At 51.4% G+C, this 55,258-nt stretch carries 55 protein-coding genes and 2 pseudogenes; 24 read left to right on the top strand and 33 right to left on the bottom strand.

Going from position 1 to position 55,258, the window contains the following annotated elements; genetic code table 11:
* Positions 1 to 662 precede the first annotated feature (662 nt).
* Positions 663 to 2,843 (top strand): filamentous hemagglutinin N-terminal domain-containing protein, encoded by a 2,181-nt coding sequence (locus H6F86_RS16400; RefSeq protein WP_190449763.1) that lies wholly within the window; start codon positions 663 to 665, stop codon positions 2,841 to 2,843.
* Positions 2,827 to 3,015, top strand: a complete 189-nt coding sequence (locus tag H6F86_RS16395; RefSeq protein ID WP_190449761.1) for a hypothetical protein — start codon at positions 2,827 to 2,829, stop codon at positions 3,013 to 3,015. Before H6F86_RS16400 ends, H6F86_RS16395 begins: the two co-directional genes overlap by 17 nt.
* Before the next feature lie 772 nt (positions 3,016 to 3,787).
* Here H6F86_RS16395 and H6F86_RS16390 read toward each other — a convergent pair.
* Positions 3,788 to 4,156: an antibiotic biosynthesis monooxygenase gene (locus H6F86_RS16390; RefSeq protein ID WP_190449760.1), complete on the bottom strand. Its 369-nt coding sequence runs from the start codon at positions 4,154 to 4,156 to the stop codon at positions 3,788 to 3,790.
* A gap of 4 nt (positions 4,157 to 4,160) precedes the next feature.
* Positions 4,161 to 5,057 (bottom strand): gluconolactonase, encoded by an 897-nt coding sequence (locus H6F86_RS16385; RefSeq protein WP_190449758.1) that lies wholly within the window; start codon positions 5,055 to 5,057, stop codon positions 4,161 to 4,163.
* A 159-nt stretch (positions 5,058 to 5,216) separates the two neighbouring features.
* Between H6F86_RS16385 and H6F86_RS16380 the strand changes: the two genes are divergently transcribed.
* The 3 genes from H6F86_RS16380 to H6F86_RS16370 all read left to right on the top strand — a co-directional run bounded on the left by H6F86_RS16380 (position 5,217) and on the right by H6F86_RS16370 (position 9,677).
* Positions 5,217 to 6,158, top strand: coding sequence for a LysR family transcriptional regulator (locus tag H6F86_RS16380; RefSeq protein WP_190449756.1), 942 nt, complete (start codon positions 5,217 to 5,219; stop codon positions 6,156 to 6,158).
* A gap of 471 nt (positions 6,159 to 6,629) precedes the next feature.
* A complete protein-coding gene (locus tag H6F86_RS16375; RefSeq protein WP_190449755.1) occupies positions 6,630 to 8,321 on the top strand; it encodes a phospholipase D-like domain-containing protein in 1,692 nt (563 codons plus the stop codon).
* 72 nt (positions 8,322 to 8,393) lie between these two features.
* The gene (locus tag H6F86_RS16370; RefSeq protein WP_190449753.1) at positions 8,394 to 9,677 is read left to right on the top strand and encodes a lamin tail domain-containing protein; all 1,284 of its coding nucleotides are present in this window, start codon (positions 8,394 to 8,396) and stop codon (positions 9,675 to 9,677) included.
* 781 nt (positions 9,678 to 10,458) lie between these two features.
* Here the strand turns inward: H6F86_RS16370 and H6F86_RS16365 are convergent.
* The 3 genes from H6F86_RS16365 to H6F86_RS16355 all read right to left on the bottom strand — a co-directional run bounded on the left by H6F86_RS16365 (position 10,459) and on the right by H6F86_RS16355 (position 17,333).
* Positions 10,459 to 10,668 (bottom strand): hypothetical protein, encoded by a 210-nt coding sequence (locus H6F86_RS16365; protein ID WP_190449751.1) that lies wholly within the window; start codon positions 10,666 to 10,668, stop codon positions 10,459 to 10,461.
* Positions 10,669 to 11,700: 1,032 nt separating this feature from the next.
* The gene (locus H6F86_RS16360) at positions 11,701 to 16,770 is read right to left on the bottom strand and encodes a hypothetical protein (protein WP_190449750.1); all 5,070 of its coding nucleotides are present in this window, start codon (positions 16,768 to 16,770) and stop codon (positions 11,701 to 11,703) included.
* Positions 16,771 to 16,889: 119 nt separating this feature from the next.
* Positions 16,890 to 17,333 carry a hypothetical protein gene (locus H6F86_RS16355; RefSeq protein ID WP_190449748.1) on the bottom strand — a complete coding sequence of 148 codons (444 nt, stop codon included), beginning with the start codon at positions 17,331 to 17,333 and terminating at the stop codon, positions 16,890 to 16,892.
* 50 nt (positions 17,334 to 17,383) lie between these two features.
* Between H6F86_RS16355 and H6F86_RS32850 the strand changes: the two genes are divergently transcribed.
* A complete protein-coding gene (locus H6F86_RS32850; protein WP_277881178.1) occupies positions 17,384 to 17,512 on the top strand; it encodes a hypothetical protein in 129 nt (42 codons plus the stop codon).
* Position 17,513: 1 nt separating this feature from the next.
* Here H6F86_RS32850 and H6F86_RS16350 read toward each other — a convergent pair whose 3' ends face one another.
* The 9 genes from H6F86_RS16350 to H6F86_RS16310 form a co-directional block, all read right to left on the bottom strand.
* Positions 17,514 to 18,206, bottom strand: a complete 693-nt coding sequence (locus H6F86_RS16350) for a hypothetical protein (RefSeq protein ID WP_190449745.1) — start codon at positions 18,204 to 18,206, stop codon at positions 17,514 to 17,516.
* Between the two features lie 365 nt (positions 18,207 to 18,571).
* Positions 18,572 to 18,952 carry a hypothetical protein gene (locus H6F86_RS16345; RefSeq protein WP_190449744.1) on the bottom strand — a complete coding sequence of 127 codons (381 nt, stop codon included), beginning with the start codon at positions 18,950 to 18,952 and terminating at the stop codon, positions 18,572 to 18,574.
* A 223-nt stretch (positions 18,953 to 19,175) separates the two neighbouring features.
* Positions 19,176 to 19,511 (bottom strand): hypothetical protein, encoded by a 336-nt coding sequence (locus H6F86_RS16340; protein WP_190449742.1) that lies wholly within the window; start codon positions 19,509 to 19,511, stop codon positions 19,176 to 19,178.
* 162 nt (positions 19,512 to 19,673) lie between these two features.
* Positions 19,674 to 20,078: a hypothetical protein gene (locus tag H6F86_RS16335; protein ID WP_190449740.1), complete on the bottom strand. Its 405-nt coding sequence runs from the start codon at positions 20,076 to 20,078 to the stop codon at positions 19,674 to 19,676.
* A 152-nt stretch (positions 20,079 to 20,230) separates the two neighbouring features.
* A complete protein-coding gene (locus H6F86_RS16330; protein ID WP_190449737.1) occupies positions 20,231 to 20,647 on the bottom strand; it encodes a hypothetical protein in 417 nt (138 codons plus the stop codon).
* 138 nt (positions 20,648 to 20,785) lie between these two features.
* Complete coding sequence (locus H6F86_RS16325) at positions 20,786 to 21,268, bottom strand: hypothetical protein (protein WP_190449735.1); 483 nt, start codon at positions 21,266 to 21,268, stop codon at positions 20,786 to 20,788.
* Positions 21,180 to 21,527 carry a hypothetical protein gene (locus tag H6F86_RS16320; protein WP_190449734.1) on the bottom strand — a complete coding sequence of 116 codons (348 nt, stop codon included), beginning with the start codon at positions 21,525 to 21,527 and terminating at the stop codon, positions 21,180 to 21,182. Before H6F86_RS16320 ends, H6F86_RS16325 begins: the two co-directional genes overlap by 89 nt.
* 210 nt (positions 21,528 to 21,737) lie before the next feature.
* Positions 21,738 to 21,881 (bottom strand): hypothetical protein, encoded by a 144-nt coding sequence (locus tag H6F86_RS16315; RefSeq protein ID WP_190449733.1) that lies wholly within the window; start codon positions 21,879 to 21,881, stop codon positions 21,738 to 21,740.
* 174 nt (positions 21,882 to 22,055) lie between these two features.
* Positions 22,056 to 22,328 carry a hypothetical protein gene (locus H6F86_RS16310; RefSeq protein WP_190449731.1) on the bottom strand — a complete coding sequence of 91 codons (273 nt, stop codon included), beginning with the start codon at positions 22,326 to 22,328 and terminating at the stop codon, positions 22,056 to 22,058.
* Between the two features lie 547 nt (positions 22,329 to 22,875).
* Here H6F86_RS16310 and H6F86_RS16305 point away from each other — a divergent pair.
* Positions 22,876 to 23,667: an SAM-dependent chlorinase/fluorinase gene (locus H6F86_RS16305; protein WP_190449729.1), complete on the top strand. Its 792-nt coding sequence runs from the start codon at positions 22,876 to 22,878 to the stop codon at positions 23,665 to 23,667.
* Between the two features lie 200 nt (positions 23,668 to 23,867).
* Here H6F86_RS16305 and H6F86_RS16300 read toward each other — a convergent pair whose 3' ends face one another.
* Positions 23,868 to 24,032, bottom strand: coding sequence for a hypothetical protein (locus tag H6F86_RS16300; RefSeq protein ID WP_190449727.1), 165 nt, complete (start codon positions 24,030 to 24,032; stop codon positions 23,868 to 23,870).
* Complete coding sequence (gene holA / locus H6F86_RS16295) at positions 24,029 to 24,979, bottom strand: DNA polymerase III subunit delta (RefSeq protein WP_190449726.1); 951 nt, start codon at positions 24,977 to 24,979, stop codon at positions 24,029 to 24,031. The genes H6F86_RS16300 and holA overlap by 4 nt, the downstream gene beginning before the upstream one ends.
* A gap of 12 nt (positions 24,980 to 24,991) precedes the next feature.
* Here holA and H6F86_RS16290 point away from each other — a divergent pair, with 12 nt between their 5' ends.
* Entirely contained in the window at positions 24,992 to 25,243 is a 252-nt protein-coding gene (locus H6F86_RS16290; protein WP_190449724.1) for a hypothetical protein, read from the top strand.
* Between the two features lie 439 nt (positions 25,244 to 25,682).
* Positions 25,683 to 26,105, top strand: a complete 423-nt coding sequence (locus H6F86_RS16285; RefSeq protein ID WP_190449723.1) for an IS6 family transposase — start codon at positions 25,683 to 25,685, stop codon at positions 26,103 to 26,105.
* Between the two features lie 16 nt (positions 26,106 to 26,121).
* On the opposite strand, the gene H6F86_RS16280 is transcribed toward H6F86_RS16285, so the two are convergent.
* Positions 26,122 to 27,018, bottom strand: a complete 897-nt coding sequence (locus tag H6F86_RS16280) for a LysR family transcriptional regulator (protein ID WP_190449721.1) — start codon at positions 27,016 to 27,018, stop codon at positions 26,122 to 26,124.
* A gap of 127 nt (positions 27,019 to 27,145) precedes the next feature.
* On the opposite strand from H6F86_RS16280, the gene H6F86_RS16275 reads away from it, so the two are divergent.
* The 10 genes from H6F86_RS16275 (at position 27,146) to H6F86_RS16235 (ending at position 33,684) form a co-directional block, all read left to right on the top strand.
* Positions 27,146 to 27,850: a pirin family protein gene (locus H6F86_RS16275; RefSeq protein ID WP_190449719.1), complete on the top strand. Its 705-nt coding sequence runs from the start codon at positions 27,146 to 27,148 to the stop codon at positions 27,848 to 27,850.
* Between the two features lie 265 nt (positions 27,851 to 28,115).
* Positions 28,116 to 28,229 (top strand): hypothetical protein, encoded by a 114-nt coding sequence (locus H6F86_RS16270; protein WP_242033553.1) that lies wholly within the window; start codon positions 28,116 to 28,118, stop codon positions 28,227 to 28,229.
* Positions 28,230 to 28,239: 10 nt separating this feature from the next.
* A complete protein-coding gene (locus tag H6F86_RS16265; protein ID WP_199305324.1) occupies positions 28,240 to 28,431 on the top strand; it encodes a hypothetical protein in 192 nt (63 codons plus the stop codon).
* Positions 28,432 to 28,525: 94 nt separating this feature from the next.
* The gene (locus H6F86_RS16260; protein ID WP_190449717.1) at positions 28,526 to 29,122 is read left to right on the top strand and encodes an isochorismatase family protein; all 597 of its coding nucleotides are present in this window, start codon (positions 28,526 to 28,528) and stop codon (positions 29,120 to 29,122) included.
* A 2-nt stretch (positions 29,123 to 29,124) separates the two neighbouring features.
* Entirely contained in the window at positions 29,125 to 29,754 is a 630-nt protein-coding gene (locus H6F86_RS16255) for a flavodoxin domain-containing protein (protein ID WP_190449716.1), read from the top strand.
* A gap of 46 nt (positions 29,755 to 29,800) precedes the next feature.
* Complete coding sequence (locus H6F86_RS32845; RefSeq protein ID WP_199305323.1) at positions 29,801 to 30,064, top strand: NAD(P)H-dependent oxidoreductase; 264 nt, start codon at positions 29,801 to 29,803, stop codon at positions 30,062 to 30,064.
* Positions 30,045 to 30,437: an NAD(P)H-dependent oxidoreductase gene (locus H6F86_RS32840; RefSeq protein ID WP_199305322.1), complete on the top strand. Its 393-nt coding sequence runs from the start codon at positions 30,045 to 30,047 to the stop codon at positions 30,435 to 30,437. Before H6F86_RS32845 ends, H6F86_RS32840 begins: the two co-directional genes overlap by 20 nt.
* Positions 30,438 to 30,623: 186 nt before the next feature.
* The gene (locus H6F86_RS16245; RefSeq protein WP_199305321.1) at positions 30,624 to 32,114 is read left to right on the top strand and encodes an iron uptake porin; all 1,491 of its coding nucleotides are present in this window, start codon (positions 30,624 to 30,626) and stop codon (positions 32,112 to 32,114) included.
* A 27-nt stretch (positions 32,115 to 32,141) separates the two neighbouring features.
* Positions 32,142 to 32,720 (top strand): antibiotic biosynthesis monooxygenase, encoded by a 579-nt coding sequence (locus H6F86_RS16240; protein ID WP_190449712.1) that lies wholly within the window; start codon positions 32,142 to 32,144, stop codon positions 32,718 to 32,720.
* Positions 32,721 to 32,928: 208 nt separating this feature from the next.
* A complete protein-coding gene (locus tag H6F86_RS16235; RefSeq protein WP_190449710.1) occupies positions 32,929 to 33,684 on the top strand; it encodes a hypothetical protein in 756 nt (251 codons plus the stop codon).
* Positions 33,685 to 33,728: 44 nt separating this feature from the next.
* Here the strand turns inward: H6F86_RS16235 and H6F86_RS16230 are convergent, their stop codons facing one another.
* The 11 genes and pseudogenes from H6F86_RS16230 to H6F86_RS16180 all read right to left on the bottom strand — a co-directional run bounded on the left by H6F86_RS16230 (position 33,729) and on the right by H6F86_RS16180 (position 46,564).
* Positions 33,729 to 36,626, bottom strand: coding sequence for a DEAD/DEAH box helicase (locus H6F86_RS16230; RefSeq protein ID WP_190449708.1), 2,898 nt, complete (start codon positions 36,624 to 36,626; stop codon positions 33,729 to 33,731).
* A 132-nt stretch (positions 36,627 to 36,758) separates the two neighbouring features.
* Positions 36,759 to 37,628 carry a ThiF family adenylyltransferase gene (locus H6F86_RS16225; RefSeq protein WP_190449706.1) on the bottom strand — a complete coding sequence of 290 codons (870 nt, stop codon included), beginning with the start codon at positions 37,626 to 37,628 and terminating at the stop codon, positions 36,759 to 36,761.
* Positions 37,629 to 38,351 (bottom strand): hypothetical protein, encoded by a 723-nt coding sequence (locus tag H6F86_RS16220; protein ID WP_190449705.1) that lies wholly within the window; start codon positions 38,349 to 38,351, stop codon positions 37,629 to 37,631.
* 147 nt (positions 38,352 to 38,498) lie between these two features.
* Entirely contained in the window at positions 38,499 to 39,431 is a 933-nt protein-coding gene (locus H6F86_RS16215; RefSeq protein WP_190449704.1) for a hypothetical protein, read from the bottom strand.
* Positions 39,418 to 39,678 (bottom strand): hypothetical protein, encoded by a 261-nt coding sequence (locus H6F86_RS16210; protein WP_190449703.1) that lies wholly within the window; start codon positions 39,676 to 39,678, stop codon positions 39,418 to 39,420. The genes H6F86_RS16215 and H6F86_RS16210 overlap by 14 nt, the downstream gene beginning before the upstream one ends.
* Positions 39,679 to 39,712: 34 nt before the next feature.
* The gene (locus tag H6F86_RS16205; RefSeq protein ID WP_190449701.1) at positions 39,713 to 39,985 is read right to left on the bottom strand and encodes a hypothetical protein; all 273 of its coding nucleotides are present in this window, start codon (positions 39,983 to 39,985) and stop codon (positions 39,713 to 39,715) included.
* On the bottom strand, positions 39,982 to 40,659 hold the full coding sequence (locus tag H6F86_RS16200) for a hypothetical protein (RefSeq protein WP_190449699.1): 678 nt from the start codon (positions 40,657 to 40,659) through the stop codon (positions 39,982 to 39,984). Before H6F86_RS16200 ends, H6F86_RS16205 begins: the two co-directional genes overlap by 4 nt.
* A gap of 81 nt (positions 40,660 to 40,740) precedes the next feature.
* Positions 40,741 to 41,712 (bottom strand): hypothetical protein, encoded by a 972-nt coding sequence (locus H6F86_RS16195; protein ID WP_190449697.1) that lies wholly within the window; start codon positions 41,710 to 41,712, stop codon positions 40,741 to 40,743.
* Positions 41,713 to 41,928: 216 nt separating this feature from the next.
* A complete protein-coding gene (locus H6F86_RS16190) occupies positions 41,929 to 44,031 on the bottom strand; it encodes a DEAD/DEAH box helicase (RefSeq protein ID WP_190449695.1) in 2,103 nt (700 codons plus the stop codon).
* A gap of 97 nt (positions 44,032 to 44,128) precedes the next feature.
* Entirely contained in the window at positions 44,129 to 45,508 is a 1,380-nt protein-coding gene (locus H6F86_RS16185) for a hypothetical protein (protein WP_190449694.1), read from the bottom strand.
* Positions 45,509 to 45,853: 345 nt separating this feature from the next.
* A pseudogene (locus H6F86_RS16180) lies at positions 45,854 to 46,564 on the bottom strand (IS1 family transposase).
* Here H6F86_RS16180 and H6F86_RS16175 point away from each other — a divergent pair.
* From H6F86_RS16175 to H6F86_RS16155, 5 genes are all read left to right on the top strand, one after another.
* A complete protein-coding gene (locus H6F86_RS16175; protein ID WP_190449767.1) occupies positions 46,481 to 46,987 on the top strand; it encodes a hypothetical protein in 507 nt (168 codons plus the stop codon). The pseudogene H6F86_RS16180 and the gene H6F86_RS16175 sit on opposite strands and share 84 nt — an antisense overlap.
* Positions 46,988 to 47,078: 91 nt before the next feature.
* Complete coding sequence (locus H6F86_RS16170) at positions 47,079 to 48,419, top strand: sigma-70 family RNA polymerase sigma factor (RefSeq protein ID WP_242033552.1); 1,341 nt, start codon at positions 47,079 to 47,081, stop codon at positions 48,417 to 48,419.
* Between the two features lie 2 nt (positions 48,420 to 48,421).
* Positions 48,422 to 49,564, top strand: coding sequence for a DUF1822 family protein (locus H6F86_RS16165; protein WP_190449692.1), 1,143 nt, complete (start codon positions 48,422 to 48,424; stop codon positions 49,562 to 49,564).
* Positions 49,565 to 51,967 (top strand): CHASE2 domain-containing protein, encoded by a 2,403-nt coding sequence (locus tag H6F86_RS16160; RefSeq protein ID WP_190449690.1) that lies wholly within the window; start codon positions 49,565 to 49,567, stop codon positions 51,965 to 51,967.
* 18 nt (positions 51,968 to 51,985) lie between these two features.
* Positions 51,986 to 52,771: a DUF928 domain-containing protein gene (locus H6F86_RS16155; protein WP_190449689.1), complete on the top strand. Its 786-nt coding sequence runs from the start codon at positions 51,986 to 51,988 to the stop codon at positions 52,769 to 52,771.
* A 296-nt stretch (positions 52,772 to 53,067) separates the two neighbouring features.
* Here H6F86_RS16155 and H6F86_RS16150 read toward each other — a convergent pair whose 3' ends face one another.
* The 5 genes and pseudogenes from H6F86_RS16150 to H6F86_RS16130 all read right to left on the bottom strand — a co-directional run.
* Positions 53,068 to 53,487: an Ig-like domain-containing protein gene (locus H6F86_RS16150; RefSeq protein ID WP_277881677.1), complete on the bottom strand. Its 420-nt coding sequence runs from the start codon at positions 53,485 to 53,487 to the stop codon at positions 53,068 to 53,070.
* A 36-nt stretch (positions 53,488 to 53,523) separates the two neighbouring features.
* Positions 53,524 to 54,215, bottom strand: a protein-coding gene (locus H6F86_RS16145; RefSeq protein WP_190449764.1) for an IS1 family transposase whose coding sequence is annotated in 2 segments (ribosomal slippage) — positions 53,524 to 53,885 and positions 53,885 to 54,215 — 693 coding nt in all. Because the reading frame shifts where the segments join, the coding sequence is not laid out codon by codon here.
* An 11-nt stretch (positions 54,216 to 54,226) separates the two neighbouring features.
* Positions 54,227 to 54,556: a hypothetical protein gene (locus H6F86_RS16140; RefSeq protein ID WP_190449686.1), complete on the bottom strand. Its 330-nt coding sequence runs from the start codon at positions 54,554 to 54,556 to the stop codon at positions 54,227 to 54,229.
* A gap of 156 nt (positions 54,557 to 54,712) precedes the next feature.
* Complete coding sequence (locus tag H6F86_RS16135) at positions 54,713 to 54,883, bottom strand: hypothetical protein (protein WP_190449684.1); 171 nt, start codon at positions 54,881 to 54,883, stop codon at positions 54,713 to 54,715.
* A gap of 139 nt (positions 54,884 to 55,022) precedes the next feature.
* A pseudogene (locus tag H6F86_RS16130) lies at positions 55,023 to 55,258 on the bottom strand (transposase); the annotation flags it as partial.

Raw genomic sequence — 55,258 nt, 5'->3', positions numbered from 1 at the left:
TTTCACGTTGAGATTACTGGAGAGCGACGTGATACGGAAACGGTCATGCGTCGTTTGGAGGGGGGCGATTGGAAAAGTGCCAGCAATGGTAACTCGTTGGTCGCCTACCCTACTTCACGTCCGGTTTTGCAGACCAGCGGGGTTAGGCGACTGCCCCGCTGAGTTTAACCAAGCACCGTTCAGTTATAGTCTGCAACCCCGATTCTCTCGTTCCTGTTAGCTCCGCTGCACAAGCGAGAATGCCGATGCTGTCGTTGGTTAGTTGCGGGATAAGCAACGGTGCAAGCCTCAGACTGCGATGGAGCCAAGTGAGCCGTGGCGCTGTTGCTGACTATGATGGCACCGAGCGACCCAGAGCGTGAATCAAGCTCGAAGGTGCTTGCAGGCTGCACATTGATTTTGGTTTCAGGGTTACGGGCCCGCCAGGGATGGCAGTACACTACTGCCAGTCAAGTTCAGGACGCTGGTCTCCAGCAGTCGCTTCGGTCCCAGCTACCCAGGGACGGTGTGCAGCAATTTGGCACGGGAAGTGGGACCGTGCTGTGAGCACAGTGCTTAACTGCCGGATCTTCCCCGGTCTGCAGCGACTCCTTATTTTAGTTTGACTGCAATGCCCACGTCATCCTCTTAGGTGGAGCGCCACGAGCGCCGCCGGTAACATCATGAACCGATTGCAGCTTTACGTCTGGATTTTGACCGGTGGTTTTTTGAGTATCTGGCTTGGGATCGCACCACTTGCCGCTCAAGTGATTCCTGATACTACGCTGCCTGTGGGAGAGCGTTCGCAAATTACAGGCAATCCCAATGTGCAAATTGATGGGGGCGCAAGGCGGGGCGGCAACCTATTCCACAGCTTCAGCCAGTTCTCAGTGCCGACGGATGGGTCTGCTTACTTCAACAATACGGCTGATGTGCAGACGATTTTCACTCGCATTACGGGTGGATCAATCTCCAACATTGATGGGGTGATTCACGCCAATGGCACGGCCAATCTGTTTTTGCTGAACCCGAATGGCCTTCTGTTTGGTCCCAATGCCCGACTGAATATCGGTGGTTCCTTTGTTGCCACGACGGCTGACAGCATCAACTTTGCGGATAGTTTTCAGTACAGCGCGACGAAGCCTCAAACGACACCACTATTAACGGTGAGTGTGCCGGTTGGGTTGCAGATGGGAGCCAATCCGGGACGCATTGCGGTGCAGGGGAATGGCTACGATTTATCTGTTCCAGTGCCTATTTTTTCGCCTCTTGTCAAAGGTAATAGTACCGCAGGGTTACGGGTGCCAGTCGGTCAAACCCTTGCCTTAATTGGCGGCGATATAGACCTTCATGGCGGTACGCTAAGGGCAGAGCAAGGACGTATTGAATTGGGAAGCGTGCGTGATGGACAAGTAAACCTCAGCTCTACAGGTTCTGGTTTCGCGTTTGATTATGCAGGCAACCAGCGCTTTGGTAATATTCGCCTCTCACAGCAGGCATTAGCAGATGCCAGTGGTGGTGGACTCATTCAGGTACAGGGGAATCAGGTATCACTGACGGATGACTCACTGGTGCTGATTCAAAATCAGGGAACTCAGGCGGGAGGAAGCATCAGAGTAAATGCTATCCAGTCTTTAGAACTGAGCGGAACTAGCCCAAATGGTAGATTTTCCGCTGGCTTACGCAGCGAAACTGTGGGAGTTGGGAGTGGCGCAGATGTCGCAGTTTTAACTCGACAACTGGCGGCCCGGGGTGGATCAGCAATAATTGCTCGCTCCTACAGCTCAGCGAGATCGGGTAATGTAACTGCCCAAGCCTCTCATTCAGTACAAATTGATGGGGCTTCGCCCATTAATCCTCAAGTAATCAGTAACATCAGTACTAGTACTATTAGCTCTGGAGAGGCGGGAGAAGTCACTGTATCAACTCAGAACTTAACGGTACTCAATGGAGGGGGTATAGCATCGATAACTTTTGGAAGGGGTCGTGGCGGCAACATCATAGTCAATGCTTTTGACTTGATACAAGCAATTGGAACGAGCCGTAATTTCGGTGCAAGTGGTTTAACTGCTAGTGCTCTCGGTCCTGGAGATGCTGGTCAGATCACAGTCAACACATCAAGATTAGTGCTTCAAGATGGAGCGGCTATCTCGACTGCTATTCCAGCAACTGGTAATGCGGGCAGTATTGTTATCAATGCCAGAGAGTCTGTAGAAATTAGTGGTCGCCCCCCAGTGCCTGCTCTTCCAAGTTATGTGGGTTCGTCTGCCCCAATTACACCTAAACCTATACGGGATTATTATGGACTACCTGACAGACCCAGTGGAAATTCGGGCAGCGTGACCCTTAACACTCCCCGTTTAAGCATCACGGATGGGGCAACTGTCACTGTCAGCAATGATGGCACCGGAAGCGCTGGCACATTGCAGGTGAATGCTAACTCAATTTCTCTCGCTCGGGGTGGCTCAATGACTGCCGCTACCGCCTCTGGTGAAGGTGGCAACATTGCCCTCAACGTGCGAGATATTATCCTGCTCCGCAACGATAGCCCCATTACCGCTTCGGCACGTGGTACGGGCAATGGTGGCAACATGCGGATTGATGCCGGGTCGATCGTCGCCGTTCCTACCGAAAATAGCGACATCAGCGCTAACTCAGTCAACGCTCGTGGTGGCAATATCTCGATTACGGCGGCTGGACTCTTTGGCATCCAGCCTCGCCGTGAAGAGACACGTTTAAGCGATATTACCGCTACTGGAGCCAATTCGGCCTTGAATGGCACCGTGCAACTGAATATCGAGCGGTTTGATCCCACTTCTGGTTTGGTCCAGTTGCCCTCAGGCGTGGTTGACTCATCTCAGTGAATCGCTCAGGGTTGTCCTGTCGATCGCGGCGATTCTTTTGTCATCACGGGTCGCGGAGGCTTACCGCCCACACCTGCACAAGCACTCGACGATGATGCCGAGTGGAGCGATCGCACTATTCTCACGGTGGCTCAGCAGCGGCACGAGAGCGGAGCCAGGAAGCTACCCCTAGACAACAGGGCGGAAGCCCCACGCCTCAGAGTTGTCCCCCAAGCAACCACTCCCCCTTCCATCATTGAAGCGACAGACTGGCAGAGGACAGCCACTGGAGACGTGCTTTTGGTTGCGAATACACCTGACCCAACGGTACAGAACTCGTTGTATCAGTCGGTTGCCTGTCACGGCAGATGGTGAATCAGTGCCAGTAGAACCATTGCTTCTTGGGGTGTCATCAGGATACGTGTAATTTAGCGCCACGAGCGCTTGAAACGCTTGTTTCTACGTGCTCTCTTAGGAAGGATTCTTGATGGAAGAGTGGATTCTGGCTTAGTTATAGCAGCGGAAAAATTCTGGTCGTTAGTGAGCAGTTAACATGAACTGTCCCATTTACGAGGTTTGACCGAGCACTGCTAAGAAGCCTGTAATGGCGCAAAATCGTTCTCTGTGGTTGAGACCGCCCCATTTATGGCTCAAGATCGGGCAGTTCAACCCAACTGCCACCAAAACGGAGCAACCGCTGAAAGCTTTATCTCATGAGCCTTCTAGCCTTGACGACCACCTTTTGTCCGTTGCTATAACTAAGCCATCCCAAGCTGTTAGAAGCTAGAACGCTTATTTAGAGTCGCGTTGACCGCTTGCGCCATATTTTTTGCTCATTCACACCAGTGGGTTTGCCCTTTCTTGCTTTCTGACTGTGGCAACCAATCAAGCAAGGGGACTGGGCGCAGCAACGACTAATTCCCACGCTGGCTTATTCCCGATCGCGGTAACAACGTGAGGTGTCCCTAAGCTGGGCGGCTGTAGGAGGAACGAGTTTGGGTCGAACGGCTGGCAGGCAGAGTGAACCAGGTTTCTAACCCAGTCATGATTGAGAAGGTGCCAGCATCCACTGTGAGGTGGCGAGCTTGACTCAGGAACCGCTGACGAACAGATGAATGTTCCCACCGCTTCAAATGTTCTAAATGGTCAAATTTGAAGACGATTCGGTCTTCGTGCTCGTCTTGACCACTTGGGCGAAACACAGAGGCACCTAAATAACCTTCAAAGGTGCTGGCTGTGCTGATCATCTGCGTCAATAGCGCTTCAAAGGCTTGCTCCTTACCCCTTGTGACCTGCTGTACGACATCTACTGTCACCGCAGGATCGGTGTGCATGACTTTAGCCCTGACTTAATAAGGGTGCACCACTCACACCAACGGCTAGACGGACCACTTGTGCCGGTTCCACGCCAGTGGCAGGGGGTAAGAACATCCCGCCGTTGTTGACAACATACAAGTCAGTGCCGTGAAACGCGACCGCCGTGCAACCGGTTACCCCCTGTTCCGCCTGGGCAATGATCGTTGTGCGGCGGTCACGGTCAATGCGAATCACACTGTTGTACACATGGGTGGCTCCATAGAGATTGCCGTGCACATCAAAAGCAAAGTCATCAAGGTTCGTCCCCTCGATGAGAATCTCCGGCTCCTGTGGTTTGAGGCGCTCATCCAACGGCATCTGTAAGAGCAACAGCCGTTGTGTGTTAGACGCATAGAGACGATTGCCAAAGCGCTTTAGGCCGTTGACGGCTGGAAACGTGCTGGTCTCGTCACTACGAGCGAGGAGGGGATGCTCCAACCAAAGCTCGACGGCTTTGGTCGTGACATCAAACGACCAAATGGCACCCCGATAGGCATCGGCCATGAGGTAAGAGCGAGAAGACAAGGGTGTGATGCCATTGAGGAACTGTGCTTCTGGCAAAGTTTGGAGGTATGGCACCGCCCCGTCCGCTAGTACAGCAACAAAGGGGACACCTTCGGCATTCCAGCCATTGACGAGGAACTGATTGGGCTCAATCCAGGCAATGCCGCTGACCTTGCCGCTCAGCTGAGCGTACGTTGTCAGGTTACCGTCTGGATCGAGCTGGACGACCGCTCCCACTTCATGGTTGGTGAGATAGATGTCACCGGAGGGGAGAATCGCCAAATTTTCCAGAAAAGTATTGACCGGAAACGTCGCCATGGACTGGGCAGGCAGCAAAGCAACAGGCATGTCAGCATAGATTGCAGGTAATGGCATTGTTTCGACCTTAAAAGCCTTAGGTGGACGCTTAATCAGGTTGTTTTCTACAGGTAGTGATGAAAAGTCTCACTCCTGCCTCTAGAACAACTGGTTTAGAACTCAAGATAGTGGCAGAATCAGGATAAATCAAATTGATTCTAGAGATGCTTCCTATCAATGAAAGCAATTGACTTGGGTGCCGTTGATCTCAATCTCCTCGTTGCCTTCGAGTCCCTGTATCGCTACCAAAGCGTGACGCTTGCGGCGCAGCGGATCCACATTGGACAACCGGCAATGAGTGCAGCACTGAGGCGCTTGCGCTCGCTCTTTGATGATGCCTTGTTTGTGCGGGTAGGGCGAGAAATGAAGCCGACCGCCAGAGCAGTGGCGATCGCTCCCCAGGTGCTGTCGGCTTTAGACACGATCCGAGCGACGTTAGCTGACTTGCAAACCTTTAATCCAGCCTCTTCACAGCAAACATTCACTGTCGCCACATCAGATTATTTTGCCAGCATGGTTCTGCCAGCCTTGTTAGGCCTTCTAAGCCAGCAGGCGCCACAGGTTAAGCTGCGGTTGCTGCCGGTGGAAAAGGAATCGCTGGTAGAGGCCATCGAAAAGGACACATTAGATGTCGCCGTGGGTACGTTCGCTAATTTACCGCCCTACATTCTTCAACAAACATTGCTGTCAGAGCAATTTGTTGGCCTTGCCCGTCGTGGCCATCCGGCGCTGGAGGATGGGGTCATGAGCCTAGAGAATTTTGTCGGGTTTCCCCATGCGTTATTTACTTCACGGCGAGACGATACCGGGATCATCGACCAAGCCCTGGCAAAGCAGAAGTTAAACCGACGCATCGCCCTCACGGTTCCCTACTGGTTTGCTTTACCTTCGGCCATTGCGTCTTCTGATCTGTTAGTAGCCATTCCCTCCTGCCTGGCAGCACAGGTGACTCAACACTACGCCCTCCAGGCTTTTGATCTTCCGCTTAACTTAGCGTCTTGGTCCATAACAATGGTGTGGAGTACACTCAACGACCAGAACCCGGAAAACCTTTGGCTGAGACAGACAATGCAACACGCTTGTCAAAGCCTTGTCGAAGCGCGAAAGACTAAAGCTTGAGCTCATAAGCCCCTTGCCGCAGTGGTATACAACATTGGTGCTATGTCATCAATGTTGTATACCGCTACGGAAGGGGAAGGTTAGCTCACAAACTTTAAGGCGTTATGTAGAGGTACCCTCACGGGTACTGCCAAAAGCCAGGAGCATTTGCGAAACTTTTAATAAGCTCAGTGGTTAAGCTTACTGTGATGCTGAACGTTCTCGATGTTGTTCACTAGAACCTTCAACTTACTAAACGCCTTCTTTATTTTTAACAGGGTAGCGACACTTAGGCGCTGTCAAAATAGCGGTTAGGATACCGCAGATGTAGCCCCTGTTTTAGTAATCATCTGCCCCTATCCCATTACATCTTTAGAGGATGTTTCAATGCGGTTTAAGTCGATTCAGGTTAGTGGTTATCAAATCTTTGCTGTTACAGGCACGAATTCGGTTTCGTTTGCGATCGACTTTACCAAAGCTAAGACCCAGGGGTTGCTAGGCTTTGCAGTTGAACGTCATGACCCCCAAGAAGATGAACAATATTTCCTCTATGGGTTTAAAGTTTTCAGATCTGTTGTTGCTGTACCGACTCCCGATCTTTCTATTTCAACCAGAGATCATCCAGTACAAAGCTTTGTTTATGATGACTTCACAGCAAAGCCTGAACGAACCTATACCTATTACTTCCATCCAATTAAGGGAAAGCCCAAAAAGCTGGATCGTTCTGCTGAGCCTATTCCAATCACCATTGAGACAGAATCTACATTCTCTAAGCTCGAACACGATATCTTCTTCAATCGAGGTGTAGCCAGCAGTCAAGCCTATCAGCGCCGCTTTGGTAATCAAAGTCCAGAACAACTCAAAAAAGCAGGTGAGGCACAGAAAGCAAAAGAGGCTCTAGATTGGCTCAGTCGCGATCTTGATGATGCCATGCTACGTTTTATTGACCAGGCAGAAACAGGCGATACCTTACTAGGCTGTTTTTACGAGTTTCGATATGAACCTGTTATTGAGGCTTTGAGGCGTGCCGCTGTAGAGCGAAAGGTTACCTTAAAACTCATTGTTGATGCTAAGGAAAATCAAACCTCTACTAAGAAGGCGTTTCCTAGAGAGGAGAATCTTCAGCAAATTAAACAGGCTGGTCTGAAGCTTGGCACCCAAGTGCTGTTACGGGAAGCTCGCAAGAACGAAATTCAGCACAATAAATTCATGGTTCTATTGAAAGGGTCAAGTCAAGACCCTAGTGCTGTTTGGACGGGTTCCACCAATCTGTCTATCGGTGGCATTCACGGTCAAACAAATGTTGGACACTGGATTCGTAAGGCTGATGTTGCTGCCAAATTCAAAGCCTACTGGGAGCTACTGGCTAATGATCCAGGTGCTCAAAGAGGCGATACTCCAGCCGAAACTCGCCGCAAGAATAACCAGTTACGGCAAGCTGTAGCAGCAATTGATGCTTCTCCTTCTGAGTGGCGAGATTTCCCAACAGGAGTCACACCAATTTTCAGTCCACGATCCGGTTTGAAGATTTTAGAAATGTATGCGAACTTACTGGATAAAGCTGAGGGCTTGGCTTGCATTACTTTAGCGTTTGGTATCAATAAGTTATTTAAGGAGCGATTGCTTGATAATACGCACCGTAATGCCCTGACGTTTTTCTTACTTGAACGAGAAGACAAACCTGATAAAGATAACCCAGACGCATTTATTCGCTTATCTGCTCAAAATAATACATACATGGCTTTTGGCTCATACTTAAAAGAGCCAATCCACCAATGGGCTAAAGAAACTAGCGCCAAGATACTGGGTCTCAATCAGCATGTCAGCTTCATCCATTCAAAATTCCTGTTAAAAGATCCACTGAGTGATGATCCAATTGTGGTTACGGGTTCAGCAAATTTTTCGGCAGCTTCTACCAATGACAACGACGAAAATATGGTAGTGATCCGAGGCAATCAGCGGGTTGCGGATATTTATTTGACTGAATTCAATCGGCTATTTTCTCATTACTATTTCCGCTCTGTCCAATCTCGACTTAATCAAAGCGATCGCCCCAAAAACGCTCCTAGCCTTTTTCTTGAAGAGACTGATCAGTGGCTAGATAAGTATTCTACAGGAAGCCTTAAGCGTAAACGAGTAGAGGTGTTTGTAGAAATGGCAGATGCACAAATGTTGAGTGTGTAGTGAAAGCAACAAGTCAATCAGCGTCTAGTGCAACGTTTCGTAATTTTGAAATTCTTACAAAGGAAGTCAAACATGGACATTTATCAGCAAATTTGGGATGCCGACCAAACTGGTAGTGGTGTTAAACCCATCCTTGATAGTCAAGATGGTGATTCAGGACAAGGCTACGTCAAGGTGGCAGCGGTAGCGACGGGTGAACGAGACTTTAAGGTACTGCCAGAGGTCCAAATTCCCGCGTCAAAAATGCGGACTTATGACCTTGTGCGGGCATTATTTGACAACTATGCCCTTGACGAAGCGGACCCTGAAGTTGAGACACCTCAAGAGCGTGAGGAGGTGCACAACCTTTTGTCTGCAATTGTTGACTCGGCACCGATGCAAGTCGCTCGACGATATGTGGAAGAATCCACAAACACCGTCGTTACAAGCGAACGTTGGTATTCGACGTTGCTAGAACTTTGGTTCCGGCGTTTCTCCCAAGGTGGCGATCCTGAATTGTCAGGGTTTGAACATGTCTTTGTCGGTGAGCAAGAGGGCGCAAAGGTACAAGGCTATCACTTTTGGTATAAATACTATCTAGATGATGGTCTTGCCTCCACTATAGACCGTCACCGTTTACCAGGCTTCAAAGATGACGGGATTATTTACCTGCGGGGTAAATATGGCAATGGTCAGGAGAAATTCCCTGAATCGGTCACTATTTCCTTTCAATGGGAGGCCCCAGATTATGAGCGTGGAGCCACTCGTCCTCTAACTAAACCAATAGGCGGTTTTTTTGTTGGCTGCAGCGTTGAAGGACTCATGGCGATCGGGGCAGTCCGGGCTCATATGGGCGCACGGGCACCAAAAGAAGCTGTCATCAATGGTGCTAGATACGACCTAAAAATGTTCCGAAGTGCCAACAATCAAAACATTCGGACATTTTTCCCCGTCTATTTGGGACCAGTAGGAGACAGTACAAATGCTTCCTCAGGAGGGACAACACGCCCAGATGTGGAACAGTTGCCCGTTGCAATTACTGTAGATAGCCCGGTAAGGATTATTGCAGCGCTGGTCAATCCTTTAGGAGACGATGAAGGGAAAGAGACGGTGACTTTGATTAACACTGGGTCAGCTAACGTTTCACTTGAGGGCTGGTTTCTGTTAGATGCGATGAACAACCGATATGTCTTATCAGACCAATCCAACGTCATGGCTCCTGCTGCTACAACCTCTATCACCTTGCCTAAAAACTCAATTCAATTATCAAATAAAGGCGGTGAGATTCGTTTGCTAAACCGTGATGGACAAGTAGTGCATAGAGTGAGTTACACCAAAGGACAAGCTCAAGAGCAAGGGCGTACCCTTATTTTCTAGAGGAAGTTAAGGAAGCTAGCCTCATGTTGATAGGGCGCAATGTCCAACTAAGGTTTCATACGGAAGCTGTCGAAGCGATAGAGGGTAGACAATGCCTAGCGCGCGAGCGCGCTAACCCTTGCGGGCACCAGACGGACTTACAGTTCTGCTTTACTTCAACGCAATCTACCGCCGGTGACGCTTACCGTTAGCTTGCTAAGTTGTCAGTCGGAACGTTAACCGATCGATTCTCTGGGGGACGCCACTTTAAATCGCTTTTCTGGCAACCAAAGCAGCACGAATTTCAGTCCATGCATGGGAAGCAGATGGCATCCTACTAGAGCGCTATGCTTACACAACAGGTGCCGTAGAACCGCTGTCCAGACATTCCCACGCAGAGTATCAGTTTGGATTGAGTTTCAACTGTCAAGTTTCAATGTCGTGTGCTCAAGCCCACTTGTGAAGCTCGTGTTTATGCTGACACCACTCTTCATAATCTGCGAGTGCAGACCCGCCGTCTACAACAGCCTCTGCAAGCGCATGTTAACGTTCCCGTCGCTTTGGGAGCAAAACCAACGTGAAGCCCAGAAGCAGTTCTAGGCTTCATTCACCCCCTTTGACCGCTTGGTGCAAGCATAGCCAGCCACCGCGCAACGGCTCACTTGACTCAAGCTCCTGCTGCGAAAGCGCCACCTGGACAGCATCCGGATGCTGCCAGTTGTGCCTACAGGCGAAGAACGTCCAGCAGGCACAACGTTGAAACTGACGCTGGTGGTTGTAGACCAATGCTACCCAGACTGACCTAGCGTGTCGTGCTGGTGCCATGTGCTTGAGCATGATCAACCAGGGGCAGCTGCTTGGCTTGGGCTAAGGCCACGGCAAACTCATAAGCACACTGATAGCCTTTCTGGGTTGAGATCAAACGCCCTCCTTGATTAACAGCCAGCGCCTCTCGCTCTACGGCATAAAGTTCCATGCGCCCCTCAAGGCAGTAAAGCGAGTAGAACGACATACTTTGACCCTAACCATAGACTCCACTAAATAATGAAAGCTTTAACCCAGTAAGGCTGTCTAGAAGCTTCCTGGCACTAACGCTTCCAATCTTAGAAAGCTTATATCATCTCTCTAGGTGAGGCTATAGATGATATAAGGCAGCTATGGAATTCAAGCAAGCAGCCATGGCAGGCGTTACAAAATAGTTAGCATCGAAACGGAAGCCGACCTGAAGCAACGGCTTAGAAGCCAAAAGATTACTTCTGTCAAAGAACGTATCCAACTGCTTTATCTACTTAAAACTGGCAAGCGACTACGATTCAGTTCAGCGTCACCCTCCTTTCGCCCTGACGCAGGCTGCCCCAATTTGGATCGGTGCTGGCAGAAGTTCGACAGTCTGACCCGAGCGCGAGCGCTTCCTGCAAGCTTCCAGCGCAGCAGCATGAGCAAGGCGGTTAGGACACTGCTCAACATCTAGACGTTATAACAGCACATTCACTCGTGCGTACTGTGTGCTGCCGTAGCCTGTTAGTGCCAGTGGTTGGTGTTCATGTTCTTCTGTCCCTTTAAACGCTACTCAGCCGAGGCATCATAGACGGCTGAGTCTTCGTACACTAACTGCTCACCGTCTAACCCGAACTGCACCTCGATAATATGCGGCGTTTCCCCGTCCAAAAGTACAGCTTGTTGGCTCTATAGTTCACTACAACGGTTCGTAGTAAACCGTTTGACCCAATTTGCAGAGTTTTGCAGGTTTTTTGTTGTGAATGGCGGTATGCTAGCCGCTTTCTAGTACCACATTAGCTAAGGCAAGGCTATATACTCTGTAGGCGACGCTTTTAGCAGCTTTGCTGACTTTACACTGACAGGAGCCAAAATCGCCCCAGAGAGGCTGTTTTCGCTTGCTATGGCGGCTTTGCTTACTTTTGTTTGCTCGCGCATGTTTTGGCACAAAAAATTAGGGCGAAGAACTGGAGTGTTCCTCGCCCTTGGGGTGGCGTTAGGGGTTTGCAGAGGGAGGAAGAGTTGGCCTCCGTCCTCCAAGTTTTCTTCAGTATCGTCCGTTACCGTTGCGTTCTACGGCTTTAGTTTTGGTCGCTTGCACTCGCTGGTAGGCGTTGACCGTCACCTCCGTGACATAAGCAGTGGCAGCCTCAAACCCTTGTTCCTGGAACAGTCGTTGGGTGACAGGCGACTTGGTGAGGACTTGTAAGCGCTTTGTCGCTTCGGCTAAATCAGGTGTTTCCCGATAAATGGACGTAGCGATCGCCTGGTCAACTTGCTCCGGTGTGGGTGTACAACCAGCCGCGTCAAACACTTCTCCAATGCGTACCTGAGCTTCCTTGTACTGTGCCTCCAGTGGATTGAGAACCCGTTGAACGGTCGGTGCTGCTGGGGCGGCGGCGACGACCGTTGTGGTTGGCTCTGATCCTCGAAGTCTACTAGGAGTCGGTAGCACTTTGGCGGGCTTTGCTGTCTGAGTCTCTGTGGTAGCGGCAGCCTTTGTGGGACTGAAGGAAACCTGATCAACGTGCGGTTGGCTTTGCGTGGTTTCTACGGCTGCGGCAACCTTTGTCAATACGTCTTTGTTGACATCGGGTTCGCTGGTGACTTGCCCGACTTCGGCGCCTGTTTGCCTCAGGGTGCGGAGCCAACTGTCGACGTTATGCTTTGACCAGACTTCAGGCACTTGCACGGTCTCAGGTTTAAGTACCAGAGTGGCTGTTTTTGTCACACCAGGGACGACGCTGACTGAGCTGCGGCGCTTTTGATTGAAAATTTTGCCATACTGTTTTTCTTGTTCGGTTACAAGGGTGTACGATTCTTTATCGAGCTTTCCTAGCTTTTCACCTTCCCAACTGGCAATGTAGCCTATAGCCTTACTGCCGTACCCCTCACTGATTAACCTGATGTCGTGCCGCTCTGCTCCTTCAGTGGGCTTCAAGGATGATCCGTCCACAGGCTTGACCGTGAGGCTAAGACCGCTCTCTGTCGTAGCAATCAGGGTATCTGTTTGCGTCTCCAGGGTACCTTTTGCCAACAGTCCTACAGGGTACTGAAAGTCTTTCTGATTGCCTTTGCCCATAGAGGAGCTCAGGGTGCCGACCAGCTTCCACTCGTCGTCTGTTTCGGCTTGCAGGATCATTTTGCCGTAATGGGGGTCTTGTGCTTTCCCTGACACGTCCGGGTTAACAGACTCGGCGCCAATGGCAATGCGTAGCGTCGGTTCCTGTGTCCAGTCAACGCCTTCCCAGTCTTCGTATTGCAACCCAATCACGGTTGCTTGCGTGAACTGGAACGTTTCAGCTTGTCGGCTCACAACGTCTGGGAAGGCAGCTAGAGCAAAGCCTTGCCCCTGGTTCGACCATGCTAGACGTGCCCAATACTCCCGGTCTTCTGGTGGTACGGTCGCTGCCCACTCCTGACGAGCAGCGTTTGCTGCCTGTCTCAGTGCCTTGGCTTCAGTTTTGTCCCCGGCATGAGTGAATTGACCCTGTACTGTTTCCGGTTGTCGCTCAGTCAAGCTGCCTGTTTCGTGCTTCAACCGAGCAAAAACAGCCTTTGGCAGCTCTTCTGGTGCTTTCGCATGGTCTTTCTGGAGCTGGTAAAGCACACTAGGGTTAGCACGTTTCAGTGCTGCTTCTGCTAGTTTTTCAGCACTGATGTTGCAGAGTGTGCCAACAGCACCCAGGCTTTTTCCATTCACAGACACCATGACCGCATAGTCATGGCTACCGCGGTTGCCTTGCTTAGTGTCCTGAGTTTGCCAGGCTTTGCCCTGAGTAATTTTCGTCCTGTCGTTATCGACAACGTTGATTTCTAGCGGTTCGCCTGTTCGTACTGCATCCCAAAGCGGCGACGTGCCTTCGGGGTCAAAGCGTGTCAGGTTAGTGACATCAATGGCACCGTCTCTAGTCTGAAGTTGGAGTGTTGGTCCTTCTTCAGTCTGCGCCTTTTGCTCCAGTACCGTCGCTCTGGCATTAGCACTTTTATATGTTTGAATTTGTGTCTGTATCGCTTCCAGGTCTTTTGAAGCTTGAGGCGATGTGACGAGAAACGCATCATAGGCTTTCGCTTCCTGGTAGTCTAACGGGTCAGCACTAAAGGCCTTGTTAGTCAGGGCAACCAGACGCCCGATGGCATCCTGAGTGTTGTTGGCTAAGGGCTTTGGTGTAGCGATCGTGTTTTCACCAAACTTCTGTCTTTGCGTCAAGTAAACGTCTTTGTCTTTGCGATGGTTTACCCACGCCACGTCTTTGTAAACAGCAGCACGGGAGAACTCTAGCCAGTCCTGGCTCACCGTACGGGCTGACTTGGGTGTGTCAACACCACGTTGCAGGTTAATTGCATTCAGCCCTTCTACTTGAAACAAGAAGCGTTCGACCTTTGCTAGCTGAGCGTTGACTTGTTCCAGCCGCTCTACTGGGTTAGCAGCAGTAGGAGCGGTGGCACCCTGAGCAAGGTCTTGCAGTTCTGCCACAAAATCGTACCCATCTTTAGTGGGCTGTGGGGCAACAAGCGGGTTTTGGCTTTGAGGATCACTTACGCGTTTGTACAACTTGCTGATCCCTGTTTTGGCTTCACTCAAGTACGCCGCTTTTTGGTCGTCAGGCAGTGTTTTTAGCTCTGTCCGTAGCGCTTCCAGTCGCATACCGACATTGGCTATGAGTCCAGTAGGGTTGTCAGCGGCGTCCAACGCTGCACTTTCTTTGGTCGTAAACCGTGCAGCCATGGCTTGGTCTTCCGGTGCCAACTTCGCCACACTGGGATCATAAGCATTACGCGGAATTTTCTTTTCCTTCTCCGTCTGGACAGGTCGATGCTCTGGCAGGTTGAGTTGTGTAATTTCAGTGTGGAGTGCCTTAAAACCGTGGAGACCGTCGTAGTAACCTAACTGTAGGGGTTGCTCTGGGTCAATACCAGCGTCCGGGTGGACGTAGACCTGGTTAAGTCTGTCTCGTTCGGTATTTGGCTCTGGCAGTTCAGCAAGTGTGGTGTTGTTGACGAACTCAGACACCTGGTTCCCACGGTGGTAAAGGGTAACAGCCTGACCATGAGCCAGCCCAGGGACATACACCTCATTGGGTTTAAGGCGCTCGAACGGCTGCGCTTTGACCTTCTGTAGCTCCAACTCTGGTATAAGAGCAACGGTGTCCCCGTCAAAGTCAATGAGTTGGGCTTTGGCTGTAGCAGGGTTCAGGTACGTGACCCCGTTTTGGCAAAACGCTTCCCAGTCTTGTTCGCGAATGGCGTCCAGGTTGTTAGTCAACACAGTGAACGCGCTGACATTAGACACTGGAGAGCGGTAGATCGCTACTTTCGCTCCATGCGGCATACCGGTAAAGCAAACTTCGTCTTCCTGTAGCAGACTGTGGGGCTGTGCTAGGGCAGACGGTACGTTAATGCCGCCCAACGCTAGTTCTCGCCACTCGTTTTGGAGAAAACGGTTGAGTGCGTCAGCGACTTTTTCATGCTCTAGCAGCTGCCCATAACCGCCCCTCTGCACCGTACCGAAGGTAGTGGGATAAGTCGTGTCACCCTCTACTGGACTCACAATTTCGTCTACGGTAAAGCGCTTGACTGACTCTGCTGCTGGCTCTGCTTCTAGTACGCCGTTAGCTTGTTCGACAAACTCGGTGACTGTCAGCCCTTGAGCAGCGATTGCTTGGAGCTGTGCCCAGGTGGCTTCCGGTAGAACCGTTTGCAACTCTACTGATTGAAGACTTTCAACCACTGTTGTGGGTCGTGCGTCGGCTTTCAGGACGCGGTAGACCCAGTCCTCCCGTTCGGGCGCTTCAGTCTCTTCAAAGGATTGAGCTTCTAAGAGCTCCTTTCGTCGTTCGTATTTGGCACAATACAGGTCGGCAATTAACCGTGGATCACTGACTGCGGCTTCTAGAGCAACGCAGGCTGCTTCGACTTTAGGCTCAATGTCAAGCCGCGTACCCTCTGGTAAGTTGACCAGCACCTGGGCACCGAGCTTCTGTTGCCGTACCTGAGCTTCCGCCTTCCGACTCCAGAAGAGGTGCTCAACGGTATGGAGTCCCACTGGTGTAGTTTTGCCGTCCCCTTTAATGGCTGACTTGGGTATGATCGCGTCTACTTCTAACTCTTGGCACAGGTTACTGGCGCGACACGTCCCCTTGATCACACCCTGCCACTCTGGGACACCTGCCCGGAACTGGAAGGGCGTGTTTTGGGACTGTACCAGGCTGTTGAACTCCTGATTAGCAACAGCTTGCTGAGCTGTTGTGCCACCTAAGAGCGTTACCTGGTAAGTGCCGTCAGTGGCTGCTCCTACTAACGCCTTGCCCTTCAGAAGTGCGTCAGGGTTCTCCCGCGTGGTGTAGCGCCACTGGACGATCGCGCTGCCGTCAGGTCGTACTTTTGTTTCCAGTGTGAGTTGGTCTTCGTACTCAGTATTTGGTAGTAGTTGCTGCTGGAATGCTGCAACATCCCACAGTTGCTCATGCAGGAGCGGTATGAGTTGCGCCTTAATGCCCTCTGCATCCAGGCTTGTGCCGCTAAAACTGAGTGTTTGTGCTACTGCCAATCGACCTTGTAGCGGTTCTAGCGTCTCCTGTGCCGTCAGTTCCCGCTGCAAAGCCGGTGCAATAAGCCCAAAGGAGTCTCCCAGTGCAGACGCAGCACGGAGTAAGGTTAGCGGATCAACTTGTGTCCCGTCCTGTTTGAGCAACGGTACGTCACCCCAAACCGCTGTGGTGTCTTTGGGGTCAGCTTCGTCGTCAATGATGAGTACCCGTCGGTTGGCTCTGAGTGTACTGGCGTTTGCGTCAGACACGGGCAGAGACCCGTAAGCGACGGCGTCAGAAAAGTTCTGTAGGATTTCTTCGTCTACCAGCTGGCACGTCTCTGCGTCGCCAAAGTAGGCTGTGCGGGCATTGCTGAACAGCAAGTGTAGCCCTTGTTCTTCTCTAAGTCGAATAAGGTCGGCTTCTGTCACCCCATCGTACAGCTTGGCAGTGTAGAGTTTCAGGTTTGGGTCTTCCAATCGCTCTGCCAGTCCTAGTTTGACCTCTAAGTAGGTATGCTTAACCACTTTAGGCGGTAGATTGAGGGTCTCGTCAGTCTTTGGATCTAACTCAAGAAATGACAGCATGGAGAGGCCTTGTAAGAAGTTGAGTGAAGGAGCGAGAGCAGGGCTTAACCTGCTGTGGTGCAGCTGTAGAGGGAGCGAGGGTGGGGTGCGGGTGCGGGAGTAAAGTCTTCAGGCAACGGCTACTCTTCGTCGTCAAAAGGAAAAGGGTAAATTTGACCAGACGCAACCTCTTGTAGGAAAACCCTTTGGGCTTCCGAACACCGTTTGTCCAGGTAGACATACTTGGCTGCTGGGTGTGGTATCGCACTTTTCCAAGCACTAAGCGGTAGACCCTGGTCATACATGGTTTTGACGAAGGCAAAGTTGCTTTTCCACATGGCAGCGTCCCTCACTTCAAAAGGGGTGCGGGGTTCCTGGCGCATCAGTGGCGGTTTGAAGTTGGCGTTGAGTTCTAGCCACTCGTGGTATTTATAGACTAAGAGCCATGCCCACTCGTCTTCATGCAGTTGGTCTAGCGGCGGCTCGACAATTTGTCTGGGTTCAATGTCTCTTTCTATGGGTTCGCCCACCCAAACCCAATCGCCCTGGTGAAGCTCTTCTGTGCCAGTTTCTGCGGGTTTCATGTGTCAATATTTACGAGAAGACTGCTATACCAGTCTCTCAAGAACGATTTATGCCGTTCTCCGTAAATGTTTCTAAGTCTCCAAGCCAAACTGTCGCGCGTGTCCGTAATCCGCGCAAAACGGCTGAAAAACCCATTCCCAAAGCGGCTGCTTCAGGAATGCGGTCAGTCAAAATTTGAGTTAGTAGCGGTTGGTACGTCCGGCTGCTTCGTTCTTCTGACGCAGCGCTTCGTTCGCGGCTGTGATCGCCCCAGGGACAATCGATCCGTTCTCTCCATAGCCTTCGTTGAGGTAGGCGACAGCGTCAGTCAATTGCTGAGGGGTATACCGCAAGCCGAGGTGACGTGGGAACCCGTTGATGTCGGACTCTCCAATGACCACACCAGTGGCACGGCTGATCTCGCGCTTGGCAGCGGAAACGCCCATGCCACCGTTTTTGCCCAGGTAAATCGCCAAAGTCAGCGATGTCCGAGAATAGCGTTCGAAGAGTTCTCCAGCGAAGAACGTGAACGCTTCAGACAGGAATGCTGAGTTCACTCGCACTTCCCCAGTTTCGTCACTAAGGAACCCATAGAGCGCATTCATTTCTGCCTCGGGTACTTCACTTGGCGGTTGGCGCTTGATGCGGCGCATGACCGGCATGAGTGCGTTGACATACGGTTGCCGTCGATTGCCCGTCCCCGAAATCGTTTCTGGTGCGTCGAGTTCAGGGATCGCAGGCGGATCGACGTGTACTTGTCTGCTGGGCATCGCGGACACGTTTGCTGTTACGTCAGAAAGGTCTGAGTATGCCTCGATCTCCGGGACGAGGCTGGTTTCGTCACTTTCAGGTGGCTTTGGTCTGCTGGTGCGTCGACTGGAACTACTTGTCATAAGGTCTCCTGTGAAATTAGTAGGAAATTCGGTCTTATGACTCGACAGAGTGAGTATAAAGGGCTTTATGCGTGTGACCTAGTGTAGTCAATAGGTCGGGATGGTTCGGTACTTGTTGGCGACGGCTCATCTTACTTAACCACAGCCAAGCCAGGGTGCCGATTGTGAAGCGACAGCACCCTGATGCTTTGGCTTCGGTCTCATATCGATGCCCTTTAGATCTTAAAGCTTGTCTAAACGTCCCGACACCAGTTCGCTTAAGCGCTTTACTGCTTACCTTATCTGACCAACGCGCTCAAGTCCTGTTCCTCATCTACCAGCAGGTGTTTAACGCTACGGTTGAGCGACTTTAGAATGTATGTCCTTTAGCTAGTTTTGCTCTGAGCAATCGCCCTCGATTGACCAGCCTGCTTGCTACGAGTATTTCTGGTTGTTGTTGCTGAAGTCGCTGTTTGCTTGCTGCTGACTCCAGTCGGTTGATTGAAAGCGATCGTCAGTGAGTCACGGTCACGGTCTGGTGCTAGTTCTGCGGTCTGCTGCTCTGACTTGACTGAGTTGTGGTTTGTCGCACGTGTAGCGGTGGCGCGGTCTGCGGTCAGAGGTTCAACTGCTTTGACGACCGCTGCTGTAGGGACGGTGCTAACTTGGGTGACATCGGTTGTGTCGTTAAGGTTGGGAGCAAACATTTTGCTGTACAGACAGTAGAAGCCTACGAACAAAATAAAGCTGAAAAGAGTGTCTTCCATGGTTCTTCAATGCTGATTGTGGAAAGTTTACTCCAACGCAGCGTCAGCTGTTTGGAGTGTGGTGTGCAAGTTGTTTACGTTCGCTCTGCGAGTTGTCTACTAGACGATTGTAAAAGCAGAAGAAAGCTATAAACAACCCGATTTCGATGACGATTTCCATACTCACTCTCAGTGTTAAACAGGATTAGCCTGCACTTCCCCATCCTCGCGTAGCAGATGGGGATTAAGGCGCAGCAATGGAGCGAACGCGTTGCAGTAGCTGAGCTATGAGCAACGGCACCAGCCGATGTATGAGCGTTTCGTCGTAGGTTAGTGTGGGGAAGTGTCGCTGTGGCAGGCAAAAAGACCTGACTTGCTCTGTGGCTTTGCAGAGCGCTTCTGTCGTCAAGTGTGGGTAAAGCGCGTCCCGCTCAAACCCGTTCAGGCTGAAACGTTCGTACTCTTCCCAGGTAACATTACCTCGCTGAATTAATGCTTGGACTGCCTCAGAGACTTTTTTAAGCTCTGCTGGCGGTGTTTCAAGTTCCACTGGTGTTGTTTCGATCGGTTGATGGGACATGCGTCTGCTCTGCTTAAATGCTTACTAATGCTGCGTCAGCAGGGAAATGACTCGCTGATCCTTCGCCAAAAAATTGCAAAGCTTCGCAAAAAACTTTCGAGGCGATGTCTGACTGAAAACCATGAAGTACTCTACGAGGGTACTCCATGGTCGTTAGGAAGCTTAGAAGTGTCGCTCAGGGTCAAAGTCGTCCCCCTCAGTTTGTCCCACTGCCACTGCTGTTTGTGGGTCTTCAGTCCAAGGCAGGTCAGAGGTTTCCTCTGCCTCTACTTGCCCGCATGGGTGCCGACAAACCGTTGTGGCGTGATCAGCGTTATACCAGTTGTCGGGCTCTTCCAGGTTAGAAGCAGGCGGTACTACTTGCGGTTCAAAGTCCAACTGTGACAGTTCGAGCGTTGCTGTAACCTTGACCAGGTATTGCCCAGCAGGCTTATGAGCGAACATTTGCTGCAAGGACTTGCGAAAGTCGGGACTGGTGAGCCTCACTGTGTCGTTGCAGCTAAACCGCTTCCATGCTTCCTCCGCGTCAGGGTCTGACTCTACTGTAAGGAAGCATGTACTAGTCATGGTCTCGATTGTGGGAAAGTCGTCTGGCAGGTCGTAGTCTTTGCGATCGCTGAATTGTATTCTGGAGCTGCTTTTGGCTGTCTTGGAGATCTGGCACATTATAGTTTGAAGTGAAGTTTGTCTCCTGGTTCGTCAGAACCAAGAGAGACGTTCTACTGAGCGGAAAGTCTAGGGTTAGTGTGAACGGCTGCTTGCAGTCGTGGGTGCATAATGTTTTGCCAGTCTTTTAGGGTTTTCAAACTCTTCAAGGCTGACAGCATGTCACCCCATTGATCCGGCTCAATCAGGAAGCTGAACTCCGTCATGGTTAGCCAAGCGTCACTCGTTATGCAATCAAAGCCACCGGCTGTTTTACCGTGTACTTCAACTGCCCAGCAGTATTCTCTGCCTGCGTCGTCTACATACGATTCTGGGTGGAAGGTAAGCTCAACGCCTTCTTGCTTGTGCAAAAACACCACTTGTGGGTTGTCTATGCCCTCGAAATGGTCTTGTCTCTCGAAACCAAGCGTTACTAATCGATCGAACTGGGCGCTTTCGTCGTCCGTGAACGTATAAGTCCGGGTTGCCATTGGGGTTGCTCTGAAGGTCATACTGCTTGCAGGAGCTTGTGAGAGGGCAGGAAGGAAGGGGTTTGTTTCCTGCCCCTGTCAACGTTTGAAGTTCAGCCTCAATTGGTAACTCTGGAACCAGCGCTCTGCGAACGACGGTCACTCTTTGGCAGCTACCAGGTGCGGGGCAGCAACAAGGAAATGTTCTCGCCACGGTAAGTCTCCGTTCCAACGGCTTTCCAGGACATGACGGGCATGCGTTGCGGTAGAAGCTGTTTGTCCGTTCATAGCGTGTATGGTTTGTTCGCATTCAACACGACTACCTGTGCTCACAACAGCAAGACTCCACCAGTACTGGTTTTTACCGAGCTTCAGTCTGCGGACTCGGTAAATAGCCCATGCTTGGGCGTTCAGGGTTTGTTCGTATAACGTCAGGGCGATTGTGTTCTTGTCTAGCTCTAGCAGCGATCGCAGCATGTGTCGCTTAAAAAGGTACTGTCGGGGGCTCATTGCGAGCGCCATGTACTCCATGAGCAACGCTTCAGCACTGGCTTCAGTATCGTCCCAGTGACGCTGGAGCGTTTCTGCCCGGCTGTCTGCCGACACCCCAAACGGGACAAATGAGGCAAGCAGAGCGTTCATACGGTTCGCCTGCTACTGTAGACGCTATGCGTTCAGTGTCAGCCCGTCCCAGTCTCCGTTCCAACGGTGGGAAGCGCGTGACCATATTGGGGTGGTTGCCGCCATATTCTCGTGCTTTATCCAGTCGCTTCAGTTCGTCTGCGTTGTACTGTATGAGCGACACGACTAAGCGATCGCCAAAGAGTTGTTGCTTGAACGCCTGTAGTACCTCCCCTTTGAACTTAATCGCGCAGACATGACCGTTGGCATACTGGGGCACACCACCGTACTGCGTGTGGTGATCGACAATGCTGTAATCGCCTTCCGTGAAGCAAAGGTCTGGCTTTGTCGTGTAATCGAGGACAGTAAGCGATCGCGTATGAGGGCGATCGCTTACTGTCCTGTGTCCTGTAGGTCAGTTACAGAGTGTTTTGTAGTACAGCAAATAGTTGAGTAGCTGCATAGTTCATACACTGATGAGAGCCTATACCTACCCTGGCTTCTGACTGCTTCTTAATGCCCAGTACAGTACAGAAATGAGTGCGATTGCCAGCACAACCAACGGCAAGCCTTCAAAGTGTCTCTGGTAGTATCCAGCGTCACGGGCGACAGCCGTGGTAGTGAAATCTTCCATAGCAAAAAGCCCAGCTCTAAGACCGGGTGAGACTGGCTTAGAGTACCTACCCAATAATGCTAAGGCTCGCACATTACTTTAACTAATGAGAGCGGTCAGAATCCAAATTCTCGCACTAGGGCTAGGTTCTTCACTTGCTTGCTCAACTTAAAGCGAAGCCGGAACAGGGTAGTCTTAAGACAAATGGTTAAATGTCACCCAAGCATAAGTCAGAGCCCCTAAGAGGCTCATGCCCAAGAGCAGTTCTTGTTGCTTCTGCCATAGGTGACGCAAACCATCACGAAACGAAGCGAAAGCGGCTCGACGCTCTTGACCCAATGCGATCATTAACTCGGTAACTTTGGCATCAACTTCCTGAAGGGAAAGCTCATGTCGCTGATAAGCGGCTTCCAGCTTGTCTAATTCGCGCCAGTAAGTGTTGGTTGCCTCAAACAGGTTAGGCATCATCGTCACCGACCCATAAAATAAACTTTTGTAAATATAACTTAACGTATCGCTATAAAGTGTGAGTCGGTCAATGGGTAGAACCTGACGGTCGCTCGGTTTGTGAGTCTACTGAGAGTGGGGGCGTTCGCTTCACTCCCGATTCAAAGCTCCGTTTAGCAAGCTGCTCGTCGAATTACTTTATTGAGCGGTGTGGCTTCGTGCCAGTCAGCTCGCGGAGTGTGTTAGGCGCTTCTGGTAGGGTGGCACCAAGTCACTTTTGCTATCTGGGCACCGCGCCGCTGCTCCTAGTCGCTATCTGGTGGCGAGCGCACAGTGCTTGGGCATCGTCGCCATGCCATCCGATTGAACAGGTTGAGGGGGCATGATAGAGAGCGAGCGACAGGATGCTGAAACGCATCAGGCTCATGGCGGGATCGATTAAGTATCCTAGAACATTGCGAATGACTTAGATCGCACCTAACTGCTGATGAACCAGTTTGTTCAGTAACCTTTGACACCGAACCGCTCCCTGTTCGATTGCTAGCTCATTTGCTCATGTGGAGGCAGTATGTTTATCAGCATCATTGCAGATTACGGGACGGGCGACCCTGCTTTCGCTGAAGTGACTCAACGATTGCTGGCAGCGCTGCCTAATGCTCAACTTCATACCCTTTCAGTGCCTCCCTTCAGCACGCTTGCAACAGGTTTCTGGATTGCTCAATTGGGACTGAACTTTGGTCCGAGTGATCGCCTGATCTATCACAATTGCGCCCCGCGCCAGGATGACCCGGAAGCCCGCCGCAACAATGAAGGGGAAGGGCTGACCTATGCCCTACTGCCCAATGGAGTCAAGGTTGTAGGGGTGAATGCAGGCTATACCCTTTCCTTTATTAAGCACCATGCCAAAGTCTTGCAAGTGGTCAACGTCTCCAAGGGTGGGTCCCAGTTTCGTTCACGGGATGTGTTCCCTCCCGCTGCTGCTGCCATCATGCAGGATAACTTTAGTCTCCTAGGCGACAACCTAAGTTTGAAGCAAATCCCGGATGTGCCGCAGGGTCGGGTTGCCTGGATTGATGGCTATGGGAATATCAAGACTACCATTGCGGCAGGTACCCTCAACCCGGAGCCTGAAAGCAAGATTGTGATCCGCATTGGCGATGTGGTTAGCGATGCCGTTTATTCCGATGGCAGCTTCAAAGTGTCTGAAGGAACACTGGCATTTGCCCCCGGTAGCTCTGGCTGGTCATCCCCTGATGGGGGAGAACCCCTACGCTGGATGGAACTCTTTTTGCGGGGTGGTAATGCCTGGGAGCGGTTTGGCAAGCCACGGGTGAATCAATCGATCGCTCAAATTGCCTGATTTAGATCCGCTGTTTCCAGGGTCTCAAGCTGTTGCTGCGCCCATTCTCGCAGTTGTTCATCTTGGTCATTGACGGCTTTGTCGTTTAGAAGTTCAAGAGTTATGGGATGGTTGGGATAGTGAGTGAGGAGTCCTTGCAGAGCAAACTTACGAGGGTTAACGTCCCAGGATAAAGAAACATTTCGGGTAAACGAATCGTTTCATTGCCAGGTATGGCTTATACGGCGGAACTGCAACAAGCCCTCGACGGCAACTTGGTTCACAATGAGATTTGGCGCTTCCCACAGGTTGGCAACACAGCTTGTCTCACTATGAAAGGTGATGCAGACTGCGCCGAAGGGGCTTTCTAGAAAAACTGTGTTCATACTGCCCCGAGCTGAAACAGCAGTGTTTTCAAGGTACTGAGCGCGTCAACACCTTGCTTGATTGACCACTCTGCTTGCAGCAGGCATTCCATGACCGCTGCTAACTGCGGTGCTTGCCACCCTTGCAATTCCTGCTTCAGGTAATACAGCCGCTTGGGGTTGCCAAGACCCGAAGCTTGAGCGATTACCAGGTCAGAGTGTCGTCGTTCTTGCAGCATGGACTTGACCCAAAGCCAGGTACGAAACTGCGTGACCAGGCTTTGCAGTATGCGTAGTGGCGCTTCGTTGCGATCAAGCAGTTGGTGCAGCGTTCCTAGCGCTGCCTGTGTCTGCCGTTCTCTGATCTGACTGGCTAACCGTAGCGCTGTAGACGCAGTAGTTTGGACAATCGCCTCTACTTCGGTGGTAGTGAGTGATGCTGGTCGTTCGCCCTGGTAGAGCAGGAGACGTTCGAGGGCTTGAAAGCGCTCTCGTCGCTGGTTCCCCACGGCTTCGACCAGGTAAGCGAGGGCATTGGGTTGTAGTCTGACTCCATAGTCCCGCGTGTCTTGGTCGGTCTCCTGGGTCAGTCGGGTGCTGTCCCAAGACGGTGTGAGTGGAAACTCCTGCACTGTGCCGTTTTGCTGTAGCCACTTAGTAAGACCCAACGTGCCATTCGGTTTCTGCAAACAAGTTAGCAGCAGTCGTTTTTCTGGTCTCATGCTCTGCAATGCGGCTTTAAACTCGTCTTGCAGTGGCTTCGCGACTTTGCCTAGCTGCAGAACTGTGGTGTCCTGTAACCAGAGCCACTGCCCATGTGTCAGCGTGTACTGCCTGAGCGCTGCCATAACTGTTTTCAGATCGTCGTCTGTAGTATGCGGTATTTTTTGGCAGGTCTGGTCTGCCATCAGCACCCGTACTGCAAGCTGCAGACTATACTCGTCACTGCCATAGAAGCAACAGATCATAAGGTTGGTCTCTTGGAAAGCGTCCTGCTGCTAACAGCGAAAGGGGCGAAAGGTAAGGGCAAGGGCGAAGAGCGTGCTATCCATCCTTGCCTCTGCTTTCAGGTCGCACAATATGCACTAGCGGTTCGCTTTGTGGTGCGGGAACTGTGGCTTTACTCTGTGGTAATCGTTGCTGCTTCAGTGCCAGCGTCACTTCCGACCACCTCGCTTCAAAGCCTGGTCTGTGTTACTCGTTTACAACGGCTGGACAAACGACCAGCATAGTTTCTGTGCAAATGCCTGTCTCAGCGCGTTTCTGCACCCAAACACGGTAGGCGTAGTCCGATCGCTCCACACTCAGCCCATGTTCTGCAGCTAGTACTTGTAGTCGCTCCAGCGCCTCTGTGTAGCGAGAAAACGGAGTAAACCGGAATCTGCTCTCCCTGCCTCTCCTCTGTAGTCGCTTCTGTCAGCACTTAGAGCGTTGCTCACACCGACAGGACGTAGTGAAGTAGGAAAGGCATAGGGGGTTAAACTGCCCTTGTATTAGCGTTCAAGCAAGTTAGCCGCTTGCTATTTGTATAGAACGCTCAACACACCGTCCTGTTACTAGGAGCGGCTTTGAGTAATAGCGCTCACAGAACTTGAGCGCAATATTGCGACAGGCATTCAAGCCCGCATGCATAATTTTCCCAGACCGTGAGATTGCCAGTGAACCAGGATAGTGACCTTCAGTTTGCTGAAAGCAGTCCCAGTTTTCCGCCAACTCCTGAAGCAACAAGGTTTCGTGCCACGGGGCAGCATCATCGCTAAACGGAAGTGCTACGAAGCGGCAAAGCAACAGGTGATGAAGCGTGTGGAGCAGCGACAGCAGCAGGGATGGCACAACCGTGCCGAAAACTTACAGCAACCGACACGAGTCAGAGCAAGGCACATGCGGCGATGCAAAGCGCCAAGGCAAGCGCCACACTTTCGATCTGCCTTTGACCCGATGCGAGGGCACTTTCACCCAAAGCAACATGAACTCAGTGCAAAACGCTACCGAGAACAGCGGCGCCAGCACTTGGAGGATTGGCGAGAAAGCACTTGCTTGAAAGTTGCTGCGTCAAATTGGGCAACGCTGAAAGCTAAGGATGATTGTGCTTAATTTTGGACACACTCGGTTAAGTTGCCATTGCCCCAAATCGCTCCTGGAGAAAATCAACTAGTAAGCGCACCTTGGTTGATAGATGACGATTGACCGGATAAATCACCGAAATCGAAAGTTCAGGTGGATGATAGTTGGGCAACACCATTCGCAGCACCCCATGCTGCAATTCCTGCTTGACAATAAATATCGGCAGTAGCGCAATCCCTAACCCTTGCACTGCCGCATCCCTGAGCACTTCGCCATTGTTAGAGCACAACACCCCCTTCACCGCAATCGTCTGTTCTCCCTCGGCTCCGATCAGTGTCCACTGATGTTCCACTACTAATTGACCATAGTGTAAACAGGAATGGTGACGCAATTCCTCTGGGTAAGTCGGAGTGCCGTGAGCCTTCAGATAGTTTGGAGCCGCACACAACACTCGGGGTGCCGCAGCCAACGGATGCACAATCAAACTTGCACTCTCTTGAGGTTTGGCAATTCGTACCGTGACATCAAAACCTTCTTCGATCGGGTCAATAAAGCGATCGTTCAGCGTTAGCTGCACCTGTAAATCGGGATACTGCACCATGAAATCGGCAAGAGCAGGAGCTAGGTGCATCGTGCCAAAGGTCATCGGCGCATTCACTTTCAGCCGGCCTCTTGGTTCCGCTTGCAGTTGGATCAGCGATCGCTCCGCCTCTTCCAAACTTGCCAAGATCTCGACACAGCGCTCATGAAACGCCAACCCTGTCTCAGTGGGAGTTACCACTCGCGTACTGCGATGCAGCAGTTGGACACCCAGTTCATTTTCCAAAGCAATGACGAGCTTATTGACTTGCGATCGAGACATTCCCATCGCTCTTGCTGCCGCCGCAAAGCCTCCAGAGTTAACCACTTGAGTAAACGCCCGCATACTTTCAAACTTATCCATCGTTCAATTATTGTATCCATTTTAGAGACAGTCTGCCTCTAAAATAGCGTATTGTCTTTTACTTTGATTCATTTCATAATACAGTGTGGTTAAACAAATAACTCTTAACCATTCGGAGGCACCAAAGATGATTACAATTCGACCCGCTCAAGACCGTGGCGCTGCTAATTTTGGTTGGCTCGATAGTCGTCACACCTTCTCTTTTGGTGAGTATTACGACCCTAAGCACATGGGCTTTGCTGATTTGCGTGTGATTAATGAAGACAAAGTAGCGCCTGGACAAGGTTTCAGTACGCACGGGCACCGGGATATGGAAATCATTTCCTATGTGTTAGAAGGCGCATTAGAGCATAAAGACAGCATCGGCACTGGCTCAGTGATTCGTCCGGGAGATGTGCAGCGGATGTCTGCCGGCACAGGCATCCAGCACAGCGAATACAATGCCTCGAAAACCGAGCCAGTTCACTTTCTGCAAATCTGGATTCTGCCAGAACAGAAAGGGATTAAACCCGGTTACGAGCAGAAAACATTCACCGAGGCAGAAAAGCGCGGCAAATTGCGCCTCGTTGGGTCGCATGATGGACGAGATGACTCCATTACAATTCACCAAAATGTTGACCTTTACGCTGCCGCATTGCAGGAAGGCGATACCGTCATTCATCCCTTCGCCCAGAGACGCGTTGCCTGGTTGCAGGTGGCGCGAGGGGCCGTGCAGTTGAATGATCAAATACTGACGGCTGGTGATGGGGCAGCAATTACCCAAGAAGCACAGATCACTCTGGAAGGTGCATCGAATGATAGTGAAGTCCTGTTGTTTGACATGGCGGCCTAAGTAGTTGGGCGGTAGGGGAAAGAAGAAAGGAGCATTTAACATCACACTGTTCTTGCCTTTCCCCTGCCCTTTTCCCGCTCAGTCCATTAAACTCACCATTGTCCCCAGGAAACCTTGATGAAACTGTTTTACATGCCCGGAGACTGTTTTCTTGCCCCTCATATTGTGATGGAATGGTTTGGTAAACGCTTTGACCTAGGTCGAGCGTGGCAAAACTCGTGAACCGGAGTTTCTAGCCGTCAATCCGGCGAGAAAAGTCCCTACCTTGATTGAAGCGAGTGGACGGGTGTTAACCGAAACGGAAGCCATCTTACTTTACCAAGCTGAAGCGTTTCCAGAGGCACAGGTGGGTGCTAGTCCCGCCTCAGAGACACGGTAGGGCGGGTGCTGTGCCTGTCACCTGGCAACAAGTGCTGCTAGAGTACCAGCGCGATTGGGCACGCAAGGAAACCTATGATGCTGTCATTGGTCTGGTCAAGGAACACTCTGGTGCTTACGGTGTGGGCGTTGAGTATGCCTACACGATGGTACATGGTGCGCCACCAAGCAATGAGAAAACGCGTGCAATAGCTCATGCCTGAGCTTTAGGAGAGGGGGAAGGAAAATAGTTCCGTCTTCCTCCTTGCTTCTAATCAAATACTGCCGTAGAACCACTTTAAACTTTAGGAGCATCCAATGAAGAACAAGTTTACCGTCGAGAATGCGGCAATGCTGTTGATTGACCATCAACAGGGCACGATCAAGCTTGCCCGTAACTTGCCTTACGCAGAAATTGTACAAAACACTCGTGCTCTAGCACGCACGGCAGTCGAAAGTGAAATGCCATTGGTGTTGACCACCAGCATGGAAGACCACTTTCAGGGCTTGTTGTTGGATGATTTACAGGAACTGGCCCCTGAAGCCTACAAACATCGCGTTAAACGTCCTGGTGTGGTGGATGCCTGGGAATATGATGAGTACAAAAGTGCAGTTATTGCCACAGGTCGGCAAAAGCTCATTATGGCAGGGTTGACGAATGATGTTTGCATCGTCTATCCCGCTATGAGCGCGATCGAGGATGGGTTTGAAGTGCAGGTGGTGGTGGATGCGGGCGGTTCACCAACAACATTGGCGGACGAAACGGCTCTGAGACGTATGGAAAAGCACGGGGTCACCCTAACTTCCACCAATCAAGTGATGGCAGAACTGGCGAACTCCTGGTCCGAAGGGATTGGACAGACCATCCAGACCATCATGTATCAAGAAATTCTTGCCAAGTTAGTTGAGGTATAAAGATGACCTCGACGACAAATATCCTGGTCGTTTACACCTCAACACTGGGGAACACCCAAAAAATGGCTGAGGCCGTTGCCGCTGGTGCACGATCGCTCGAAAGCACGAGCGTGCTTCTGCGGGAAGCAACCGAGGCAACGAGAGAAGAAGTCCGGGTGTGTGACGCACTGTTGTTGGGTACGCCCCTACGGCATCGGTCGGCGGATGCCCGGGTAAAACAGTTTATTGAGAACACGATCGAAGTTCTTTGGCTCACTGATGACCTGGTGGGTAAAGTGGGCGGTGTGTTCTCCGTGGGCGGCGGCTATGGCAATGCCGGGGCGGGTGTAGAAATTGCCCAACTGGGCTTGCTGGCAGCCATGGCTGCGGCAGGCATGCTTTTAGTCCCCTTGCCTAAGACTACACCCGGAGCCGGTGTTGCTGGCAGTCACTGGGGTGCACACGGCAGAAGCGGCGGACCCAATATGGAGCCAGTCGGCATCACCAATGAGATGCTTCAGTGTGCTTATCATCATGGTGCGAATGTAGCGCGGGTAGCGGTGGCACTCCAGGGCAAAGACTTGATGGCACGGGGCAACCAGGTACCCTCTCAGGCCTTAATTGCTCTGTTTTCCGGCTCTGAACAACTGTGAATGAGAAATTGTTCTTCTTTGATCTTTACTAGGAGCGCTTTTAGACATGACTCACATGCTTCAGCTTGATGCTAGTCTGCGTGGTGAAAGATCCATCTCATGCCAGCTCTCAAAAGCGTTCGTCGCTAATTGGAAAGTAGCACATCCTCATGACACAGTAAATTATTGTGATTTAGGGCATCATCCCGTTCCCCTGGTTGATGAACCTTGGATCGCTGCCGCTTACTCTGCACCTGACCGACACAAGCCCGAACAAGCCGCCACCATTCGTTCCTTCAATGCAGTCGTGGATGAATTCTTGCGTGGATGAATTCTTGGCAGTCGATCGCTATGTCTTCAGCGCCCCCATGTCTAACTTCAGCATTCCCGCAGGTTTTAAGGCCTACCTCAACCAAATTGTGCGCGTCGGTCGTACCTTTAGCATTGCAGCCGATGGCAGTTACAAAAGCTTGGTTACGGGCAAAAAGCTGTTGCTTATTACGGCGCGGGGCGGTTCCTATCCCAAAGATACGCCTTACTATCCCTACGAGATGCAGGAACCCTATTTGCGACTCATCTTTGGCTTCCCTGGCATCACTGATGTTGAAGTGATTCACGCCGATCATCTGCTGGGTGGAGATGAGGCTCGTCAGCCGGCGATCGCCAAGGCTCAATCGGCCTTAAAAGTGTTGGTGGCTCGTTAGTCGTTTGCCTGCAATCGCACTGATGGCTCATTCAAGGTGTGCTGCCTAAAGTTGCCTAACCATTTGCTGTCTCTATGATGGTTGTTCCAGATGAAACGTTTCTCTCGGTTGATCCTACCTTCTTTAATGATTGGAATGTCTCTCATACCACAAACTCTACTAGGGTCTGCCGCGGCTCAGGAGACAATGAGTAGTCAGATGCTACCGGTGAGCCAGCTTGCCGATGTACAACCAACCGATTGGGCGTTTCAGGCCTTGCGATCGTTGATGGAACGCTACGGTTGTATGGCTGGCTATCCCGACCCAGCCTTTGGTGGGCAGCGATCGCTGACGCGTTATGAGTTTGCCGCCGGGTTAAATGCCTGTCTCGCTCAACTGAATCAGCGACTCGCCAGCGCCACAGCAGAGTTAGTTGAAACAGACGCTCTACCAACCTTGCAACGACTTCAAGCAGAATTTGCTGCTGAACTGACAACACTGCGGGGACGCGTAGACACTCTTGAAGCTCGAACTGCAACTTTAGAAGCTCAACAATTTTCGACCACTACCAAACTTACTGGACAGGTTCTCTTCTCAGTCAATGGCGGCGATTTTGCTGGGGAAAGCATCATTGATCCAACTGGGAGAGTATTGGCGGATCAGGACTTGCATCCAACAGCCCTCTATCGAGTTGCCCTCGATCTAAACACCAGTTTCACTGGCACCGACTTACTCAAAATTCGGATTGATACAGGCAGCAATGGCGCGAACGACAACGTGTCAGGGGTTTTAGAGCCAAGCTTTGGCAGCGTGTTAGATTACTCGGTTAAACCGCCCAGCGATGGCAACGTTGGCCTTGGGCGGCTGTACTACACCTTTCAACCGCTGCGGCATTTGAGTGTCTCCATCGGTCCTGATATTCGCACTACTGATTATGTCGATCGCAACAGCTACGCCAACGCTAGTTTTCGAGACTTCAGCACGTTAGCACTAGTCAACAATTTCATTCTGTTTCCAGTCAATGGCCCCAGTGCCGGGGCGGCGATCGACTGGAAACTGGGGGACTTCAGCCTGCGTGCTTTGTATGCTGCCGCCGATGCTGCCAATCCTGGTACTGGACAACCCCTTCGAGGCACGTCTTCTTTCACGCGAGTTTTATATCCCACCAGTGTGACAAATCCAGCAGCACTGGGCGATTCTCCTTTGGAGACACAAGGTGAACGTGGCTTGTTTGGATCTACCCATCAAAGCACGGTGGAAGTTGAATACGCCCCCTCCCGCCATCTGGCGATTCGCTTGCAGTACAGCGGTGGAGAAGTGTTTGACCGTCGCTTTAATGTCTTTGGCGTGAATGTAGAAGCTCGCCTCACGCCTGGCATCGCTCTCTTTAGCAGATATGGTGTGGGCACCTATCACAACACAGTATTTGACGATGTCACTTTAGCTTACTGGATGGCTGGTGTTGCCTTCCCCAACCTGTTTAAGCAAGGGGCGATCGCGGGCATTGCCGCCGGTCAACCGCTCATTGCCTCTGCGATTGGTAACGCGACTCAAACCAATTTTGAAGCATTTTATAACTTTCCTCTCAATGGCAATATTCGCATCACACCTACGATTCAGGTGATCACAAAGGCCGGGAATCAAGATGCAAACGGCACGATCGTCACTGGTACAGTGAGAACTGTTTTTCTGTTTTGAACATGGTCATCAGGAGGGATAAATTCGATGGTGGAAGAATCGCTAACCCTTAGCACAGAGGAAGACGCTCCAGTCACGGCAATTATCTCTCATGTCGTGCGCCCTGGACGGGAACAAGGCTATGAAGCATGGTTTCATGGCATCGCCGCCGATGCCCGAACGTTCAAAGGACATTTAGGTGTCAGCACCATTCGACCGCAGGATCATTCCCACCCTGAGTATGTGGTGATCCTCAAGTTTGATCGCTATGACAACCTCAAAGCCTGGCTAGAGTCCGGTGTTCGGCACGAATGGCTTGAACGATTACAACCCCTGATTGAAGAACCGGAGGCTATTCAAACCCTAACTGGCTTGGAAACCTGGTTTACCCTCCCCAACAAAACCATCAAGGCTCCTCCACCGAAATACAAGATGGCACTGGTGACTTGGCTGGGTGTGTTTGTCACTCTGGCTGTCGTCAGTCGCTTACTCGCTCCGCTGCTGTCCAACTTACCAATATTGCTCAATCAATTAATCACTACCGGACTGGTCGTCGCCCTGCTCACTTACCTGATCATGCCTTACCTGACCAGGTTCTTCAAACGGTGGCTATACTCGAAACTCTAAGCGTCGGAGCGTCGCGTCTTTTCCCTCTGCGACAGCAAGTGGCATGAGGGGAGAGGAAGGAGTAGTGACAAACTGTTGTGGCTAGTGCTTTCACAGGCTGTCTTTCATACCGCTGTAGCGAACGTTCCGCACGCTGTGAATTGTTTAGTGTTGCTTGTAGCTTGTGCCACAATCAATTCATAGAGTCTTACGTTAACGGGTTTTAAGCATGGTTACTCAATTAGGTCTTTCACCAACTTCCACGCTTGCGGACGTGAGGACGGTCTTACAAAACGCAATTGCTCAGGAAGAAGCCACGATTAGCGCTGCTCAAGAGCGGCTGAATTGTTACCAACAACAGCTTGCAGCGTTGGCGGCACTCGTGTCGTTATCTGTGGAAACAACGAATGACGCACCAAACGGGACAGCGTCAACGCCAGAAACAAACGGTACTAGCGCTGCTGTCTTGCTTACAGAAGCAAGTAATGATGCTTCTACTGATGCAGCGCCACCGGCTCGAACAATACCCAAACGGACAGGTGGCAAGGCCACAGCCAAGACTACCAACAAAGCTGAATCCAAACGGTCAGTCGGCAAGGCCACAGCTAAAGCTACGGTCGTGGACGATCAGCCACAAGCGCAAGAGACAACGGAGCCTGCTGAGGTTGCTCCGCCTGTAGCAGAGGTTGCACCGTCAGCGGCACCAGAAGTTTTAGCCGACCAACCGAAACTGCTGAAGCAGTTTAAGGGTAAGTCAATCCCAGAAGCCATTTTGCAGGTGCTTGAAGACCAACCGACAAAGGCATTAACTTCCAAGGAAATCACGAAAACTTTGTATGGCGCAACGTTACTGAAAGACGAGACGTTGGAGAAAAAACTAACGCGTCTGGTGGCTAACAACCTGACTCATGGTCTAAGGCGTAATGCGTGGCAGAAAACAGGCGAGAGCCCGTCTTTGTACCAATTATTGCCGTCCGCAGGTTAGCAAACGACTTGGTTGCTGAAGCAGCCAGAGGGCTTAGCTAAAGCTCAGACTGCCTCTAGGCTAGCTGTTTGTGCTTCCGCTGTGCCTTGTGCTTCCGCTTCTGGCTTGACCTTGTCAGGTACAGTGACCAACGTTTCTGTTTGTTCTGTTTCCAGGAATGCTTTAAGCAACGCTACACCCAGCGGTTTGTAAAGCGCTTCATTGTCATCCAGGCAACTCGTGTGAGTCAAGCAACGAGGACAGCCTACGTTCTGACAGTCGCATTCTTGTGAGAGTTGGAGTGCATTGCGAGCGACTGTTTGTATATGCTCAAACATATATTCAGTCGCCCCCGTACCCGCGTCAACCGTGTCCATTAGAACGCTTTCTACGTCCATGCCGGGACCTTTTGTTTGGAGGCTATCTTCAATGTCCTGGGTTGAATAGCGATCACCGAGCGGCAACGCAATGATCAGCGCGTGGAGGAAGGAGTGCAGCCCGAGTGCGATCGGGTCAGTTTCGCCTAAGACTTGTTCATGTAATGGCAGTTTGCCACCATGTTGAAGCTTTACGCCCCGGTTGTGCTGCTTCACCCATTGCCGCAAGTGTGCTTTGAGTGGCTCGCTAGCCGTCAAGGTCATTGTGGGACATTCAATGCTGTACCCAATGATTGCCTCTGGTTCAAACAGCACTTCTGCCAGTAAGTCTTGCTTAACCAACTTAAGCTTTAAGCTTTGTCGGCAACCTTCACAGCGTGAAACTCTACTGCTAGTCAGGTCAACGGCACACTTTTTGCAACCGTTGGTCTCACAGCTTAGGACTTGAATGGCCTCCCACTCCTGGGATCCAACGACACGCGAGTCTACTTTAGACCAGTCGAGCCGCAACGTGAGCGCACCGAAAGCGCCTAAATTCAGCACTTTCTGAGCGATCTTCCGTGCCACGGTTAAGTCAGACTCCTCAATGGCCTGCGTGAAGCGGTTTACGCCTTGAATCGGATCCAGTTTAACTGCATTAGTTTCGGGTCTGAGCCCTTGTGAACGAAACTGGTTCAGTTTTCCGGTGCCGTCTTGCACTTTATAAATTGCACCAGGAAAAACTTCCCGCATGGCGCTGTTAAAGGCTAGCGTTTCCAGTACTTCGCCATTGGTTGTGTTGATCAACTTAATGGAGTTGGGTCGATTACCGCGCACAGGAATGTCATAGTAGGGACGACCTTTCGCATACATATAGGCCAAATTTTGGCTCTGTAGCAGCTTGCCTTGTCTTAACAACTCCCCGGCAATCACTTCGCCTGCTTCGCCAAAGAAGAGACTAACCTCTTCCGATTTAAGACCGCTTTCGGCTGCCGCTGATAGGAGGTGCTGCGCTAGTCTAATGGGGTAATGTGGGTCGAGAAGGGCCGCTTCGACTTGACCGTTGATTAACGCTTGAGGGTGCCTTACATAGTAGTAATCGAGGTTCGTGTTGTTGCTAGGGACGAAGATACAGAGTCCTGGCACTTGTCCCCTTCCAGCACGTCCCCACCGCTGACGGAGGTCTGAGAGTTTTGGAAAGCCCCAGACAATTGAACAGTCCAGTTCAGGCATATCAACGCCTGCTTGAAGGCTAGAGGTGGAGAACACCAAGCGGACGCCGCCATCTTTGATCCCTTGAATGACATGACGCTTCAGGTCATTGCTGACTGAGCTATTGAACAATTTCACTGTGTTCAGCAGCCCGCTTTGACCCAGTCGCTTGAGTCCTCTACCCACGGTTTCCATGAGCTTCTTGCTCCCGTTGCGAGAGTTAAAGAAGACAATACCAACTAGATCCGTATCGATGAGTAGCTTCTCGACCAAACGAGCAACAGTGCTCGCAGAGTTGGACTGGTGATTAAAGATCAGTGTGACTCGTCCTGGGCTCGGCGCACCGTTCTGAGCATCGTCAATGACGCGGACTGGGGGCCGCTCCATTGGGTGGTTGCGTTGAGTAAGGGTGTTGGCTAACTCTGCTTGGTTAGACACCGTTGCGGAGCAGACAATATACTGTAACGACCACGGGTCACCACCAACTTGGCTGAGGCTCAGTCTCAACCGCATGAGCATGCCTGCCAAATGGGCACCCATGACGCCTACTTCTTCGTGACCTTCGTCAATCACAATGTACTTGAGACGGCTCAGGAACTCTGTGTACTTCGCATATTTAGGGTCTCTAGCCCGCCGGATGAGCCCATTAAGACAGTCTGGATTGATCAAAACTACCTGGGGCTGATCATTGAACATGCTTAAGCGGTGCTCCTGTTCAATGCCGCCATGAATTTTGCCACAGACAAGGCTGTCGTCGCCAGTCAGCTCCATGAGGGTTGCCATTTTCTCAAACTGGTCATCCATCAGTTGATTAGACGGCACGATCATGAGCGTTGTATGACCATAAGTCAGCGCTCCTTCCAGGATGGGCAAGCTGAAGGCCAATGTTTTACCGCTGTTCGTGTCCGTTGAGAGTACGAGGTCTTCTCCGTCTCTTAACGCGTTATAAGCTGTTACCTGGTGGGAGAACAATCTGTTAATGCCTTTAGCTGCTAAGGCTGTTTTGAGTGGGGCTGCTAAAGTCTCCGGGATTGAGACATACTGGCCGTCTCGGGGTGGAGCAACGTTAAGATGGCGTAACTGAGTCTCCCACTCCTGCGCTAGCATCTGGTATGGCGCATAGGGAATGGCTTCAATGTCTCGACTGGTGCTGAGTGCTGGATTGGACTGCGGTGGCAGTAATGTGCCGGCGCTGACGGCTTCTAAACAGTCATCAATGTCAAAGGCCTCTGGTTGATGATCAAACAGAATTGTGGCAAAGTTGCCTAGCAGAACTTTGACCACGCCTCTACCGTAGGTCGGACTGAAAACAACGCTATGCTGCTTGAGCCAGTCTGGTTTTGGGGTTTGAGCCTTGCTGATTGACCGTATGAGGTTGCTGTAATCGTCTGTCATGAGCAGTGCGATCGTAAATTGTGCCCTGAGCTGCGATAGCGAGTCGAGCGGTGGGCAGAGGTAGGGGAAAGGAACAAGAAAAAAGAAATAACTAGCCCAACTTCAACGTGGTGGCTCGACACCACTACTCGCTTAGCTTGCAGTACGTTTGACATTAACTAAGGCGTCTTCTATAGCTGCAGGTGAAGTGGCATAGCTCACTTGTTTCCCTGTACTCAGGTCGAAGTAACTGGCCCAGTACTTCAGGTCGCAGGTGACCAGTAATTTGGTGAGCATAGCAGCACCGATCGCTGCGGTCATTTGGTTAACGGCTGGCATTTGTGCATTCGTCATGGCCAGTTGAGCACAGCTCTGCTCTCCTACTGTTTTGGTCTTTAACTGACTTGACTGCTCCGTGACGAGTTCCGGGTGTATACAAGCAGCAGACGGAGTGATCGTACAAACGCTACTCAGGTAGAACGCGGTCTTGAGTCTCTCGACTTGATTAGCGCTGCCCAGGACAACTTGCCCGGTATCCAAGCCGTTGCCTAAGTCCAACCACCAGACCCGAGGGCTGCGTTCCTGGTTGTTCTGCTCTAAACACTGGGCAAGTGCTGCTCTGCCTGCCGGGTTGTCAACGCACCCAAGGAGTATGGTCAACTCACTGTAGTAATGCAGCATGTTACTCTCAAAGCTTGCTGGTATAGCCTTAATCGTGACGCCCCACTTGGCGCTATACCGAAGCGCTAGCGTTTGCGCTTTGTTGAGCCCGATTTCGGCCTCTGAAAAATTCTGCCGTGGGATATTGCCCTTTTCAACGTGGTCAGGGTCAATAAAGAGGAGGTCGACTTTTTGACCTTGCTGGGTTAGCAGACTGCCTACGCGCGCAATCGCTTCCGCCATGTGTGAACCGTTACCACCGCACCCCACCAGAACAATTTTGAGCTGCTGGTAGTCGTCTCGTAGGCGTATCGGTACTGACTGAGTCGTTTTAGCAGCCGTAAGCTTTGTTGTGGGTGGCATTTACTTCTCCTCCAGTGTTTTCTTGATCACGCCCTCAACACTGCTGTCAAAATAGCTGTTGTAGCTCACCAGGTCGGCTTGAGGGTACTTTGCTTTACCGTCCACTGCCCGTAACTGTAACCGCACGTCGTCAGCGTACGCCTTAGACCTGTTTGTACAGGACTCAGCTGTAAAGGCACCGTTGATCCAGGTTTCCCAACTGCTATTAGCAGTTTGCAGGCTTGCGGGCGGGTGCTGGTTGGCGCCAAAACAAACGCGTCCATTTTGGGCCACGTTTGGGAGTGGTGCGTGAAAGACGTACGTGTCCGGCTTGAACGCCGCTGTCTTCACTGCCCAGACATAGAGGTTGTGGTCAACGACTAGGATGACCAGACTGGGTAACGGTACGCGTAGGACGCTCTGTTGCGGCTGGGGCTCTGCCAGGCTCAGAGTGTAGACCTGTGCTGGTTTGAAGAGAACAACCCACTCTTTGCCGTGCCCGTGCCCCCAACGCACAACGTTAGCCGGTAGCCACCCGCTGTCACTGAAGATCGCGTTAAAGGCGCTTTTCACGTCTTCGGGGCTGACGAACTTCGACGTGTGGACATGCTTTTCACGGCTACAGAACAGTAGCTGCCCGTCTTCTAGAAAGATCAGCTCAGCCACTGCGTCCTTAAGTGCATGTGGTGGTGGCCTTAGCACTTCTTGCAGCAGCCCTGGCGGCATGAGCTGCGGTGTTGACATTGAAGTCGTCTCAGTTTCAGTCATAAGTCGAAAGCAGCAGTGTAAATGTCTCCCTGATCACTGCTGTGGTCAAGCGTGAAGGGAAAGGGGAAGGGAAAAGCTTGCTACGGACGAGCCCTCACCCCGTCTTGTGGTCGCTTCGTGTTACTACCCGTAGATCAGTTGTTCGTAGTGACGCCGGGTCTCGCGCAACTCGCGGAGCCTTTCACCGCGGACAAAGTCAGTGCTGTTGATTGTGGTGACAAGCGGTAGTTCTAGCTGCTGGTACAGGTTATCTGGGTCATTTGCAGCGGCGTTCCAGACTCGCACCAGCGCTTTGATCCGCTCAGGGTTGGTAGACAGCCAGTCATTAAGTGCGTTGAAATGCTCTACAGCGACTTTTGCCGTTTCGTACTCTTGCGTCAGATGCTCAATGTTTTCATGGCACCACTCACAATTGAACGGGTCCATATCGTTGCTGTCGATCCAGACATTGTCTGAGTTGTACTCGATGAGATTAAACGCCTCGGCTAAGTATCGAAGTGGGCTGTTTAGTTTGTCACACTCATTTTTCAACCGTTCAGCTGTCACTTTATTCACTGACGCGGGCCTTTGCAGGTCACTACCTTCTAGTTGGTAGACCTTAACAAGCTGCTCCCAACAAGACTCGTCTGTCAAGGCGATATAACAGTGCAGGAGGCAGTCTAACTCGTCCCAGGGCAGTTCTGTCCAGTCAGGCTTGATGGCATACACTACCAGGCTGTCGTAAAACTCTTCACAAGCACGCTCACAGGGAAACCGAAACTCGTCCAAGAGGTCAAAAAACTCCAGTTCACGCTCCGTGTGAGATTCCAGGCTCACTACTTCTGTAGACTTGGTGCTGTGCTGCCACTGGTAAGGAAAGTAGTCCTGGTAGAGTTCCAAGAGTGTTAGGCGGAGTTTGATGTGACTAAAAAGCCAATCTGGACTTGTAGTAGCCTGGTACTGGTTTTGAGCCTGTGCTAACCACTCGAGTCGTTCAGAGTGGAACTTTGTGCCTTCAGTCAGTCCGCTTAGACCTTGGCTGAGGCAGTGAAGCTGGCTAGGCTTAGAGTGGTGCATACAGGCTGCTACGACTGGGTAGGTCTCGAAGCTTTTGGATGCTATCTTTGACAGTCTGCTGACTCTCCTTGCCCGCCTCAATGGTTGCTGTCAAGCTGTCCTTATGCAGGAGTAAGGTGCCAATGTCCAGGTTGCCAAACGTGTACTGCAGGTACAGTTCGTAGTACAACCTGGTACAAGGGTTAATCGTTTCTGGTGTAGCAATCAGAGCTGCCACAACCAGGGAAAGCTGTTTTGCCCTGGTCATGGGTACCGTAATTGAAGGGTTGGGAGACTCTAGCTCAGCCATTGCGATCTGCCTGTTTCGTGAGTTTGACCGAGCCATCTGTGCCCCGTTCTAGCAGCGCATTGGCAGCCATGCTCACGCCATGCTCTGTCAGCACGGAGCGGAGTAAGTCGTCTTGAGCCGCGATCGCGACCGGTACCGCAATGCTTTCTTCACCAGTCGGCGAGACAATGGTGACGTTAACGTCACCTTCAATAAGCTGTTTTAGAACAACACCTGTCTCTGTAGTTGGCTCTTGCCCTGTATTCGCGGTCGTTTCGCTAGTCATAACGTTTTGCTGGCTCCTTTAGGGAAACTAAGTTTGAGTTGTGTCTTCACGCTTGTTGTACTTTGAATCCGTCTGGTGGCGGCACTGGCTGTCACATGTTCGGGTCGTGAGTCTTTCCCTCTTTTATGGGTGACAGGGCGTTTAGCAGCCAGAGCGGCAGCTTTTGCTTCAGCTTCAGCTTTGCGTCTTGGCAAGGTGACAGTTCGGTAACGCTCTATGAGTGTTAGGACTGACTTGGGAAATTGCAAGTCACCCTCATGCAAAGGCGCGATGAACTCAGGCAGAACGCTCTTGCCAGTGCCGTTCTTGCTGTGGACGCTAACAATCACCTCTCGTCCGGCTGCGCCTTCTGCAAGCGGTAGGAAACTCAAGCTGAGCGTCAGTACCGACTCTTCGTAGTTAAATGGGTCAACAGGCGGCGGTGGTGCGGCTTGAGGTGTTTGAGCTTCAGCGTCGTCGCCTGGTTTAGCGGAGTCAATAGCTGTGTTGGACGTGTCTGCTGCCACTGCTGCTTCGGCTGCACCTGTGTCTCTGCGGGTCGGCGTTTCTGGTTGGTCAGCGATCGTAGCCCCAGCAGCAGCTTTGGTAGCGACCTTGCTGGTAGTCTTTCGGGCTTGAGTCTGAGTATCACCATGGCTGCGTCTCGCTTTCGGTAGCGGGTCAGTGTTTGGCATAGCGTTGCACAAGTGAGCGTTCACCCTGGTAACAAAGTGGTAGGAGGGCTGAGCGGTAGAAGGGGAAGCAGCTTACCGTTTTCAGCTTTTACTTTTTCGCTTTACTTCTGGTCTCATGTACCACGTTGCCAGAGACAGGAGAAAGGGACTGAATGGTAAGGTAGACTGCTGCCCTTCGGCCAGGTTCATCAGTGCCAAATGCACTTTTTCATACAAACTGGGTTCAGACATGGCAGCTTCACTACCCCACCGTTGTCCCCTTGCCGCTCTCGTTAGGAAAGTCGGTGAGTCTGTACTAGTCGCGCCCGCGGCAAACAACTGGTGGCACAAAGCTGGCTCACCGACACCAAAGAGATGGATCGGCAAACCGGGAGCGTTTTCGCGCACTGTCTTGACAATAGCTAGAAGCAGCGCTTCGTCAGCTAGATGAGGCACTAACCCACCCACAGCAATGCCGTCGAACTGCTTGCCGTTCAGGTACATTTGAGCGTAGGTTTTGGCTGTCTGTTGGGCTTGCTGCAAGTTGTAAAATGGTAGTGAAGCAAAGAGCTTCAGGTCCTTTCGCTGCTTATGGCGGAGTGCCCAGGCTGCATTCTTAAGCGTGACTGCTAACCGCTGACTCGCTTCTTGGGCTGAGCACTCCGGCGGTATCGGAATGTCGAGTGTAAACCCTACTTCTGCAAGTGCTTCTTGAGCATCCAGCACTTGTTTGGGGTGCAGTTGATCGCATCCCGCGTGTTTACACTGGGACGGCGGCAGGCTGATTTGGCCCAGTCCCTGTAGTCCAGTCGACCAGGTTGCTTGCTCTACTGACAGCAGGGCATAAGCACCACTGTCTAACCACAAACTCTGGGCAAACGGCGCTTCCAGGTAGGCAACGTATCGCTGGGAGACCATGACACCCGGTGCCAGGTCTGGCAGCAGGTACGGTAGGACGTGTTTGTCCAGTACAAACCGACCAAGTGACAGGGTTGGCAGGTAGAGCGGTAACGGTACCGTTCCTTTACGTGTGACCAACTCTGTGGGTGTTGTAGGCTCTGTGGGTCTAGGCAAGGCGATTTCCCAGAAAAGGCGACCTTGTCTGAGTGCGGGAGGTCTTAGGAAGGCATGGGAGAGGAGTGGTTGAGCGGCAGTCTTCGATCCAGTTGGTTGTTACGTCGCTAAAACTCGATTTTTAATCTAAGGGCTGCTGCCGGTTGGACGGCGTCCTTAGGTCAGCGCTGTAGGTGCCAACGTTTTCATCATGGTTGCTTTTGTAAGGAGATTGGCTTAACGGTTCCAGTTAGTCTGAGCCTTGATCCACAGTTGTCTCAGGGTCCTAACGCTGTGCTGGCAATTGTCAACGCTGCACGGTTCACTAAAGTTGGGCAATTGCTTAGCGACGACTCTGGCGTACCGCACTAACTTAGTGCGAGTCTTCGCGCCAACCCCTTGCAAGTGGACGAGCGCCTGTGGGTCTGTCTGCCCTAGCTGCTTAGCGCTACGAATACCAAGCCGGATCAGCTGTTTGGCTTGAGCAGGAGTGACACCCGGCACTGACAGCAGTGTGGCCTCTTCGGGGTTAAAGCCGTGCGTTACCATTTTCAACAACGCTTCCAGACGAATTGGTGTTGTTGTGCCTTCTGTTCGGTCCACTGTTGTAGTTGGCAGCTCTATGACGGTACAGAGTTCCAGGAGTGCTGCGAGCAACCGTTGAGCGGAGGCGATCGCCTTCAACAAGTCTTGAGGGTAGGCACAATACAAGGTGCTAGCCGTCTCTTCTACGTCACCGCACACGGTCCAGATGTATAAAGCACAGGCTGTGTAGACAACCTTCAACAGCGCCTCTTGAGGGGGCCGCAGGTACTCTTCCAATGTTTCCTGGGACTGCAAGAACACCGTGGCAATGGACGCTAAACACACTTCACTCTGGCTGACCTGCTCTTGCCTCACCGGCAGCAGTGGTGCAAAGTCAGGACAGCTGCAGACGACCAGAAGTAGGTCAAACAACCACAGCTCCTCAACTTGAAGCAACCGTTGGAAATGGCTAGCCGTAGACGGCTGCAGGTAGTACCGTACGGCTAAGTCACTCAAGCTAGTGGTCGTAAACTTCCCTTCAACGGCAGCGATCATGCCAGACGTTTGCATGTCCTTAAGCAGCTCTGGAACGTTTGGCAACAACCCTTGCTGAGCTGCTAGTGTGCAGTTTAAGAAGCGCTGTAGTTGCGCACTTGTCCGAACATACTGCCCATTAATGGCTGTCAGGACGCGTTCAGTGAGCAATGCCGGATCAGCTAAGGCTGAATGTATAGGCAGGAGCAAGCTTTGGTGCACATCCCGCCAGTGCCCTACTTCTTTCTCATGTACGAGCAGCGTGACAGTACCTCGTTCGTCAAAACCTGGTCGTCCCGCCCGTCCCGCCATTTGAATGAGTTCGCGTTTAGGCATAGGCGCAAAGTCTCCGTTACCGTTTGGACGTTGGGTGTCGTAAATGAGGACTTCCCGTGCTGGCAGGTTGACCCCCATCGCCAATGTGGTTGTGGCACACAGCACTTGCACTTTCCCAAATTGAAAGGCGTTTTCTGCTTCGGTTCGTTCGGCTGGTGCAAGTCCTGCATGATGCCACAGCGTCGGTATGCCCTTTCCCAGCAGCACTTGACCCAAAAGCTCCGTCCGTTGACGGGACTGGCAGAAGATTAGGCATTGATGCTGCCGTTGGACTGCGTTCAGCACATACTGGACTGCTCGTAACTGCTTTTCTGCCGCTGTCCAAAAGTGGATCTGTTGCCAGTCCAGTGGTACGGCTCTGTGGGTAGTGCGGACAAATGCAGCTCCTAACCATGTCCTTAAGGCCCTCTCGTCGCCTAGTGTGGCTGTAATGCCGATCACCCGCAGCAGGGGGTTAAGTAGCTGCAACTGGAGGATTGCCCCTTCCAGGCGGGCACCCCGCCACCCGTCGTTGATCAGGTCGATTTCGTCTATGACTAAGAGCGATAGTTGCCGTAGCCACATTAAATGTGTCTGTGGTTGCCGTAGGCAGGACTCCAAGCTTTCTGGCGTGGTGACCAGCAACTGCACCGCGGCGATTGCTGCAGCATTCAGCTCATGGTCACTATCTAGAATGCCGACATTGTCTGCCCCAAAACGGTATGCCCAATCGGTATACTGATTCTGGGTCAGCGCTTTAATGGGCGCAACGTAAATCGCTTTCCGTCCTTGCTGCAGCACATGGTTAATCGCTTGCTCAGACAGCCAAGTCTTCCCTGATCCAGTCGGCATTTCGAGTAGCCAGGATTGCCCACTTTCCATGAAGCCGGCGTCTAGAATAAGCTTCTGTCCGGGTAAGAGGTCGCTGTTGTCATTTGTCTCGGGCTGTGACGAGCGGTGAGGCATAAGAAGAGCTTGGGAACAGTAGATTTTTGACCGATAAATAAGGGTTGTTGTATGGCAGAACAAGGGAGGCTTCCTGCCATACAACAACCGCTAGGCGCTACGCTGCGGGCATGAGCACGAAAAATAAGTCGTCGCGCTCCGAGTCGCGTACGTAAGCCGCTTCGGTAGCGGCGCTCATGCTGAGCCTTGCCTGACTAGAAAGCAGTTGTTTGAGACATTCCAACAACAGCTCAGGATCAAACTTGATTGCCATTGGTTCTCCTTTAACTTGGGCGCTAAGGGTGTCCGTGCCATTGCCAATGCCTGCACCAGCCGACGTTAAGGTCACTTCACTGCTCCCAATGTCGAGGGTTACTGCTGCCTGTTTGTCAGTGAACACCGCTTGACGGCATAACGCCTTGACCATTTGATCCCGATCAAAACTGAGCTCGACGGGTAACGTCGGTGGCATAAACTCATTGCCGTTCACGCTTTCAGCCTTGTCCGTACGACAGGTAAAGACTGTTTGAGTTGCTTCTTGTGCTAGAGTCAGCTGTGTTTCATTACCCTGCGCCACAGTTTTGCCTTGTGTCTTTGCAGAGCCATGCGTTATGACAAACCGTACAACGACGTCTTCAGTGCTGACGCTATCTAGCTCTACCCGACAGGGGTGCTCGTTCAACAAAACCATCAGCTTTTGGAGTGACTCACCAGCCACCGCCACGCTACGGTCTGGTAGATCCAGGTCAGTCCCTTCGGCTGTGTCGAAGTAATACGCCAGGACTGCCGACTGCTTTGTGGCGGTCAGCGTAACACCGGCTATTGGTTTAGCTGCGTCTGCTTTTAATTTGGTCTTAGGGGGAGCCCAAAAGTTCATATGCACACAGCGAAAGTCTTCTGCGCCCGCGCATGTGAGGGCGCACCCTAGACCCCAGCGCAGGTTTTTCAGTACAAAACTCTGTGGGGAGCCTGGGACAGGAATCATTGGACAATCATCTGCCAGACGCGTAGCCACATCGAACGGTCCTGCCGTACGGCTCACGACCGACATAGTTTCACCAGGTGCCCACCCAATTGTTACTGCCCCAGCGGGGAAGTTTTGCATCAGCCTCTGGAGCTTGCTGGCGTTGACCGTCCAGTCACCAGAGCCTTCGATATTAGCGGGTATGGACACCTCAAGACCTAATACCAAGTTGAACCCGGTCAGAGTTAGAGTCTGAGCGGCTTGGTCTGTCGTTAATCTTATGCGGTCTAGGAGTGCCGCATGACCTTGTTTTAAGGGTATGACTCCGATTGTAGTGTCGATCGCTTTGGTAAAGGCAGCTTGCTGAACTGTTGCCAGCACCCGCTCAAGGTGTAATGGTTCATCTGTGTTTGCAGCTTGCTCAATTACGGGAGTAGCTGTGGCTCCCTGCTTGGCTGACGTAGTTCTTTTCGCTTTAGTTTTGTTCTCTGCTGCTTTAGGGTCGGTCTTTTTGTCAGTTGCTCTCGTTGTCATGGTGTCTAAGGTCAAAAAGTTGCCCTTAGTGGTGCTGGAGAGGGAAGAAGGAGGGCGAGAGCACGCGTGAGAGGGCTTACTCCAAGAACTACGACAACAAGGCTATGCGGGCAGCGAACGGACGTTGAGCTACTATTTGAACCGACTATGGCAAGGAAAAGCGGTAGTGCCACACAAGTAATGACACATTATAGTGATGAATGAAAAACCAAATGGCACCAATATGATTCTCTACTAATTTTGAGGAAGATAAGGTTTTATGGACTAAGCGGAATGACCCGCACGCCCCTAGGCAATTGCTTGATCGCCAACATCTTTCTATCCCACCTTCACGGCACGGTAGTGCTACACAAGTAATGATGCGTTGTAGTGATGGATGAAAGACCAGATGGCACCAATGTAGTTCGCCAACGATTTGGAGAAAGACAGGGTTTTTCGGACTAGCCGCGATACCCATTGCCTCAGCGTATTGTTGAAGCGCTCAATGTAGCTGATCTCGCCCGTTTCTTGACCCACTGCTTGCTGTCGCTGGCTTGGCAGCACTGCCCCATAGACTGCCCAAAAATCGGTGTAAGCAATGGCACATTGGCGCTAAAGCGGCGGTAAGGAGACCCACAATTTACGAGCAGCAGCTTCATCTCGTGCGCCAATATAAAACGCCCACAATCTCACGTGTGTTCGCATTAAGCGCTAACCAAACCCACTGCTTGTTGCCCTTGTGGTCTACGAAAGACCATCATTCATCGCCTTGCATCGTTAGCCGCCCCTCTTTTGGGATGTCACCTGCACTTGGCGGGGCACCTTCGCATCTTTCTCGTTGACATAGGTTTGTAGCCGTTGTTCAGAAACCTAAGCGGCACGGGCGGTGCCAGCCAAAGAAAGGCGCTCTAGCAACAAACGGTCAATGAGTTCCCACGTCGCTTGGTCAATGACTTTTTGAGTACGTTGTGCCACGAACTGTCGTTCGCAGTCGTGGCACTTAAACTGTTGTATACCGTTGTGAATGCGACCGTTCTTGACCGTTCGGGCGGACGCACAACTCGGGTAGGCACCCATAGGGAAGCAACAACAAACTCTACTTCTCTATCATTACATCTTGAGCACTACCCTGACTTTTTAGCTGGACTGGTTAAACAAAGTACATCGCTCAATTTGGAGGCTCTGGTCGAAGCGGCTCCAGCAGAGCGGCGATCGCGCGTTACAAATCCGATTGATTCCGTCGCCGGAGTGCTCGACCAACAGACGTTGATAGACGTGCTGGAGGCGATGCAGCCGTTGTCTGTGGCTCATGCCGAAAACGTGGGGGATTGGTCAGTGGCGATCGTCAGTTACCTGCAACAGCATCCCAGCATCTCGCTGGTGGAAGTGCAACAGACGCTCAAGATGCCACTGGTCGAGCTTTGGATTGGAGCGCTACTCTCAGGCCAGGTCAACTGGAGCAGCGCGGCAACTTCTATCAAGCTAATACTATTTGGTTAGTGAATGCATGACGATGAACCTAGAGGTTACGCCCGGTTTTGCCAACGAGGCGGGCGAGCGACCGTCTGAGTTAGTTTGACTAGACCCCAAAATGGTAGACTTTGAGCTGTTTCAGGGCAGCACTATACTTGAACCAGTTGCGGATGCAGTCTTGCAATATCATGGCAGGTCTTGGTGTGGTAATCGAAACTTACCATCCCTTGCGCTCCGCACTCCCTTTTCATGCAACCACATCTCTCTTTATCTCTTTGTGCGAACCCGACAAATAATTACAGAGGTTTTTTCTACCTTTATGGAGTTTTCAGGCGATCGGTTCCAACGCTGGGCAATCGATCGCCGCTTGCACCAGAATATGCTGCGTCAGTTGGAGCAGGCATCGCCGCTTGCATCGGAGTCGGATTGGGCCTTGCATTGGCATCGCTCATGGACCCAGTCTAATCGGTTAGCTGCTGGACATCTGGCGGCATATTTGCAGGAAACTTGTTATTGGGTGGCGCAAAAAACGGCGAGCCGCGTGCAGTATTCCCTGCCTGACTGTTTTCAGCTTGCGATCGCCACGCTGCCGATCGTTCTCAAAGGCTATTGTTCAGAGTATGGGGCAAGCCTGAAAACTTACGCCAGCCTAGTCTTTAGCAACATGATCCGCGATACGCTGCGGCAACAGCGCGAAGCAGACAGTCGAACGGATTGGGGCTTGCTGCGAAAGCTGAGTCAAAAGCGACTGATTGAATCGCTTCAGCAGATGGGTTTTTCACCTGACACGATCGCTTACTATCGCTTGGCGTGGAACTGTTTCAAGTTGAGTTGGGCAGCGAGCGATACGCCTGCAACCCGTCAGTTGACCCGACCAAATGCCGCCGCTTGGGCAGCGATCGCGCACCTGTATGAACAGCAACGATTACGCCAATTACCATCTGCGCCCACAGCTACATCAGAAACGTTAGAACGCTGGTTGCTGACCTGTGCGAAAGCGGCGCGAGCTTTTTTGTATCCCACAATGACCTCACTAAATCTAAACAAGGCAGAGTCAGGTAGCGGTGAGCTACTAGATGATTTGTTGGCTCAAGATGCTTCTCCCCTCGCTGCACTGATTAGCCAAGAGGAAATCGAAGAGCGGCAACTTCAGCAGGCGCAGATTCGAGCAGTACTGACGGCAGCGATCGCGGCGCTTGATCCAACCAGCCAGACGTTGCTCAAGCTTTATTACAATCAGGAGCTTACCCAACGGCAAATCGCTGCACAATTAGACATCAAGCAGTACACCGTTTCTCGCCGTTTGAGTAGCGTGAAGGAAACCCTTTTACTAAAATTGGCACACTGGAGTCAAGAGACGCTGCATACTTCTCTGACCTCGACCGCAGTAAAAACCATGAGTGTAGTTTTAGAGGAGTGGCTGCAAGCGAATGCTCCCTCCTCAAAGGATGTTCCCTAACGATGCAATTACTTGATACTTCAACGCAATGGCTGGAGATTCCGGCAATGGTGCATGAAGCTGCTTGGCAGCGAGAATTTTCTCTGGCAGGCGATCGCGTGCAAGCCTATCTTAATCAGGTGTGTCTCCAAACCGTATTGCCATGGCTTCAGGAGAAGTCTGGCATTGAGCCAGTGGTAGATACAGACTACCCAGAAGTCTGGGAGTTAGTAAATGGTTGCGCGATCAACATAGGCAACACTCGCTTAATTTTGCTCCCGACGGAAGCGATGGACAAAAATGAATTTCGTGTGCCCCAGGAGTGGGTTGATCTTCCCACATGGATAGGGGACTACTATTTGGCTGTAGAGGTTGATACGGACGAGCAGTGGCTCAATCTTTGGGGCTACACTACTCATCAAGCTCTCAAGTCGATCGGAGCGTATGACGAGCACGATCGCACCTACAGTCTAGATGAGAGTGATGTAATTCAGGATCTGACTGTCTTTTGGGTGATGCAGCAACTTCCCGCTGAACCAACCCGTGCAGACATTCCAGCCCTGTCTCCTCTCACAGAGGTTCAGGCGGAGAGTCTCATACAACAACTGGCAAACCGAGATGTCACCTTGCCGCGATTAGAAGCCAGTTTTGCTGAGTGGGGTGCGTTATTATCATCCACTTGGCTGCAGCAATTCTGCGAGCGCCGACGCCCTAGAACTAACGCACCTGTAAGCGTGAATTTGAGCCAATGGGTGCAGAATGTGTTTGAAACAGGCTGGCAGGCGATCGAAGAACTGTTTCAGACTGAACCCACACTGGCATTTAGTTTTCGGCGCGAAGATGAGCCGGAATTTATTGTACGGCGGGCAAAGCGCCTTCAGGTGGGTGCTGATACCAATGTGCTGCTAGTCGTTCGGCTAGATCCAGAACTTGACCAGCGGCAACGCATTTGGATTCAAGTGTTACCCTGGCAGGGCAATGCTTCGTTGCCAGAAAATTTGAGCGTCGAATTATTGTCTGCCACTGGAGCGGTGCTGCAATCCGTTCAGGCAGGAAGCCAGAGCAACTATGTGCAGCTAAAACGGTTTAAATGCACTGTAGGAACCCCATTCCGGCTGCAAATTGTCTGCGCTGATACTCGCATTATTGAAGAGTTTATCGCCTAAATGAGTCAACTGGTGGTGCTAAATCTGGGTCGCGGCGATTGGTCTGAGGGGTGGACGATCGTCACGGCTCAACTGTGGCTGGCTGATCGTTCTATGCCGATGCAAATGATGGGTAGTTTGCCACCCGCGCCAGAGTTTGGTGCGCTTTATTTGCGCTGGCAGCAGTTATATGAAGCGCTGTATGCTCATCGTCATTGGCGACGATCGCGCTCCAGCCAAGAGGCTGAAATTGAAGATGATGACCTTGAAGCGTTTGAAATTGAAGATGATGACACGTTTATCACCGACGTTTCGGAAGCAGAGTTTGAACGGTTGTGTCAGGAACTTCGGCAAGGGCTGAATCATTGGCTGAATGCCGATGGGTTTCGCACACTCGATCGCTTGCTTCGCACTCACCTGCTTCCTGATGATGAAATTCGTGTCATTATTACGGCTGAAAATCCATTAGTATTGCGGCTTCCCTGGCATTTGTGGCAATTTTTTGGTGATTATCCTAAGGCTGAACCTGCTTTGAGTTTGCCGGATTACACACGATCGATTAAAGCCCAGTCAACTACTCACAATCAAGTGAGAATTCTAGCCGTTTTAGGCAGTAGTCAAGGTATTGACGTTGCTCACGATCGACAACTATTAGAACAATTAACTGATACCGAATTGACATTGCTTGTTGAACCAGATTTAGCTATGCTCAATCACCATCTCTGGTCGAAAAACTGGGACATCCTCTTTTTTGCGGGACACAGTTCGAGTCGAGGTGCAGGCAAAATTCAGATTAATGCAACTCAACAGCTCACGATCGAGCAATTGAAATTTGCGCTCAAAAAAGCGATCGAGCGCGGGTTGCAACTGGCAATATTTAACTCCTGTGATGGGCTGCAACTGGCTTGGAACTTAGCCGATTTGCAAATCCCGCAGGTGATGGTAATGCGAGAACCCGTGCCCGATCGCGTTGCCCAAGAGTTTCTCAAACAATTTTTGCAGGCTTTTTCGGGTGGTCAATCCTTTTACTTAGCCATGCGCGAAGCTCGCGAAAAATTGCACGCATTAGAGTCCAATTTTCCCTGTGCCACTTGGCTGCCTGTGATTTGTCAAAATCCAGCCGAATTGCCGCCCAGATGGAGTGATTGGCTCAGTCAGACTGTAAAGATTCAACCAACAGCAACGCATCAATCTACCTTCAAACCGCAAGCGCTGAAGTTTAAACTTAGCCGGGTGCTATTGTCGAGTTTGGTGGCAGCCGGATGTGTGCTGGGTTTGCGATCGCTCGGCGTTTTGCAACCTGTGGAATTATGGGCTTACGATCGCCTGCTGCAACTACGACCGCATGAAACCCCTGATACGCGTTTGTTGCTGGTGACGATCGACGAAGCCGATATTCAAGCTCAAGATGCCACTCAACGCCGCAGTTCACTTTCTGATCAGGCGCTGAATCAACTATTGAAGAAGTTGGAGCACGATCAGGCACGGGTGATTGGTATAGACATCTATCGAGATTTTTCGGCTAGTGCTCAATATCCCAGCCTTCTAGCTCAACTCCGGCGAAACAAACGCTTGGTGGCAATTTGCAAAAGCCGTGATGCCAAATTCGACCCAACCGGCATTGCAGCTCCACCAGAAGTACCAGAATCAAGGGTTGGCTTTAGTGATTTTTTAGAGGATAACGATGGCGTACTGCGTCGTCAACTGCTTTTCCAGACGCCCGATCCAGCCTCTCCCTGTGTTGCGCCCTATGCCTTTAATACCCGTCTAGCATTCCGCTACCTCGAAGCGAAAGGCGTCTCACCTGAATTCACACCGCAAGGAAATTTAAAGCTGGGGAAGACGATCTTTCATCGGTTGCAGAAGCGCATGGGTGGGTATCAAGGCATTGATGTGGGTGGCAATCAAGTGCTGCTCAACTATCGATCGCTCCCGTCATGGCGAGATATTGCGCCTCAGGTCTCTCTCACGCAAGTCTTGCAGGGAAAAATCCGTCGAGAAGCCATCAAAGATCGCCTTGTTTTAGTTGGTGTCACGGCAAACAGCAGCAGTGATGTTTGGAGTACGCCCGATGGCTCTGGTACAGCAGACAGAATGCCAGGCGTGATCATTCAGGCACACATGACGAGTCAGCTAATCAGTGCTGTGCTGGATGGGCGATCGCTTCTCGGTGTCTGGCACTGGGCGACAGAAAGTTTGTGGGTTGGGCTATGGGCGATCGTGGGTAGCATCTGCGTCAGCTTGAGACTGTCGTTATTGCAGCGTGTCGCTGTGTGCATCGCGGTGATAGGAGCCTTAACTACCTCCTGCCTTTTTCTACTTATACAAGGGCTTTGGGTGCCTCTTGTTCCTGCCGGAGCAGCAGTTCTAAGCACTGTAGGTATATTGAGTTACATCAATCGTAAGATTGACCATACCCGTTAATCGCACTGTTAAAAGAGCATGCTACGCCTCAGAAAATCAGCTTTCACCCGCCAAGTGGCTGGAGCCTTAACCACGATCGCCCTCGGCTTACTAATGACTGCCTCATCCGCATGGGCGCAAGCTCCTGATCAAAAAACAATTCAAAGCACTCAAATTATCTTTAATGACCCTACCCCACCCCAGCAAGGATCACCCTCTGGACGACAACGGGGCGGAGCCAGTCGCGGACCCTGCCGCCAGTTTGAAGCCTTGACTGCTCTGGTGCCAACCCATAAAGGATTTGTTTGGGGGCAGACCGTGAGCGACCGCCCAACGTTCTGGTTCTACTTGCCAAATGCATTAACAGAGAAAACGCCGATCGAATTTGTGGTGCAGGATGCTGCTGATAATTACATCTACAACACCCGCATTACGGCTCCTGATACAAAACCGGGTTTAATTCGCTTGCCAATACCTGCAACTGCAAAAGCTCTAGAGGTAGGCAAAGCTTACACCTGGACGCTGTCAGTGTATTGCGACCCCGCCAAACCATCTTCTTCCGTGTTTGTGAGCGGCATGGTTCAGCGGGTTGCCTCAGATGCTACATTACATAATCGTCTGAAAGCCGCCACACCATTAGAACAAGTGCGTTTATATGCTGAAAAAGGCATCTGGTATAACGCGGTGGATACGCTAGCAGAGTTATACCGCATGAAGCCGAGCGATCACCAACTTACCTCAACCTGGATAACGCTGCTAAAACAGGCAAAGTTAGGCAATTTGACAACGGCTCCCTTTTCTCCCTGCTGTACTCCAAAATGGTAGAAATCACCGTAGAGATAGCCGTCAGGCTTAGGTAAGACGGCACTACCTCTTTACTATAAAAGCTTGTAAGGACGTTTTATAGAACGCCCTTACAGGAGCAGTTAGACGTTAAGCAGCAGCACCGTTTAGAAAACGGCTCATACTAAATCTCAAAATAGGCGCTACAGATTAAGCAAGCCGCCCTTACCTTCAATCTCTCTCCTTGAGAGAGACATTTCTTTTAGCTCCCTTCTCCTGCGGGAGAAGAACTGGGGATGAGGGCAAAGGATCTGTAGTCTTTGCAATTTAATTTGGGATCAACGCCGATTAATTATGACTGTGGCAGTACTGGTTGCACCTAGCTCATCTGCGATCGTGTAGCTAAAACTAGTTGTAATTGGGAAAAATATGGGCAGAGAACTGCTAGCAGTATAGGTAAAGGTGCCGTCTATATTTCTAGTTAACTTGCCAGTGCCTGGGTTGGAATAGCTGGCAAGGGTAAAGGATTGACCAGCCGGATCAAAATCATTCGCTAATGGATTGAAGGTAAAGGTGCGCCCTCTAAAAGTCACACTATCATTTGTGGCTGTGGGTGCCTGATTAACCCACTCAACAGCTCCGATGTCAGGACGCCCACCCTGAGATCGCGGCACTCCGTTTTGGTCGCGTTCCGTACTTAATGTTAGATCGCCTGAATTGATGGCGCGGCTACCCCACTGTGGAATCATGCTGTACAGAGGACTATTGTAGGCATTGCTGAATCGTGGGAGGAATCAAGCAGGAATCGGGACATCCCAAAATCTCAAGTAGTGAAGTAACAAGCGGATTGAATGTCTCAGCATTGCTTCTGATTTGGAATAGCACAATGTTTTGCGATGTAAGCGGGCGAGACAGTGCCGCAAGCGGGTATTTTCACCTTCGACTCGAGTCATATAGGTTTTGCTCACAATCTGATCTCCTGGTGGAATAAAGCTCGGGTAAACACTCCAACCATCCGTGACATAGAAATAACATTGCCATGCGCCAACGACCACCCACAACGATTCAAAGGTCTTTGCACTATGGTCACCTAACACCCAACCCAAAATGCCTGCTCGAAAGTGGTCTACTGCTGTCCAGAGCCAGATTTTGTTTTTTTAGCCCCCACAAAGATTTCCAGTTCATCCAGTTCACCGACTTGGGGAACTTCCTCTGGATCATATGCATCAGGCAGGTGTTCTCCCACTTGTTTAACCCAGGCAATGACGGTGGTATGGTGAACCCCTGTTACTCGTTCAATCCCTCGAAAGCCCATACCGTTAACATACATGCGTAAGCATTGTCCCTTGATGTCATCACTGTAGCCTTGAGTTCCGGTGTAGCTATCAATGAATTGGCGGCAACAACCCACACAGATGTAATTTTGCTTCCCCCTTCTCTTGCCGTTCTTACGGATATGAGTGGCTTGACAGTCTGGGCATTCCATCAAAACTAACCCTAATTCATCCCTCTATTATGCAACTCCCTATTGTAATCTTCTAAAGGTCCCAGTTTCGGGTCGATCGGTTGTTGATTGGTGCCGACTTGATCCCCGACTCGACCAAACCCTGTACTGCCCGTGCTATTCTCGATCAGGTTGTAACCTTTACTAATAGAGTTACCGTTTACATCAGGACTGGTGCTTCCCGGAGTGGCAGTATTTCCAGCCACGATTGTGTTGTGAACCGTTGCGCGATCACTGTTGACAATGCCCGTGCCCGTGTTGGCGCTGACGGTGCTGCTGGTCAGGTTGAGGGTGCAAACCTGGTTGAAAATTGCGCCGCCCACAAATGCCTGGTTACCGCTGAGGGTGGTGTCCTTCAGGGTAACGGTGCTGCTGTGGTCTTGTGAATAGCTGCCGTTGCCGTTGAGAATGGCACCGCCAAATCCTGCCTGGTTACCGCTGAAGCTGCTGTTGAGGGCAGTGAGGTTGCCCCGATCGTTCTAGATTGCACCGCCGCCCGTGAAGTCGCTGGCGGTGTTGTTGTTGACCATCATGTTTTGTAGCGTCACGTCTGAGCCAACGTTCATCCGAATGCCGCCACTGTTTTGGAAAAAACCGTGGGCGATAGTCATGCCATCCAGATTGGCGATCACGTTGCTGCCGATGGACATCACTCTCGATTGCTGATTGCCACTATAGCGGTGTGCCGGTTAATTAAGTACAGTAGCAGGCATGGCTAAACCAGCTTCGTACAACTGCTAACGTAATCGGCTCTAATCCTTGTACAATTGCTTGATGCAAGGTTTCGAAGGTGCGAGCTTCAGCACTTCTGAGGAACGCCTTCAACTTTGACCACAAGTTTTCAATTGGATTGAAAGCGGGTGAGTAAGGAGATAGGTAGATTAGCCGTGCCCCAACGGACTCGATTGCCGTCGTCACCCCCGCCACTTTGTGAGCCGATAAGTTGTCCATGACCACCCCCGCTCCGACCCATCAGCAGGGACACAAGACGGTTTCAACCAACCACAGAAATAAAGCCCCATTCG

The sequence above is a fragment of the Phormidium sp. FACHB-592 genome, assembly GCF_014695795.1.
Classification (GTDB): Bacteria; Cyanobacteriota; Cyanobacteriia; order Leptolyngbyales; family Leptolyngbyaceae; genus Stenomitos.
Note: the sequence above shows the minus strand (reverse complement) of the source record. Positions and strands in the feature narration are given on the sequence as shown.

Bases quoted from the DNA above. Each gene is read 5' to 3' on its own strand.
- H6F86_RS16190 (WP_190449695.1), bottom strand. From the start codon at position 44,031: ATGCCTCACCGCTCGTCACAGCCCGAGACAAATGACAACAGCGACCTC.
- H6F86_RS16245 (WP_199305321.1), top strand. From the start codon at position 30,624: ATGAGTAGTCAGATGCTACCGGTGAGCCAGCTTGCCGATGTACAACCA.
- H6F86_RS16380 (WP_190449756.1), top strand. From the start codon at position 5,217: ATGAAAGCAATTGACTTGGGTGCCGTTGATCTCAATCTCCTCGTTGCC.
- H6F86_RS16355 (WP_190449748.1), bottom strand. From the start codon at position 17,333: ATGAAACCCGCAGAAACTGGCACAGAAGAGCTTCACCAGGGCGATTGG.
- H6F86_RS16255 (WP_190449716.1), top strand. From the start codon at position 29,125: ATGACCTCGACGACAAATATCCTGGTCGTTTACACCTCAACACTGGGG.
- H6F86_RS16215 (WP_190449704.1), bottom strand. From the start codon at position 39,431: ATGCACCACTCTAAGCCTAGCCAGCTTCACTGCCTCAGCCAAGGTCTA.
- H6F86_RS32840 (WP_199305322.1), top strand. From the start codon at position 30,045: ATGAATTCTTGCGTGGATGAATTCTTGGCAGTCGATCGCTATGTCTTC.
- H6F86_RS16325 (WP_190449735.1), bottom strand. From the start codon at position 21,268: ATGAACGCTCTGCTTGCCTCATTTGTCCCGTTTGGGGTGTCGGCAGAC.
- H6F86_RS16200 (WP_190449699.1), bottom strand. From the start codon at position 40,659: ATGCCAAACACTGACCCGCTACCGAAAGCGAGACGCAGCCATGGTGAT.
- H6F86_RS16345 (WP_190449744.1), bottom strand. From the start codon at position 18,952: ATGGAAGACACTCTTTTCAGCTTTATTTTGTTCGTAGGCTTCTACTGT.
- H6F86_RS16240 (WP_190449712.1), top strand. From the start codon at position 32,142: ATGGTGGAAGAATCGCTAACCCTTAGCACAGAGGAAGACGCTCCAGTC.
- H6F86_RS16280 (WP_190449721.1), bottom strand. From the start codon at position 27,018: ATGGATAAGTTTGAAAGTATGCGGGCGTTTACTCAAGTGGTTAACTCT.
- H6F86_RS16305 (WP_190449729.1), top strand. From the start codon at position 22,876: ATGTTTATCAGCATCATTGCAGATTACGGGACGGGCGACCCTGCTTTC.
- H6F86_RS16370 (WP_190449753.1), top strand. From the start codon at position 8,394: ATGGACATTTATCAGCAAATTTGGGATGCCGACCAAACTGGTAGTGGT.
- H6F86_RS16170 (WP_242033552.1), top strand. From the start codon at position 47,079: ATGGTAGACTTTGAGCTGTTTCAGGGCAGCACTATACTTGAACCAGTT.
- H6F86_RS16315 (WP_190449733.1), bottom strand. From the start codon at position 21,881: ATGGAAGATTTCACTACCACGGCTGTCGCCCGTGACGCTGGATACTAC.
- H6F86_RS32845 (WP_199305323.1), top strand. From the start codon at position 29,801: ATGACTCACATGCTTCAGCTTGATGCTAGTCTGCGTGGTGAAAGATCC.
- H6F86_RS16165 (WP_190449692.1), top strand. From the start codon at position 48,422: ATGCAATTACTTGATACTTCAACGCAATGGCTGGAGATTCCGGCAATG.
- H6F86_RS32850 (WP_277881178.1), top strand. From the start codon at position 17,384: ATGCCGTTCTCCGTAAATGTTTCTAAGTCTCCAAGCCAAACTGTCGCG.
- H6F86_RS16230 (WP_190449708.1), bottom strand. From the start codon at position 36,626: ATGACAGACGATTACAGCAACCTCATACGGTCAATCAGCAAGGCTCAA.
- H6F86_RS16160 (WP_190449690.1), top strand. From the start codon at position 49,565: ATGAGTCAACTGGTGGTGCTAAATCTGGGTCGCGGCGATTGGTCTGAG.
- H6F86_RS16340 (WP_190449742.1), bottom strand. From the start codon at position 19,511: ATGTCCCATCAACCGATCGAAACAACACCAGTGGAACTTGAAACACCG.
- H6F86_RS16400 (WP_190449763.1), top strand. From the start codon at position 663: ATGAACCGATTGCAGCTTTACGTCTGGATTTTGACCGGTGGTTTTTTG.
- H6F86_RS16225 (WP_190449706.1), bottom strand. From the start codon at position 37,628: ATGCCACCCACAACAAAGCTTACGGCTGCTAAAACGACTCAGTCAGTA.
- H6F86_RS16260 (WP_190449717.1), top strand. From the start codon at position 28,526: ATGAAGAACAAGTTTACCGTCGAGAATGCGGCAATGCTGTTGATTGAC.
- H6F86_RS16210 (WP_190449703.1), bottom strand. From the start codon at position 39,678: ATGACCAGGGCAAAACAGCTTTCCCTGGTTGTGGCAGCTCTGATTGCT.
- H6F86_RS16350 (WP_190449745.1), bottom strand. From the start codon at position 18,206: ATGACAAGTAGTTCCAGTCGACGCACCAGCAGACCAAAGCCACCTGAA.
- H6F86_RS16390 (WP_190449760.1), bottom strand. From the start codon at position 4,156: ATGCACACCGATCCTGCGGTGACAGTAGATGTCGTACAGCAGGTCACA.
- H6F86_RS16330 (WP_190449737.1), bottom strand. From the start codon at position 20,647: ATGGCAACCCGGACTTATACGTTCACGGACGACGAAAGCGCCCAGTTC.
- H6F86_RS16275 (WP_190449719.1), top strand. From the start codon at position 27,146: ATGATTACAATTCGACCCGCTCAAGACCGTGGCGCTGCTAATTTTGGT.
- H6F86_RS16220 (WP_190449705.1), bottom strand. From the start codon at position 38,351: ATGTCAACACCGCAGCTCATGCCGCCAGGGCTGCTGCAAGAAGTGCTA.
- H6F86_RS16365 (WP_190449751.1), bottom strand. From the start codon at position 10,668: ATGTCGTTCTACTCGCTTTACTGCCTTGAGGGGCGCATGGAACTTTAT.
- H6F86_RS16135 (WP_190449684.1), bottom strand. From the start codon at position 54,883: ATGTCCATCGGCAGCAACGTGATCGCCAATCTGGATGGCATGACTATC.
- H6F86_RS16360 (WP_190449750.1), bottom strand. From the start codon at position 16,770: ATGCTGTCATTTCTTGAGTTAGATCCAAAGACTGACGAGACCCTCAAT.
- H6F86_RS16155 (WP_190449689.1), top strand. From the start codon at position 51,986: ATGCTACGCCTCAGAAAATCAGCTTTCACCCGCCAAGTGGCTGGAGCC.
- H6F86_RS16385 (WP_190449758.1), bottom strand. From the start codon at position 5,057: ATGCCATTACCTGCAATCTATGCTGACATGCCTGTTGCTTTGCTGCCT.
- H6F86_RS16335 (WP_190449740.1), bottom strand. From the start codon at position 20,078: ATGACTAGTACATGCTTCCTTACAGTAGAGTCAGACCCTGACGCGGAG.
- holA (WP_190449726.1), bottom strand. From the start codon at position 24,979: ATGATCTGTTGCTTCTATGGCAGTGACGAGTATAGTCTGCAGCTTGCA.
- H6F86_RS16235 (WP_190449710.1), top strand. From the start codon at position 32,929: ATGGTTACTCAATTAGGTCTTTCACCAACTTCCACGCTTGCGGACGTG.
- H6F86_RS16300 (WP_190449727.1), bottom strand. From the start codon at position 24,032: ATGAACACAGTTTTTCTAGAAAGCCCCTTCGGCGCAGTCTGCATCACC.
- H6F86_RS16310 (WP_190449731.1), bottom strand. From the start codon at position 22,328: ATGATGCCTAACCTGTTTGAGGCAACCAACACTTACTGGCGCGAATTA.
- H6F86_RS16185 (WP_190449694.1), bottom strand. From the start codon at position 45,508: ATGACAACGAGAGCAACTGACAAAAAGACCGACCCTAAAGCAGCAGAG.
- H6F86_RS16205 (WP_190449701.1), bottom strand. From the start codon at position 39,985: ATGACTAGCGAAACGACCGCGAATACAGGGCAAGAGCCAACTACAGAG.